At 66.8% G+C, this 54132-nt stretch carries 55 protein-coding genes (1 of these 55 only partly in view); 29 read left to right on the plus strand and 26 right to left on the minus strand.

All coding sequences use genetic code 11. The features are described 5' to 3' along the window. Positions 1–378: 378 nt before the first annotated feature. The 3 genes from ACIGFL_RS18335 to ACIGFL_RS18345 all read right to left on the minus strand — a co-directional run bounded on the left by ACIGFL_RS18335 (position 379) and on the right by ACIGFL_RS18345 (position 3302). A complete protein-coding gene (locus ACIGFL_RS18335) occupies positions 379–1281 on the minus strand; it encodes a D-hexose-6-phosphate mutarotase (protein WP_397498086.1) in 903 nt (300 codons plus the stop codon). 106 nt (positions 1282–1387) lie between these two features. Further along, the gene (locus ACIGFL_RS18340) at positions 1388–2764 is read right to left on the minus strand and encodes a TRAP transporter large permease subunit (RefSeq protein WP_021442730.1); all 1377 of its coding nucleotides are present in this window, start codon (positions 2762–2764) and stop codon (positions 1388–1390) included. After that, positions 2757–3302: a TRAP transporter small permease subunit gene (locus tag ACIGFL_RS18345; RefSeq protein ID WP_021442731.1), complete on the minus strand. Its 546-nt coding sequence runs from the start codon at positions 3300–3302 to the stop codon at positions 2757–2759. Before ACIGFL_RS18345 ends, ACIGFL_RS18340 begins: the two co-directional genes overlap by 8 nt. 245 nt (positions 3303–3547) lie before the next feature. Here ACIGFL_RS18345 and ACIGFL_RS18350 point away from each other — a divergent pair, with 245 nt between their 5' ends. Next, positions 3548–4648 carry a TRAP transporter substrate-binding protein gene (locus tag ACIGFL_RS18350; protein WP_397498087.1) on the plus strand — a complete coding sequence of 367 codons (1101 nt, stop codon included), beginning with the start codon at positions 3548–3550 and terminating at the stop codon, positions 4646–4648. Between the two features lie 63 nt (positions 4649–4711). On the opposite strand, the gene ACIGFL_RS18355 is transcribed toward ACIGFL_RS18350, so the two are convergent. Then, positions 4712–5116, minus strand: coding sequence for an acyl-CoA thioesterase (locus ACIGFL_RS18355; protein WP_021442733.1), 405 nt, complete (start codon positions 5114–5116; stop codon positions 4712–4714). A gap of 367 nt (positions 5117–5483) precedes the next feature. Here ACIGFL_RS18355 and ACIGFL_RS18360 point away from each other — a divergent pair, with 367 nt between their 5' ends. The 3 genes from ACIGFL_RS18360 to ACIGFL_RS18370 all read left to right on the plus strand — a co-directional run bounded on the left by ACIGFL_RS18360 (position 5484) and on the right by ACIGFL_RS18370 (position 7507). Continuing rightward, positions 5484–5648, plus strand: a complete 165-nt coding sequence (locus ACIGFL_RS18360; RefSeq protein WP_021442734.1) for a DUF1328 domain-containing protein — start codon at positions 5484–5486, stop codon at positions 5646–5648. A gap of 10 nt (positions 5649–5658) precedes the next feature. Then, positions 5659–6117 carry an inhibitor of vertebrate lysozyme family protein gene (locus tag ACIGFL_RS18365; protein WP_397498088.1) on the plus strand — a complete coding sequence of 153 codons (459 nt, stop codon included), beginning with the start codon at positions 5659–5661 and terminating at the stop codon, positions 6115–6117. A gap of 160 nt (positions 6118–6277) precedes the next feature. Further along, a complete protein-coding gene (locus ACIGFL_RS18370) occupies positions 6278–7507 on the plus strand; it encodes a nucleoside recognition domain-containing protein (RefSeq protein WP_397498089.1) in 1230 nt (409 codons plus the stop codon). Positions 7508–7513: 6 nt separating this feature from the next. Here ACIGFL_RS18370 and ACIGFL_RS18375 read toward each other — a convergent pair whose 3' ends face one another. Then, the gene (locus ACIGFL_RS18375; protein WP_397498090.1) at positions 7514–8095 is read right to left on the minus strand and encodes a hypothetical protein; all 582 of its coding nucleotides are present in this window, start codon (positions 8093–8095) and stop codon (positions 7514–7516) included. Between the two features lie 289 nt (positions 8096–8384). Between ACIGFL_RS18375 and ACIGFL_RS18380 the strand changes: the two genes are divergently transcribed. Continuing rightward, positions 8385–9362 carry an NAD-dependent epimerase/dehydratase family protein gene (locus ACIGFL_RS18380; RefSeq protein WP_397498091.1) on the plus strand — a complete coding sequence of 326 codons (978 nt, stop codon included), beginning with the start codon at positions 8385–8387 and terminating at the stop codon, positions 9360–9362. On the opposite strand, the gene ACIGFL_RS18385 is transcribed toward ACIGFL_RS18380, so the two are convergent. Continuing rightward, a complete protein-coding gene (locus tag ACIGFL_RS18385; RefSeq protein ID WP_021442739.1) occupies positions 9331–9546 on the minus strand; it encodes a dodecin in 216 nt (71 codons plus the stop codon). The genes ACIGFL_RS18380 and ACIGFL_RS18385 overlap by 32 nt on opposite strands. 68 nt (positions 9547–9614) lie before the next feature. Then, positions 9615–10502: a LysR family transcriptional regulator gene (locus ACIGFL_RS18390; RefSeq protein WP_397498092.1), complete on the minus strand. Its 888-nt coding sequence runs from the start codon at positions 10500–10502 to the stop codon at positions 9615–9617. Between the two features lie 130 nt (positions 10503–10632). Here ACIGFL_RS18390 and trpB point away from each other — a divergent pair, with 130 nt between their 5' ends. Both trpB and trpA read left to right on the plus strand, forming a co-directional pair. Beyond that, positions 10633–11847 (plus strand): tryptophan synthase subunit beta, encoded by a 1215-nt coding sequence (trpB, locus tag ACIGFL_RS18395; RefSeq protein ID WP_397498093.1) that lies wholly within the window; start codon positions 10633–10635, stop codon positions 11845–11847. Next, on the plus strand, positions 11844–12653 hold the full coding sequence (trpA, locus tag ACIGFL_RS18400; protein WP_397498094.1) for a tryptophan synthase subunit alpha: 810 nt from the start codon (positions 11844–11846) through the stop codon (positions 12651–12653). The genes trpB and trpA overlap by 4 nt, the downstream gene beginning before the upstream one ends. 33 nt (positions 12654–12686) lie before the next feature. On the opposite strand, the gene ACIGFL_RS18405 is transcribed toward trpA, so the two are convergent. Next, positions 12687–12935: a hypothetical protein gene (locus ACIGFL_RS18405; protein ID WP_021444663.1), complete on the minus strand. Its 249-nt coding sequence runs from the start codon at positions 12933–12935 to the stop codon at positions 12687–12689. Positions 12936–13057: 122 nt separating this feature from the next. Between ACIGFL_RS18405 and ACIGFL_RS18410 the strand changes: the two genes are divergently transcribed. Then, complete coding sequence (locus ACIGFL_RS18410) at positions 13058–13801, plus strand: SDR family oxidoreductase (RefSeq protein ID WP_397498095.1); 744 nt, start codon at positions 13058–13060, stop codon at positions 13799–13801. Between the two features lie 52 nt (positions 13802–13853). Here ACIGFL_RS18410 and dkgB read toward each other — a convergent pair whose 3' ends face one another. Further along, positions 13854–14657, minus strand: a complete 804-nt coding sequence (gene dkgB, locus ACIGFL_RS18415) for a 2,5-didehydrogluconate reductase DkgB (protein WP_397498096.1) — start codon at positions 14655–14657, stop codon at positions 13854–13856. A gap of 24 nt (positions 14658–14681) precedes the next feature. Next, the gene (locus tag ACIGFL_RS18420; protein ID WP_397498097.1) at positions 14682–15893 is read right to left on the minus strand and encodes an MFS transporter; all 1212 of its coding nucleotides are present in this window, start codon (positions 15891–15893) and stop codon (positions 14682–14684) included. Positions 15894–15993: 100 nt separating this feature from the next. Between ACIGFL_RS18420 and ACIGFL_RS18425 the strand changes: the two genes are divergently transcribed. Next, a complete protein-coding gene (locus ACIGFL_RS18425) occupies positions 15994–16887 on the plus strand; it encodes a LysR substrate-binding domain-containing protein (RefSeq protein WP_021446180.1) in 894 nt (297 codons plus the stop codon). 134 nt (positions 16888–17021) lie between these two features. Here the strand turns inward: ACIGFL_RS18425 and pbpG are convergent, their stop codons facing one another. Both pbpG and ACIGFL_RS18435 read right to left on the minus strand, forming a co-directional pair. After that, positions 17022–17924, minus strand: a complete 903-nt coding sequence (gene pbpG / locus ACIGFL_RS18430; RefSeq protein ID WP_031304122.1) for a D-alanyl-D-alanine endopeptidase — start codon at positions 17922–17924, stop codon at positions 17022–17024. Positions 17925–18162: 238 nt separating this feature from the next. Then, the gene (locus ACIGFL_RS18435) at positions 18163–19083 is read right to left on the minus strand and encodes a choline sulfate utilization transcriptional regulator (RefSeq protein ID WP_397498098.1); all 921 of its coding nucleotides are present in this window, start codon (positions 19081–19083) and stop codon (positions 18163–18165) included. Between the two features lie 113 nt (positions 19084–19196). Between ACIGFL_RS18435 and betC the strand changes: the two genes are divergently transcribed. The 3 genes from betC to ACIGFL_RS18450 all read left to right on the plus strand — a co-directional run bounded on the left by betC (position 19197) and on the right by ACIGFL_RS18450 (position 23296). Then, positions 19197–20705: a choline-sulfatase gene (gene betC, locus ACIGFL_RS18440; protein WP_397498099.1), complete on the plus strand. Its 1509-nt coding sequence runs from the start codon at positions 19197–19199 to the stop codon at positions 20703–20705. A gap of 37 nt (positions 20706–20742) precedes the next feature. Next, positions 20743–21663: a choline ABC transporter substrate-binding protein gene (locus ACIGFL_RS18445; RefSeq protein ID WP_397498100.1), complete on the plus strand. Its 921-nt coding sequence runs from the start codon at positions 20743–20745 to the stop codon at positions 21661–21663. A gap of 61 nt (positions 21664–21724) precedes the next feature. Next, a complete protein-coding gene (locus ACIGFL_RS18450) occupies positions 21725–23296 on the plus strand; it encodes a SulP family inorganic anion transporter (RefSeq protein WP_397498101.1) in 1572 nt (523 codons plus the stop codon). A 218-nt stretch (positions 23297–23514) separates the two neighbouring features. On the opposite strand, the gene ACIGFL_RS18455 is transcribed toward ACIGFL_RS18450, so the two are convergent. The 3 genes from ACIGFL_RS18455 to hemF form a co-directional block, all read right to left on the minus strand. Then, entirely contained in the window at positions 23515–23871 is a 357-nt protein-coding gene (locus ACIGFL_RS18455; protein WP_397498102.1) for a DOPA 4,5-dioxygenase family protein, read from the minus strand. A 17-nt stretch (positions 23872–23888) separates the two neighbouring features. Continuing rightward, a complete protein-coding gene (gene aroE, locus ACIGFL_RS18460; RefSeq protein ID WP_397498103.1) occupies positions 23889–24710 on the minus strand; it encodes a shikimate dehydrogenase in 822 nt (273 codons plus the stop codon). Positions 24711–24803: 93 nt separating this feature from the next. Then, positions 24804–25721: an oxygen-dependent coproporphyrinogen oxidase gene (hemF, locus tag ACIGFL_RS18465; protein ID WP_397498104.1), complete on the minus strand. Its 918-nt coding sequence runs from the start codon at positions 25719–25721 to the stop codon at positions 24804–24806. 146 nt (positions 25722–25867) lie between these two features. Here hemF and ACIGFL_RS18470 point away from each other — a divergent pair, with 146 nt between their 5' ends. Next, positions 25868–26845 (plus strand): NADPH:quinone reductase, encoded by a 978-nt coding sequence (locus tag ACIGFL_RS18470; protein ID WP_397498105.1) that lies wholly within the window; start codon positions 25868–25870, stop codon positions 26843–26845. A 33-nt stretch (positions 26846–26878) separates the two neighbouring features. Here ACIGFL_RS18470 and ACIGFL_RS18475 read toward each other — a convergent pair whose 3' ends face one another. From ACIGFL_RS18475 to ACIGFL_RS18485, 3 genes are all read right to left on the minus strand, one after another. After that, entirely contained in the window at positions 26879–27436 is a 558-nt protein-coding gene (locus tag ACIGFL_RS18475) for an L-threonylcarbamoyladenylate synthase (protein ID WP_397498106.1), read from the minus strand. 76 nt (positions 27437–27512) lie between these two features. After that, a complete protein-coding gene (gene dprA, locus ACIGFL_RS18480) occupies positions 27513–28619 on the minus strand; it encodes a DNA-processing protein DprA (protein WP_397498107.1) in 1107 nt (368 codons plus the stop codon). A gap of 81 nt (positions 28620–28700) precedes the next feature. Further along, positions 28701–29741 (minus strand): LysM peptidoglycan-binding domain-containing protein, encoded by a 1041-nt coding sequence (locus ACIGFL_RS18485; protein WP_397498108.1) that lies wholly within the window; start codon positions 29739–29741, stop codon positions 28701–28703. A gap of 152 nt (positions 29742–29893) precedes the next feature. Here ACIGFL_RS18485 and def point away from each other — a divergent pair, with 152 nt between their 5' ends. From def to ACIGFL_RS18515, 6 genes are read left to right on the plus strand one after another with little or no spacing between them, the layout of a single operon-like run. Next, positions 29894–30400: a peptide deformylase gene (gene def, locus ACIGFL_RS18490; RefSeq protein WP_021444936.1), complete on the plus strand. Its 507-nt coding sequence runs from the start codon at positions 29894–29896 to the stop codon at positions 30398–30400. Positions 30401–30456: 56 nt separating this feature from the next. Continuing rightward, positions 30457–31401 (plus strand): methionyl-tRNA formyltransferase, encoded by a 945-nt coding sequence (gene fmt / locus ACIGFL_RS18495; RefSeq protein ID WP_122109573.1) that lies wholly within the window; start codon positions 30457–30459, stop codon positions 31399–31401. Then, the gene (gene rsmB / locus ACIGFL_RS18500; protein WP_122109574.1) at positions 31398–32711 is read left to right on the plus strand and encodes a 16S rRNA (cytosine(967)-C(5))-methyltransferase RsmB; all 1314 of its coding nucleotides are present in this window, start codon (positions 31398–31400) and stop codon (positions 32709–32711) included. The genes fmt and rsmB overlap by 4 nt, the downstream gene beginning before the upstream one ends. Before the next feature lie 12 nt (positions 32712–32723). Beyond that, positions 32724–34097: a Trk system potassium transporter TrkA gene (gene trkA / locus ACIGFL_RS18505; RefSeq protein WP_021445362.1), complete on the plus strand. Its 1374-nt coding sequence runs from the start codon at positions 32724–32726 to the stop codon at positions 34095–34097. 35 nt (positions 34098–34132) lie between these two features. Next, the gene (locus tag ACIGFL_RS18510; protein WP_397498109.1) at positions 34133–34468 is read left to right on the plus strand and encodes a hypothetical protein; all 336 of its coding nucleotides are present in this window, start codon (positions 34133–34135) and stop codon (positions 34466–34468) included. Positions 34469–34523: 55 nt separating this feature from the next. Beyond that, a complete protein-coding gene (locus ACIGFL_RS18515) occupies positions 34524–35084 on the plus strand; it encodes a hypothetical protein (RefSeq protein ID WP_397498110.1) in 561 nt (186 codons plus the stop codon). On the opposite strand, the gene ACIGFL_RS18520 is transcribed toward ACIGFL_RS18515, so the two are convergent. The 4 genes from ACIGFL_RS18520 to ACIGFL_RS18535 form a co-directional block, all read right to left on the minus strand. Next, a complete protein-coding gene (locus tag ACIGFL_RS18520) occupies positions 35085–35735 on the minus strand; it encodes a 7-cyano-7-deazaguanine/7-aminomethyl-7-deazaguanine transporter (protein WP_397498111.1) in 651 nt (216 codons plus the stop codon). 144 nt (positions 35736–35879) lie between these two features. Further along, positions 35880–36143, minus strand: a complete 264-nt coding sequence (locus ACIGFL_RS18525) for a PilZ domain-containing protein (RefSeq protein WP_122109576.1) — start codon at positions 36141–36143, stop codon at positions 35880–35882. Positions 36144–36246: 103 nt separating this feature from the next. Further along, positions 36247–37134 carry a lysophospholipid acyltransferase gene (locus tag ACIGFL_RS18530; protein ID WP_021445367.1) on the minus strand — a complete coding sequence of 296 codons (888 nt, stop codon included), beginning with the start codon at positions 37132–37134 and terminating at the stop codon, positions 36247–36249. A gap of 91 nt (positions 37135–37225) precedes the next feature. Beyond that, positions 37226–37792: a DNA-3-methyladenine glycosylase I gene (locus tag ACIGFL_RS18535; protein WP_397498112.1), complete on the minus strand. Its 567-nt coding sequence runs from the start codon at positions 37790–37792 to the stop codon at positions 37226–37228. A 160-nt stretch (positions 37793–37952) separates the two neighbouring features. Here ACIGFL_RS18535 and glyQ point away from each other — a divergent pair, with 160 nt between their 5' ends. The 4 genes from glyQ (at position 37953) to ACIGFL_RS18555 (ending at position 42388) form a co-directional block, all read left to right on the plus strand. Further along, positions 37953–38945, plus strand: a complete 993-nt coding sequence (glyQ, locus tag ACIGFL_RS18540; RefSeq protein ID WP_122109578.1) for a glycine--tRNA ligase subunit alpha — start codon at positions 37953–37955, stop codon at positions 38943–38945. Further along, entirely contained in the window at positions 38942–40996 is a 2055-nt protein-coding gene (glyS, locus tag ACIGFL_RS18545; protein WP_397498113.1) for a glycine--tRNA ligase subunit beta, read from the plus strand. The genes glyQ and glyS overlap by 4 nt, the downstream gene beginning before the upstream one ends. Positions 40997–41076: 80 nt before the next feature. Beyond that, positions 41077–41607 (plus strand): D-glycero-beta-D-manno-heptose 1,7-bisphosphate 7-phosphatase, encoded by a 531-nt coding sequence (gene gmhB / locus ACIGFL_RS18550; protein WP_021445371.1) that lies wholly within the window; start codon positions 41077–41079, stop codon positions 41605–41607. A 13-nt stretch (positions 41608–41620) separates the two neighbouring features. Then, the gene (locus ACIGFL_RS18555) at positions 41621–42388 is read left to right on the plus strand and encodes a lysophospholipid acyltransferase family protein (protein ID WP_397498114.1); all 768 of its coding nucleotides are present in this window, start codon (positions 41621–41623) and stop codon (positions 42386–42388) included. Positions 42389–42679: 291 nt separating this feature from the next. On the opposite strand, the gene gyrB is transcribed toward ACIGFL_RS18555, so the two are convergent. From gyrB to dnaA, 4 genes are read right to left on the minus strand one after another with little or no spacing between them, the layout of a single operon-like run. Further along, positions 42680–45097, minus strand: coding sequence for a DNA topoisomerase (ATP-hydrolyzing) subunit B (gyrB, locus tag ACIGFL_RS18560; RefSeq protein WP_122109581.1), 2418 nt, complete (start codon positions 45095–45097; stop codon positions 42680–42682). Between the two features lie 4 nt (positions 45098–45101). Beyond that, the gene (recF, locus tag ACIGFL_RS18565) at positions 45102–46205 is read right to left on the minus strand and encodes a DNA replication/repair protein RecF (protein WP_397498115.1); all 1104 of its coding nucleotides are present in this window, start codon (positions 46203–46205) and stop codon (positions 45102–45104) included. 13 nt (positions 46206–46218) lie between these two features. Continuing rightward, positions 46219–47322, minus strand: coding sequence for a DNA polymerase III subunit beta (gene dnaN, locus ACIGFL_RS18570; RefSeq protein ID WP_021445375.1), 1104 nt, complete (start codon positions 47320–47322; stop codon positions 46219–46221). Positions 47323–47354: 32 nt separating this feature from the next. Beyond that, entirely contained in the window at positions 47355–48845 is a 1491-nt protein-coding gene (gene dnaA / locus ACIGFL_RS18575) for a chromosomal replication initiator protein DnaA (RefSeq protein WP_122109583.1), read from the minus strand. 518 nt (positions 48846–49363) lie between these two features. Between dnaA and rpmH the strand changes: the two genes are divergently transcribed. The 6 genes from rpmH to mnmG all read left to right on the plus strand — a co-directional run. Continuing rightward, on the plus strand, positions 49364–49498 hold the full coding sequence (gene rpmH, locus ACIGFL_RS18580) for a 50S ribosomal protein L34 (RefSeq protein WP_003246698.1): 135 nt from the start codon (positions 49364–49366) through the stop codon (positions 49496–49498). A 13-nt stretch (positions 49499–49511) separates the two neighbouring features. After that, on the plus strand, positions 49512–49916 hold the full coding sequence (gene rnpA, locus ACIGFL_RS18585; RefSeq protein ID WP_082457793.1) for a ribonuclease P protein component: 405 nt from the start codon (positions 49512–49514) through the stop codon (positions 49914–49916). After that, positions 49909–50154: a membrane protein insertion efficiency factor YidD gene (gene yidD / locus ACIGFL_RS18590; protein ID WP_013717990.1), complete on the plus strand. Its 246-nt coding sequence runs from the start codon at positions 49909–49911 to the stop codon at positions 50152–50154. Before rnpA ends, yidD begins: the two co-directional genes overlap by 8 nt. A gap of 2 nt (positions 50155–50156) precedes the next feature. Continuing rightward, complete coding sequence (yidC, locus tag ACIGFL_RS18595) at positions 50157–51899, plus strand: membrane protein insertase YidC (protein ID WP_397498116.1); 1743 nt, start codon at positions 50157–50159, stop codon at positions 51897–51899. 135 nt (positions 51900–52034) lie between these two features. Further along, positions 52035–53402: a tRNA uridine-5-carboxymethylaminomethyl(34) synthesis GTPase MnmE gene (gene mnmE / locus ACIGFL_RS18600; protein WP_397498117.1), complete on the plus strand. Its 1368-nt coding sequence runs from the start codon at positions 52035–52037 to the stop codon at positions 53400–53402. Positions 53403–54046: 644 nt separating this feature from the next. Then, on the plus strand, positions 54047–54132 hold the start of the coding sequence (gene mnmG / locus ACIGFL_RS18605; protein ID WP_397498118.1) for a tRNA uridine-5-carboxymethylaminomethyl(34) synthesis enzyme MnmG. 1807 nt of this gene lie beyond the right edge of the window; only the first 86 of its 1893 coding nucleotides appear in the window; its start codon is at positions 54047–54049; its stop codon lies beyond the right edge, outside the window.

Here is a 54132-nt window from a genome sequence, read left to right on the forward strand (position 1 = left end):
AAACACCGCAGTGCGCAACTTTTTGCGCAGTTGTTTGTGCAACAACTTGCGCAAGATCCTTATGGGACGGGCATCCTAGCCCTATGCCAGCAGGTGGGCAACCGCCCGAAGTGTGAAATACCTAACATTCGGCGACATCTTACAAATTATTACTGGAACGTCAGCTCGGCTAATTTGTCGCGCCTTCGGAGCAAGTTGTTATCGGTGTTTCGACTGTAGGAGAAGTTGTTTCAGACTTGTAAGAAATGTCTTACTGGCAAATTAGTGGCGCATCACAGTTAATGGCACTTTAATACTGCTTTTTGTGACGTTGGCCACTGTTCGCCAGATGCCGTTGTGCCAGGTCGGGCCCAACCACTCGCCCGACCTGACAATGGCTCAGCCGGCCAGGACCTCGCTGGACAGGCGCAGCCGCAGGGCGTGCCGTTCGTCGGCGGCCAGGCGCACCACGTCCTCCATGACGTTGGCCGTCTCGATGCACAGCATGCCCTGCCAGGCCTCGGCGGCGAACTGCGACAGGCGCTTGGCCTTGTCGATCCAGGGGTTCCACAGCACCGCCGAGCGCGAGCCGCTGCTGTCCAGGTGGATGCGCCGGCCCCAGCCCGGATCGACGATGCTCAGCCGCGCCGGGGTGCCGAGGTAGATGCGGTCGGTCTCGCCGACGAACTGCAGGGCGCCGTCCTGGCGGTGCTCGCGCCAGTCGTCGAGGGTGTCGAGGTAGCGGCAGCCGTCCAGCCCTTCGACGCCGACCTGGCGCACGTCACTGACGGCGAAGTAGCTGTGCAGCGCCTGGCTGATGACCAACGGCTCGTCGCCCTGGTTATGCGTCTCAAGATTCAGCGCGAGGTCCTCGCCGAGGCGGATGTCCAGCTGCAGGCGGGCGGCATGCGGCCAGCCGGGCAGCAGGTGCTGGCGGCTGTCGAAGACGAAGCGCAGGGTCACCGCATCGCCGTCCTCGTCGATCCCCAGCAGCTGCCAGTCGAGGCCACGCACCAGGCCGTGACTGGGCGCCAGTCCAGGCTGATAGGCGGCCTGCACGGCGGGCGGGTTGCAGCGCAGGTCGCCGAACCAGGGCCAGCACACCGGCACCCCGCCGCGCACGCTCTGGCCGCGCTCATAGGCGGCCTGCTCGCTGAGCCAGATCAGCGGCGGCTGGCCGTCGGGCTGGTAACTGAGGATCTGCGCGCCCTGCTGGGCCACCAGCAACTCGGCGTGCGCCGTGCGCACGCGCCAGCAGGTCAGTTGGTCCAGTTCCACGCGTTCGACTTGGGCAGTGTTCATGACGACATTCTCGCGACAGAGGGCTTGCCTCTATTGGAACCCCGGATGGCGCACAAAGCAAAACGCCCGTCGCGAGGACGGGCGTTTTGCTTGCCGCGGATCGGCCTTACTTGCCGTAGACCTGTTCCGGCAGCCAGGTGATCAGCCCCGGGAAGATGTAGGCGATCACCAGAAGCAGAATCTGGATCAGGATGAACGGCACCACCCCCTTGTAGATGGTGCTGGTGGCCACCGATTTCGGCGTCACCCCGCGCAGGTAGAACAGGGCGAAACCGAACGGCGGGGTGAGGAAGGAGGTCTGCAGGTTCAGCGCGATCATCACGCCCAGCCAGATCGGGTCGAGGCCCATGGCCAGCAGCACCGGCCCGACGATCGGCACCACCACGAAGGTGATCTCGATGAAGTCGAGGATGAAGCCGAGCAGGAAGATCACCAGCATCACCAGGAAGAAGGCGCCGAGTACGCCGCCGGGCAGCTGGGCGAACACGTCCTCGATCAGCGCCTCGCCGCCGAAGCCGCGGAACACCAGGGAGAACAGCGAGGCGCCGATCAGGATCATGAAGACCATGGCGCTGATCTCGGTGGTGCCATAGGCCACCTCGCGCAACTGGCCGAAGTTCAGCTTGTTCTTGCTCAGCGCCAGCAGCATGGCGCCGACGGCGCCGAGGGCGGCTGCCTCGGTGGGCGTGGCGTAGCCGGCGAGGATCGAGCCGAGCACCGCGCCGATCAGGATCAGCGGCGGTACCAGCGCCTTGATCAGCTTGCCCCACTCGATCGGGCCCAGCTCCTCCTGCGGCAGCGCCGGCAGCTTCTTCGGCTGAATAATGGCGACGGCGATGATGTAGAGGATGTACAGGCCAACCAGCAGCAGCCCGGGAATCAGCGCGCCGACGAACAGGTCGCCGACCGACACCGTCTTCGGCGAGAAGATGCCCATCTTCAGCTGTGCCTGCTGATAGGCGCTGGACATCACGTCGCCGAGCAGCACCAGGACGATCGACGGCGGGATGATCTGCCCCAGGGTGCCGGTGGCGGCCAGGGTGCCGGTGGCGATGGCCGGGTCGTAGCCGCGGCGCAGCATGGTCGGCAGCGCCAGCAGGCCCATGGTCACCACGGTGGCGCCGACGATGCCGGTGCTGGCGGCGAGCAGGGCGCCGACCACACAGACCGAGATCGCCAGGCCGCCGCGCAGGGTGCCGAACAGACGCGACATCGACTCGAGCAGGTCTTCGGCCACCCGCGAGCGTTCCAGCATCACCCCCATGAACACGAACAGCGGCACCGCCAGCATGGTCTGGTTGTTCATGATGCCGAACAGGCGGTTGGGCAGGGCGCTGAGGTAGCCGGCGTCGAAGGTGCCGGTGAGCACGCCGATGCCGGCGAACAGCAAGGACACGCCGCCCAGGGTGAAGGCCACCGGATAGCCGGCCATCAAGGCCAGGCAGATGCTGACGAACAGCAGAATCGCCATCAACTCAGCCATGCTTCACCTCCGGAGCCGGCAGGCGACCGCTGATGACGTAGAGCGCCTTGATCAGGTTGGCGATGCCTTGCAGCACCAGGCTGACCACCAGCACCAGGATGATGCTCTTCTGCAGGTAGACGAACTTGAGGCCGCCGGACTCGCTGGACGCCTCCAGGGTCGCCCAGGAATTGCTCACGTAGTCCCAGCTGGCCCAGCCGAGGAACAGGCACACCGGCAGCAGGAACAGCAGGTTGCCGAGGATTTCCACCAGGGCCTGGCGGCGGCCGCTGAAGTTCTGGAAGAAGATGTCCACGCGTACGTGGCCGTTGCGCTGCAGCACCCAGGCGGTGGCGCCCATGAACACCAGGGCATGGGCGTAGAGCACGGCTTCCTGCAGGGCGGTGGCGCCGATGCCGAAGCCGTAGCGCAGCACCACGACCACGGCGGTGCCGAGCACCAGGAACAGGGTCAGCCAGGCGCAGGCCTTGCCGAACCAGGCGTTGAGAGCATCGATCAGGTACGCAAGCGCGAGGGGAAGCGATGGCTTGTCGGACATAGTGAGTCCTTTATCGTTATTGGGTAGGGGACAGGACGCCGGCCCGGTCGGCCGTACGCCACGCCTCCCGCAACCTTGTGGGTCGAGGGCCGGCGATTCTAGGCAGGCTGCTGGCAATGCAGCAATGCTCATACAACTTTAGTCGTAGCAGCTAGGCTTGAGGGTCACGACCCCCTATGTTATTCACGCCCGGTCTACCTTCGGCGATCCCGTGGTCAGACCAATACAACAAGAAGGAGCATTGCATGAAACGTCGCGACATACTCGCCGCAGCAGGCGTCGGCCTCGCAGCCACCGCACTGGCGGGCTGCAAAGAAGAGGCGAAAAGCACCGCTGCACCCCAAGAGGGCTCGAGTTCCCAGACCTTCAACTGGAAGATGGTCACCTCCTGGCCGAAGAACTTCCCCGGCGTCGGCGTGGGGGCCGAGCGCTTCGCCAAGCTGGTCGAGGAGATGAGCAACGGCCGCCTGAAGGTCAAGGTCTACGCCGCCGGCGAACTGGTGCCGGCCCTGGAAGTGTTCGATGCAGTCTCCCGCGGCACCGCCGAGATGGGTCACGGTGCGCCCTACTACTGGAAAGGCAAGGTGCCGGCCGCGCAGTTCTTCTGCGCCTCGCCGTTCGGCCCCAACGCCCAGGAAATGAACGCCTGGCTGCACCGCGGCGGCGGTCAGCAGCTGTGGGAAGAGGTGTACAAGCCGTTCGGCGTGCTGCCGATGGCCTGCGGCAACACCGGCGTACAGACCGCCGGCTGGTTCAACAAGGAAATCAACTCGGTCGAAGACTTCAAGGGCCTGAAGATGCGCACCCCGGGCCTGGGCGGCGAAGTGCTGACCAAGATGGGCGGCACCGTGGTCAACATGCCGGCCGGCGAGATCTTCACTGCCATGCAGACCGGCGCCATCGACGCCACCGAGTGGATCGGCCCGTACAACGACCTGGCCCTGGGCCTGCACAAGGCGGCCAAGTACTACTACACCCCGGGCTGGCAGGAGCCGAGCGTACTGTTCGAGCTGGACGTCAACCTCAAGGCCTGGGACACCCTGCCGGCCGACCTCAAGGCCATCGTGCGCGCCGCCGCCCGCGACGTGAACGGCGACATGCTCGACGACTACAACGCCAAGAACATGGAAGCCCTGGAGCAGCTCAAGGCCGACGGCGTGGACGTACGCCGCCTGCCGGACGAGGTGCTGGCCCGCCTGAAGGAGGTCGCCGCCGAGGTGGTCGACGCCAGCGCCGCCGCCGACCCGGCCGCGTCCAAGGTCTGGGAACACCAGAAGGCCTACCTCAAGCGCCTGTACGACTACGCGGAGCTCAACGAGAAGGACATCTACAACATCCGCGGCTAAGCGTTCAGCGCACAGCAAAACGCCGGCTGCTAGCCGGCGTTTTCATTGGTTCGGCCGTTGCGCTCAACCGCGGCGTGGCGGTACCGGGCGGGTACGGCCGCTGCCGTCGATGGCGACGAAGACGAACACCGCCTCGGTGACCTTGCGCCATTCGTTGGACAAGGGGTCGTCGCTCCACACCTCGACCATCATCTGGATCGAGCTGCGCCCCACTTCCAGGGCCTGGGTATAGAACGACAGCTGCGCGCCCACCGCCACCGGCACCAGGAAGGCCATGCGGTCGATGGCCACGGTGGCCACGCGGCCGCCGGCGACCTTGCTGGCCATGGCGGTGCCGGCCAGGTCCATCTGCGACACCAGCCAGCCGCCGTAGATATCGCCGAAACCATTGGTCTCGCGTGGCAGCGCGGTGATCTGCAAGGCCAGGTCGCCTTGGGGGATCGGGTCTTCCTGTTCGTAGTCGTTCATCGGCTCGAGGCTCGCGGCGCGGTTGTTGTTCTGGGCGCGGAACCCGCATGGCACGCGGGCGCTGCGAGTATACCGACTGAGCGGTCGGTGGGCGACCACTCTGGCGGCCGTGCAGACGGCGTGGCGCCTGGGCTGTCGGGCAAATTGCACGGCCGCCGCCGGGCGCATCGGGCAGGATGCCCGCCGCCGTCATTTCCCGGATATCGCAAGCCGCTGATTTTCAAGATTTTTACCCTGGACCAGGAACTGGCACGGGCGGTGCAACGACCCTGGCGGGTGACCGGACTCGTTCCGCTCGCAACTCCAAGACAAGGCCGGAGGTGCGCGAACCCGCGCCATCCGCCTTCATCGCAACGGGAGAAACGCCATGTTGAGCTGGGCACTGACCTTTCTGATCATCGCCATCGTCGCCGCCGTGCTGGGCTTCGGCGGCATCGCCGGCACCGCTGCGGGCATCGCCAAGATTCTGTTCGTGGTGTTCCTGGTGCTGTTCATCATCTCGTTCGTCATGGGCCGTCGCCCCCGTCTGTAAGGAGGTCTGCATGCGCATTCATGCCATCGCCGCCGCCCTGTTGCTGGGCGGCGCCCTGGCGGCCCAGGCCGCCGACCGCGACGCGCACCTGCATCCGGGCGAGTTGCTGAGCAGCGACGCCGGGTACCGCGCCGCCTGGCAGGAGCTGGTGCAGGAGGAGCAGCGCCTGCCCGGCTGGCTGATGAACCTCAGCGGCCTGTCGACGCCGATGCAGGCGGTGGAAAGCGCCAGCGACCGCTTCCTGGTCGGCCAGCTGTGCGAGGCGCACGACTGCTTCAACCAGCGCCTGTACCTCGCCTTCGACTGGGACAAGGACAACGCCTACGCGCTCTACGTGCAGGTGCCCGAGAACCTGCCGGAAGACCGCGCGCCGAGCGAGCACGCCAGCCTGCGCTGGCTGGGCGAGCCGGACGAGGAAGTGCGCCGGCTGCTCGAGGAACAGCTGCGCAAAGACCCCAACTGGTTCTGAGGCACACGACGACGGCCCCTCGCCGGCCGTCGCCGCGTTATCATCCCCCGCCATGACGGCATGCCCTCCCTCATCCGGCGCCTCGCGCCACCTTCTCCCGTAAGGAGATGGCCATCGAGGAAGGCGTCGCGCCGCGACTTTCGAGCTAAGGGGGATCGACATGCTCAACGGCCTGTGGCTGAGCTTTTTCCTGGTGGCGGCGGTGGCGGGCTTCTCGCGCTGGCTGCTCGGTGGCGACCCGGCGGTGTTCGGCGCCATGGTCGAGAGCCTGTTCGCCATGGCCAAGCTGTCGGTGGAGGTGATGGTGCTGCTGTTCGGCACCATGACCCTGTGGCTCGGCCTGTTGCGCATCGCCGAACAAGCCGGCCTGGTCGACGCCCTGGCGCGGCTGCTCGGCCCGCTGTTCGCCCGCCTGATGCCGGAGGTACCGCGCGGCCACCCGGCGCTCGGCCTGATCACCATGAACTTCGCCGCCAACGGCCTGGGCCTGGACAACGCCGCCACGCCGATCGGCCTCAAGGCCATGCGCAGCCTGCAGGAGCTCAACCCCAGCAGCACCACGGCGAGCAACGCGCAGATCCTCTTCCTGGTGCTCAACGCCTCGTCGCTGACCCTGCTGCCGGTGTCGATCTTCATGTACCGGGTGCAGCAGGGCGCGGCCGACCCGACCCTGGTGTTCCTGCCGATCCTGCTCGCCACCAGCGCCTCGACCCTGGTCGGCCTGCTGTCGGTGGCGCTGATGCAGCGCCTGCGCCTGTGGGATCCGGTGGTGCTGGCCTACCTGATTCCCGGGGCGCTGCTGCTGGGCGGCTTCATGGCGCTGCTCGCCAGCCTCAGCGCCACCGCGCTGGCGGCGCTGTCCTCGCTGCTCGGCAACCTGACCCTGTTCGGCGTGATCCTGACCTTCCTGCTGGTCGGCGCGCTGAAGAGGGTGGCGGTCTACGAACAGTTCGTCGAGGGCGCCCGCGAGGGCTTCGACGTGGCCAAGAGCCTGTTGCCCTACCTGGTCGCCATGCTCTGCGCGATCGGCGTGCTGCGCGCCTCCGGCGCCCTGGAATTCGGTCTCGACGGCATTCGCTGGCTGGTCGAGTGGGGCGGCTGGGACACCCGCTTCGTCGACGCCCTGCCCACCGCGCTGGTCAAGCCGTTCTCCGGCAGCGCGGCGCGCGCCATGCTCATCGAAACCATGCAGACCCACGGCGTCGACAGCTTCGCGGCGCTAGCCGCGGCGACCGTCCAGGGCAGCACCGAGACCACCTTCTACGTGCTGGCGGTGTACTTCGGCGCGGTCGGCATCCAGCGCGTGCGCCACGCCGTGGGCTGCGCCCTGCTGGCCGAACTGGCCGGGGTGGTGGCGGCTATCGGCGTGACCTACTGGTTCTTCGGCTGAGGCCGCTCATTCGGCGAAACCGAGCTTGCTGCCAGCCCAGCTCAGCAGCGGGTCCGCGTGCCGGTGGGCGCGCAATGCGGTGAGCTTGGGCGCGATAAAGGCGGCGAAATCTTCGCCCCGTTCGAAGTAGACGCCGGTGAAGATGGCGAACAGCGACTTGTTGCCGACCGTGGCATAGAACAGGTTGCCCACCGGCTCGCCGTCCTCGGTCAGCAGCTTGAGGCTGGCGCGGCTGGCGAGCTCCAGCTCGAATTCCAGCTCCTGCTCGACCAGGCCGCTGTCGCGCAGGCCGAACGAGGCGCCGAAGGTCTCGGCGTAGCTGGTCATCAGCGCATCGCTGGCGCGCGGGTAGAGCGAGACGCCGCTGTAGAGGTAGAACCAGTCGCTGCCGGCGCTCTCGAAGCTGAGGTCGATGCTGCGCGCGGCGTAGCTCACCAGCTTCTCGTAACGCCCCGCGGCGGGCGCCTGGTAGGCGGCGAAATCCGCAGCGCTGAGCAGCAGGCGGCGCTCCTCGGCGAGCGGCGGAGCGCTGTCGAAACAACCGCCTATCGCCAGCATGGCAAGAAAGACCAGCAGCATCCTGAACATGACTATCCTCCCTGAATAAGCCCCGCCAGTTTGCCCCATCCGCCCGCGTCCCGTCAGCCGCGGCCGGCCTGGCTGGACGCGGGCCACACCATTCGTCCCGCTGGCGTGAATCGCCACGGCCGCTGGCGAGTTCCGCCACTGTCAGCCGGCGTCCACCTGCCTAGCCTGGCGCCGGGCTGCAAACAATAACCACAAGGCCCGTTTATCAAGGGGCCACGCCCGTCGCGGCAGGGCCCTTTCGGCAGTTGAACGGGCCAGGGCGGATGCCGCGATCCACCGGGAGACTGCAATGCGCGTTCTGATCACCGGCGCCGCCGGCTTTATCGGCCATCAGCTGCTCGACGAGCTGGCCATCCAGCATCCCGACTGGACGCTGATCGCCGCCGACATCCGCCCGATCGACAGCCGTGGGCTGAAGGCCAACGTCGAGCCGGTGCTGCTGGACATGGGCCGCCCGGCCCAGGTGCGCGCCTGCATAAGCGGCTGGAAGCCGGACGCCATCGTCCACCTGGCCACGGTGATCCGCCCGCCGCGCGACATGAGCGAGGCGCACCTGCACGCCATCGAGGTCGGCGGCACCCAATGCCTGGCGGACAGCGCCGTCGCCAACGGCGTGCGCCAGCTGGTGGTGACCAGCTCCGGCGCCGCCTACGGCTACGCCGCGGACAATGCCGAGTGGATCGACGAAGACCAGCCGCTGCGCGGCCACCCGCATTTCGCCTACGCCAAGCACAAGCTGGAGATCGAGCAACTGTTGGCGCGCTGCCGCGAGGAACATCCCCAGTTGCGCCAACTGGTGCTGCGCCCCGGCACCATCCTCGGCAAGCGCCTGAACAACCCGATCAGCGACCTGTTCAAGAAACGCGCGGTGGTCGGCGTGCGCGGTCACGCCAGCCGCTTCGTGTTCATCTGGGAGCAGGACGTGGTCGGCATCATCCGCCAGGGCCTGGAGGAGGCTAGCGAGGGCATCTACAACCTGGCCGGCGACGGCGCGCTGAGCCTCAAGGAAATCGCCGCGATCCTCGGCAAGCCCTACCGGCCGCTGCCGGCGGCGCTGCTCGGCGGCGCGCTGCGCCTGCTCAAGCCGCTGGGGTTGAGCCAGTACGGCCCGGAGCAACTGGATTTTCTGCGCTACCGACCGGTGCTGGCCAACCAGCGGCTGAAGCAGGAATTCGGCTACCAGCCGCGCTATTCCAGCCGCGAAGCCTTCCTCGCCTTCCTCGCCGCCCAGGGCATCAGCTACCGCTCAGACGAAAACCGACCTTGAGCTCGACCTGGTAGTGCGCCACCTTGCCGTCGAGGATATGCCCGCGGGTGTCGATGACTTCGAACCAGTCCATATTGCGCACGGTCTTGGCGCATTCGGCCAGGGCGTTCTGGATGGCGTCCTCGATGCTGATCTTGGAGGTGCCGACGATTTCGATCTTCTTGTAGGTGCGATGGTCGGACATGCTGTGCGCTCCGCAGTGGGCCTGCAGCAAGCCTAGACCAGCGCTGCGGGGGTTGCGCGCGCGCCGTGCTAGGCCTGCAGCTCACGCGCCAACCAGGCGGCCAGACGCTCGGCGCGCGGATCGCGGACGCGTCCCGGCACCCACAGCGCCAGGCGCGCCTCGGTGGCGACGAAGCCCCAGGGTGCGACCAGGCGACCGGCGGCCAAATCGTCGGCCACCAGCGGCTGCGGCGCGATGGCCACGCCGAGACCGGCGGCAGCCGCCTCCAGCAGGTAGTAGAGGTGCTCGAACCCCTGGCCCTGCTGCAGCCGCGCCGGCTCCAGGCCCTGCGCCGCGGCCCACTGCGGCCAGGCCTGCGGACGCGAAGCGGTGTGCAGCAGCGGCTCGTCGAGCAGCGCCGCGGCAGGCGCCCCCTGCAGGCGCGCATAGCCGGCAAAGCGCGGGCTCAGCACCGGCCCGATCCGTTCGATATCGAGCTCGTGTACCTGCATGTCCGTCGGCCAGGGCGGCGCGGCGAAGCACAGGGTAGCGTCCACTCCGGGGCGGCGCGGGTCCAACTCGCCCTCGCTGGCCGAGAGCTGCAGGCGCAGCTCCGGCAGCTCGCGGTTGAGGCGATCCAGGCGCGGGATAAACCAGCGCGCCAGCAGGCTGCCGGGGCAACCGAGCACGAAGGGCGCGCCGTCCTGACGCTGGCGCAGCTCGGCACAGACGCCGCGCAGGCGCTCGAAGGCATCGCTTGCAGCATCGCGCAGGCGCATGCCGGCATCGGTGAGTTTCACGCCACGGCCGTCCTTGTCGAACAGGCTGACGCCGAGCTGTTCTTCCAGCGCACGAATCTGCCGGCTCACCGCGCCATGGGTGACATGCAGCTCCTCGCCGGCGCGGCTGACGCTTTGCAGGCGGGCGGCGGCCTCGAAGGCGCGCAGGGCATTCAGCGGGGGCAGTTCGCGATTCATTGATTTGTGATTTTTCCTGACATTTCAGGGCAATCTAATCGCTTTTCAGCCTGCTCGCCAGGGGTAGAATGGCGCCATTGCCAAACCTCCTGCCCGCTCGTGGGCAGAGGCCCCAGACAGGAGCTCGACCATGACCTCATTTCGCACCGGCCCCGACGCGCGCGGCCTGTTCGGCCGCTTCGGCGGCCAGTTCGTCGCCGAAACCCTGATGCCGCTGATCAACTCGCTGGCCGCCGAATACGAGAAGGCCAAGAACGATCCGGCCTTCCTCGACGAGCTGGCCTACTTCCAGCGCGACTACATCGGCCGGGCCAGCCCGCTGTACCATGCCGAGCGCCTCTCCGAGCACTTCGGCGGGGCGAAGATCTACCTCAAGCGCGAAGACCTCAACCACACCGGCGCGCACAAGATCAACAACTGCATCGGCCAGATCCTGCTGGCCAAGCGCATGGGCAAGCAGCGCATCATCGCCGAGACCGGCGCCGGCATGCACGGCGTGGCCACCGCCACCGTGGCCGCACGCTTCGGCATGCAGTGCGTGGTCTACATGGGCACCACCGACATCGACCGCCAGCAGGCCAACGTCTTCCGCATGAAGCTCTTGGGCGCCGAGGTGATCCCGGTCACCGCCGGCACCGGCACCCTCAAGGACGCCATGAACGAGGCCCTGCGCGACTGGGTGACCAACGTCCACAACACTTTCTACCTGATCGGCACTGCCGCCGGCCCGCACCCGTACCCGGCCATGGTGCGCGACTTCCAGTCGGTGATCGGCAACGAAGTGCGTGAGCAGATCCTGGCGAAGGAAGGCCGCCTGCCCGACTCGCTGGTGGCCTGCATCGGCGGCGGCTCCAACGCCATCGGCCTGTTCCACCCCTTCCTCGACGACAGCGGCGTGCAGATCGTCGGCGTCGAGGCGGCCGGCCACGGCATCGACACCGGCAAGCATGCGGCGAGCATGGCCGGTGGCGCGCCGGGCGTGCTGCACGGCAACCGCACCTTCCTGCTGCAGGACGATGACGGCCAGATCACCGATGCCCACTCGATTTCCGCCGGCCTCGACTACCCCGGCGTCGGCCCGGAACACGCCTGGTTGCACGAGATCAAGCGCGTCGAATACGTGCCGATCAGCGACGACGAAGCCCTCGCGGCCTTCCACCACTGCTGCCGCCTGGAAGGCATCATCCCGGCCCTGGAAAGCGCCCACGCGCTGGCCGAAGCCTTCAAGCGCGCGCCGAAACTGCCCAAGGATCACCTGATGGTGATCAACCTGTCCGGTCGTGGCGACAAGGACATGCAGACCGTGATGCACCACATGCAGGACAACCAGGAGAAGCACGCATGAGCCGCCTGCACAACCGTTTCGCCGAACTGAAAGCGGAAAACCGCGCCGCGCTGGTGACCTTCATCACCGCCGGTGACCCCGACTACGCCACCTCGCTGAGCATCCTCAAGGGCCTGCCGGACGCCGGCGCCGACGTGATCGAGCTGGGCATGCCGTTCACCGACCCGATGGCCGATGGCCCGGCCATCCAGCTCGCCAATATCCGCGCGTTGGGGGCCAAGCAGACGCTGGCCAAGACCCTGCAGATGGTTCGCGAATTCCGCGAAGGCAACCAGAGCACGCCACTGGTGCTGATGGGCTACTACAACCCGATCTTCGTTTACGGCGTCGAGCGCTTCATCGCCGATGCCAAGGCCGCCGGCGTCGATGGCCTGATCGTGGTCGACCTGCCGCCGGAGCACAACGACGAGCTGTGCGAGCCGGCGCAGAGCGCAGGCATCGACTTCATCCGCCTGACAACCCCGACCACCGACGACGACCGCCTGCCCACCGTGCTGGCCGGCAGCTCCGGCTTCGTCTACTACGTGTCGGTGGCCGGTGTCACCGGCGCCGGCGCGGCGACCCTGGATCACGTCGAGCAAGCCGTGGCGCGCCTGCGTCGCCACACCGACCTGCCCCTGTGCATCGGCTTCGGCATCCGCACCCCGGAGCATGCCGCCGAAGTGGCGCGCCGCGCCGAAGGCGTGGTGGTGGGCTCGGCGCTGGTCGACCAGATCGCCAAGGCCGAAACCGCGCAGCAGGCCATCGATGGCGTGCTCGGCCTGTGCGCCCAGTTGGCCGAGGGCGTGCGCGTAGCACGCGGCTGACCGTCAAGCGCCGGGGGCGATCCCCGGCGCCACTCAGAGGTCGTGACCGTGCCCCCAGGCCTGGTTCTGCGCGCGCCGGTCGACGCCGCTGCGCCGATCCTCCTCGAAGCGAATGGTCACTCGACGATCCACGCCGCTGCGGCGCTCGCGCTTCTTGCGCGTATCGATCTTCGACGCCTGCGCTTGCACCGCAGGCGCCTGCGCTTGCGGCGCGGCGTCCTCCTCCAGCGGTACCAAAGCCAGATCCTCAAGCGACAGACTGGAAAACTGTGTTTTATCCATGATCTGCTCTCCCGTTACTGCGGTCCGCCGGGCGCAGGCCCATTGCGACTAGAGTTAGGCTAGTAGAAGTGGCCGCCAGGCGACAGCACCCCTGGTCCGACGCCTTTGCACCTGGAGCGCCTATGCACAGATCCCTGCTGATCACCGGTGCCAGCCGCGGCATCGGCCGCGCCACCGCCCTGCTGGCCGCCGCCCGCGGCTGGCGCGTCGGGGTCAACTACCACAGCGACCGCGCCGCCGCCGACGCGCTGGTGGCGCAGATCACCGCCAGCGGCGGCGAGGCCGTCGCGCTGCAGGCCGACGTGGCCGAGGAAGCACAGGTGCTGCGCCTGTTCGAGGCCATGGACCAGCTCGGCCCGCTGCACGGCCTGGTGGTCAACGCCGGCATAGTCGCACCGCCCATGCCGCTGCTGCAGATGAGCGGCGAACGCCTGCGGCGCATGTTCGAGGTCAACGTGCTGGGCAGCTACCTGACCGCCCGCGAGGGCGCCCGGCGCATGGCGCGCAGCCGCGGTGGCGAGGGTGGCTCGATGGTGCTGGTGTCGTCGGTGGCAGCCAGCCTCGGCGCGCCCTTCGAGTACGTCGACTACGCCGGCGCCAAGGGCGCGCTGGACGTGCTGACCCGTGGCCTGGCCAAGGAGCTGGGCGGCGAGGGCGTGCGGGTCAATGCCGTGCGACCGGGACTGATCGACACCGAGATCCACGCCAGCGGCGGCCAGCCGGACCGCGCCGAGCGCCTCGGCAAGAGCACCCCGCTGGGCCGCGCCGGGCGGGCCGAGGAAGTGGCCGAGGCGATCCTCTGGCTGCTCGACGACAAGGCCAGCTACACCACCGGCGCGCTGGTCGATATCGCCGGCGGGCGGTAGGGCCCAAGGTCGCGGCTGAAGCCCCTCCCACAGCCTACTGCGGGTGCCGGGCTCAGTCCCAGCGAGGCGCGAACCCCGGGTTGGCCACCCGCTCGCCGCGCTCCAGGCCGGCGATGGCGGCCATGTCCTCGGCGCTCAGACGCAGCTTGGCCGCAGCCAGGTTGGCGGCCAGATTCTCGCGCCTGGTCGAGGAGGGGATCACCGCATGGCCCTGCTGCAGCGACCAGGCCAGCGCCACCTGCGCCGGGCTGGCGCCATGGGCGGCGGCGATGCGCTGGATCACCGGCTCGGCCAGCACCTTGCCGTAGGCCAGCGGCATATAGGCGGTCAGGTGAATGCCTTGCTGGCGGGTGAAGTCGACCAGCCTGCGATTCTGCAGCAGTGGGTGAATCTCCACCTGGTGGGTGGCGATCTCGTCCGCCCCCACCGCATCGATGGCCTGGCGCAGATGGGCGATGGTGAAGTTGGACACGCCGATGGCCGCGGTCAGTCCCAGGCGCTTGGCCTGCAGCAGTTCGCCCAGGTACTGCGTCACGGGGATCTCGTCGCCCGGCGACGGCCAGTGGATCAGCGCCAGGTCGACCCGCTCCAGCCCCAGGCGCCGCAGGCTCTCCCGCAGGCTGGCGATCACCCGGCCGCTGCCGAGGTTCTCGGTCCAGATCTTGGTGGTGACGAACAGCTCGTCGCGCGCCACGCCGCTGGCGGCGATGGCCTGGCCGACCTCGGCTTCGTTGCCATAAATCTGCGCCGTGTCGATATGCCGATAGCCCAGTTCCAGCCCCGTGCGTACCGAATCGATGGCGACCTGCTCCTTGAGACGGAAGGTGCCGAGGCCGAAGGCAGGGATGAATTTCATGCGCAATCTCCTTGATTGACGGAATCAGTGACCGACCACCAGGCCGGAGCGGGCAGTGCCCGCCTCACGCAGCGCCGGGTTGCGGCGGTCCAGACGACCGCTCCAGGCGGTCAGCGCCAGCGCGCCGAGCACCACCAGCGCACCGATCCAGGCGGTGTGGATCAGGCCGAGCTGGGCGACGATATGCCCGCCGAGCCAGGCGCCGCCGGCGATGCCCAGGTTGAAGGCGGCGATATTCAGGCCCGAGGCCACATCCACCGCCTGCGGGCTGAAATGTTCGGCCTGCCGCACCACATAAAGTTGCAGTCCCGGCACGTTGCCGAAGGCCACGGCGCCCCACAGCAACACGGTGCCCAGGGCCAGCCAGGGATTGCCGGCGGTGAGGCCGAGCAGCAGCAGAACACCGGCGAGCAGGGCAAAGATCAGCTTCAGCGCCGCAATCGGCCCGCGCTGGTCGGCCAGCTTGCCACCCCAGACGTTGCCCACGGCAACCGACACGCCATAGACCAGCAGCACCAGACTCACCGCACCGGCACTGAAGCCGCTGAGCTCCTGCAGGATCGGCGCGAGAAAGGTAAAGGCGGTGAAGGTGCCGCCGTAGCCGAGGGCGGTCATGGCGTACACCAGCAGCAGGCGCGGCTGCTTGAGCACGGCCAGTTGGGTCAGCAGCGAGGCAGGCGGGGTATGAGCGATACCGCGAGGGATGTACAGCAGGCTGCCGACGAAGGCGATCACGCCGAGGGCGGACACCGCCAGGAAGGTCTCGCGCCAACCGAAATGCTGACCGATAAAGGTACCCAGCGGCACGCCGGTGACCAGCGCCACGGTCAGCCCGGTGAACATGGTGGCAATGGCACTGGCGGCCTTTTCCTTGGACACCAGGCTGGTGGCGATGGTCGAGCCGATGGAAAAGAACACGCCGTGGGCCAGGCCGGTGACGATGCGCGCGACGATCAGCGACTCGTAGCCCGGCGCCTGCCAGGCCAGCAGGTTGCCGGCGCTGAACAGCAGCATCAGGCCGAGCAGCAGAGCCTTGCGCGGCAGCTTGCCGGTCAGCGCGGTAAGCAGCGGCGCGCCGACCGCCACGCCGAGAGCGTAGAGGCTGACCAGCAGGCCGGCGGAGGGCAGATCGACACCCAGATCGGTGGCGACGGTGGGTAACAGGCCGACGATGACGAACTCGGTCGTGCCGATGGCGAAGGCGCTGAGGGCCAGCGCGAGCAGGGCAATGGGCATGGAATGGCTCCGCAATGAGGTTGATGGCGCGCAGTATCCGAGCCAGACTCATGCGGAAAAAGCCGATAACCCAGCAAAGACCTTTGCCTGAAGATCAACAATGAAAACCAGCCTGGAAGAAATGCTCGCCTTCGTCCGCGTGGTCGACAGCGGCTCGATCAGCGCCGCCGCCGCGCAGCTGGAACAGACCGCCTCCGGGGTGAGCCGCGCGCTGAGCCGGCTGGAGGAAAAGCTCGCCGTCACCCTGCTGCGCCGTACCACCCGCCGCCTGGAGCTGACCGAGGAGGGCGAGCTGTTCCTCGCCCAGGCGCGGCGCATCCTCGCCAGCGTCGAAGACGCCGAGGAGCAGATGGCGCTGCGCCGCCAGGCGCCGGCCGGACGGCTGCGGGTCAACACCGCCTCGCCCTTTATGCTGCACGTGATAGTCCCGCTGATCGGCGAGTTTCGCGCGCGTTACCCGCAGATCGAGCTGGAACTGCACAGCGACGACCGCATCATCGACCTGCTGGAGCGACGCACCGACCTGGCCATCCGCATCGGTGCGCTGCCCGACTCCAGCCTGCACGCCCGGCCGCTGTGCCACAGCTGGCGACGGGTGCTGGCCAGCCCCGGGTATCTCGCGCGCCACGGCACACCGGACAGCGTCGAGGCGCTGAGCGGGCACAGCCTGATCGGCTTCACCGAGCCGGACGGGCTCAACGACTGGCCACTGCGTCACGCCCAGGGCGAGCGCTGGCGCATCACCCCGAGCATCCGCGCCTCCAGCGGCGACACGCTGCGCGAACTGGCGCTGGCCGGCGAGGGCCTGGTGTGCCTGTCGGATTTCATGACCGACGCCGATCGGGCCAGGGGCGATCTGGTCGAGGTGCTGGCCGAGCAGCGGGTCGAGGTGCGCCAGCCGATCAATGCGGTGTACTACCGCAACACCGCGCTGGCCTCGCGCATCACCTGCTTCCTGGATTTCCTCAGCGAGCGGCTGGGCAGCCACGGCTAGCTGCCGCCGGTGATGAATGGCCGGGGTGCGCGGCGCAACCTACCCGGCGCGCGGCGTCAGCTGCAGGTAAGGGACGCCGGATCGACCTATCCAGAGGTCAACGAAAAAGGGCGACTCATCGAGTCGCCCTTCCTTCACTGCCCGGCCTGCAGGTTCCACTCCGCCAGCTTCTGCCGCTTGTAGCTCAGCGCCGCGGCCGGCACCGGGGTGACCTTGCCGGTTTCCATCCAGCGCTTGAGGCGGTTGGCGTCGGCCATATGGGTGTACTTGCCGAAGGCGCCGAGCACGACGAAGGCCACCGGGCGATGGTTGATCGAGGTGAGCATCACCAGGCAGCGGCCGGCGGCGTTGGTGAAGCCGGTCTTGCTCAGGTCGATGTCCCAGTCGGCCTTGCGCACCAGCGCGTTGGTGTTGCGAAAGCCCAGGCTGTAGGCGGGCTTGCGGAAGCTCACGGTGGCCTCGGAGTCGGTGCTGAACTGGCCGATCAGCGGGTACTGCTGCGCCGCCTTGAGCATCAGCGCCAGGTCGCGGGCGGTGGCGACGTTGTGCTCGGACATGCCGGTGGGTTCGACGAAGCGGCTGCTGTGCATGCCCAGCGCCTTGGCCTTGGCGTTCATCGCCGCGACGAAGGCCGCGTGGCCGCCCGGATAGTGGTGGGCGAGGCTGGCGGCGGCGCGGTTTTCCGAGGACATCAGGGCCAGGTGCAGCATGTCGCGGCGGCTGACCTCGCTGCCGATGCGCACCCGCGAGTAGACGCCCTGCATTTCCTTGGTGTCGCGGATGGTGATGGGCAGCACCTGATCCAGCGGCAGCTTGGCGTCGAGCACCACCATGGCGGTCATCAGCTTGGTCACCGAAGCCACCGGCAGACGCAGGTCGGGGTTGCTGGCATAGAGTTCCTGGCCGGTCTTCAGGTCGACCAGCAGCGCGCTGCCGGCGGCCAGTTCCTGCTGGGGCTTGGCCGGGGCGGCCTCAAGGTTCGAAACTGCAAGGCCGCCGCACAGCAGCAGGGCCAAAATCGAATGACGGAGTTTCACGGTTCACTTCACCGGTTGAGTAGAGGGGCCTGAGAGCCTGTTCAAAGTCTCGCGAGCTAGAGCAATGCAAGGCAAGAACAGGCGAGGAAGCGGAGTGTACTTTTGTACATGAGCATTCCGAGCCTGTTTTTAACGCAGCAGTGCCGACGCGCAGCAGACTTTCAACAGGTTCTGAGGGCGAACCCTCGGGCGGCGCCCAGTATAGGGACTCGCCGCACGCTCTTGCAGTATGGCTCGCTCAGAGGCTTTGTGCCGGCAACTCCAGCTCGGCCTGCAGCCAGTCGACGAAACGCGCGGTCAGGCGCTGACGGCGTTTGCGCTCGGGCAGCACCAGGTAGTAGCCCAGCGCCGACTGCGCCTCGGCCTCGCCCAGGCGACAGAGCAGGCCCTGGGTCAGCAGCTCGTCGACCAGGTGGCGCCAGCCGATGGCCACGCCCTGGCCGGCGATGGCCGCCTGGATCAGCAATGTGTAGTTGTCGAAGCGCAGCGCCCCGGGGGTCGGCACGGCGGCTATGCCCAGGGCGCGGAACAGGCCGTCCCAGTCGAACCAGCGCGAGCGGTGCTCGGGGCGCAGGTGCAGCAGCGGCAACTCGGCCAGCACCGACGCCGGCAGCGGCGGCTGGCGCGCGCCGAGCAGGCGCGGGCTGCACACCGGGAACACCTCCTCGCGAAACAGCAGGTGCGCCTCACCGTGCTTGAAGCGGCCGTCGCCGAAGCGGATGGCCACGTCGATATCGCTGGGCACGCTGGCCGGGTCGCGCTCGCTGGTGATCAGGCTGACGTCCACCTCCGGGTACAGGCGGTTGAAGCGCTGCAGCCGCGGCATCAGCCAGTAAGCGGCGAAGGCGAAGTCGGTGGCCACCTGCAGCACCTCGTGCTGCTGCCGCGCGGTGACCGCGGCCAGCCCGGCGTCGAGGCTGGCCAGCCCCTCCTGGACGTGGCCGAGCAGCAGCTCGCCGGCCTCGGTGAGGACGATGCCGCGGTAGACCCGGTCGAACAGCCGCGTAGCCAGTTGCTGCTCGAGACGCTTGATCTGCTGGCTGATGGCCGGCTGACTGCTGCCCAGCTCGCTGGCGGCGGCGGTGAAACTGAGCTGGCGCGCCGCCGACTCGAACACCCGCAGCGCCTCCAGGGCCACGCCGTCGAGTGCTTTATGCATAAGCTGAAGTTATCCGAGTCATGTCTTTGAGGCGGGTTTACCCCGTCGCCGTTCTAGCGGAATCATGAAGCCCGCACTGTCGCATAAACCCACAGTATGGAATAGCCGCCGCCATGAGCCGCCCCAATATCCTCTTCATCATGGCCGACCAGATGGCCGCGCCGATCCTGCCGCTGCACGATGCCGCCTCGCCGGTGCAGATGCCCCACCTGATGAAGCTGGCCGAACGCGCCGTGGTGTTCGACTCGGCCTACTGCAACAGCCCGCTGTGCGCGCCGTCGCGCTTCAGCCTGGTCAGCGGCCGGCTGCCGTCGCAGATCGGCGCCTACGACAACGCCGCCGACTTTCCCGCCGACGTGCCGACCTACGCCCACTACCTGCGCCGCCTCGGCTACCGCACCGCGCTGTCGGGCAAGATGCACTTCTGCGGCCCCGACCAGCTGCACGGCTACGAGGAACGCCTGACCAGCGATATCTACCCGGCCGACTACGGCTGGGCGGTGAACTGGGACGAGCCGGAGGTGCGCGCCAGCTGGTACCACAACATGTCCTCGGTGCTGCAGGCCGGCCCCTGCGTGCGCAGCAACCAGCTGGATTTCGACGAGGAGGTGGTGTTCAAGGCCCGCCAGTACCTCTACGACCACGTGCGTCTGACGCCGGAGCAGCCGTTCTGCCTGACCGTGTCGATGACCCACCCGCACGACCCCTATACCATCCCGCGTGAATACTGGGAGCGCTACGAAGGCGTGGACATTCCCCTGCCGCGCCAGCACCTCGAGCAGAGCGAGCAGGACCCGCACTCGCAGCGCCTGCTCAAGGTCATCGACCTGTGGGACCAGCCGCTGCCGGCGGACAAGATCCGCGACGCCCGCCGCGCCTACTTCGGCGCCTGCAGCTATATCGACGACAACATCGGCAAGCTGCTGAAGACCCTGGAAGAATGCGGCCTGGCCGAGGACACCATCGTGGTGTTCTCCGGCGACCACGGCGACATGCTCGGCGAGCGCGGCCTCTGGTACAAGATGCACTGGTTCGAGATGGCCGCCCGCGTGCCGCTGCTGGTGCATGCGCCGCAACGCTTCGCCGCGCGCCGGATCAGCCAGTCGGTTTCCACCCTCGACCTGCTGCCGACCCTGGTGGAACTGGCCGGCGGCCGGGTCGAGGAGGGCCTGGCGCTGGAGGGCCGTTCGCTGCTGGCGCATCTGGAAGGTCGCCAGGGCCATGATGAAGTCATCGGCGAATACATGGCCGAAGGCACCACCAGCCCGCTGATGATGATCCGCCGCGGGCCGTGGAAATTCGTCTACTCGGAGCAGGATCCGCTGCTGCTGTTCGACCTGGCCCGCGATCCGCAGGAACGCGAAAACCTGGCCGGCTCGACGGATCACCAGGGCGTGCTGGCCGAGTTTCTCGCCGAGGCGCGGGCGCGCTGGGATATCCCGGCGATCCACGCCGCCACCCTGGCCAGCCAGCGCCGCCGGCGCCTGGTGGCCGAGGCGCTGAGCCAGGGCAAGCTGACCAGCTGGGACCACCAGCCCTGGGTCGACGCCAGCCAGCAGTACATGCGCAACCATATCGATCTCGACGACCTCGAGCGCCGCGCCCGTTATCCCCAGGTTTGAAGCACTGCCGCCCCTAACCAGAAGAAGGAGAAACGTGATGAACCGAATCAGCGTGCTGCTACTGACCGGACTGCTGAGCAGCGCCGGCAACGCCTGGGCCGAGGACGCCAGCTGTGCCAAGGTCAAGCTGGGCGATCCGGGCTGGAGCGATATCGCCGTGACCAACGGCATCGCCAGCTTCCTCCTCGAGGGCCTCGGCTATCAGACGCAGAGCCAGACCCTGGCGGTGCCGATCATCTACGCCGGGCTGCAGAAGGGCCAGATCGACGTGTTTCTCGGCAACTGGATGCCGGCGCAGCAGAGCAACTACGACAAGTTCGTCGCCAGCGGCGAAGTGGACCAGCTGGCGCAGAACCTCGACGGCACCGAGTACACCCTGGCCGTGCCGACCTATGCCTATGAGGCCGGGGTGAAGACCTTCGCCGATCTGGACAAGCATGCCGACAAGTTCGACAGGAAGCTCTACGGCATCGCCTCCGGCTCGCCGGCCAACGAGTCGATCAGGCAGATGATCGCCGCCGACGAGTTCGGTCTGGGCGACTGGACGCTGGTGGAATCCAGCGAGCAGGCGATGCTGGTGCAGGTCGGCCGCGCGGTGAAACGCGAGCAGTTCGTGGTGTTCCTCGGCTGGACGCCGCACCCGATGAACGTGCAGTACGACATGAACTACCTGCGCGGCGGCGAGAAGTATTTCGGCGACAGCGGCCAGGTCAACACCCTGGCGCGCAAGGGCTATGCCCAGCAGTGCCCCAATGCCGGCAAGCTGCTGAGCAACCTCAAATTCACCCAGGAGATGGAGAACAGCATCATGGATCGGGTGCTCAGCAAGCAGGCCAGCAACGACGCCGCGATCAAGGACTGGCTGCAGGCCAACCCGCAGGTGCTCGACGCCTGGCTGGACGGCGTCACCACCCGCGACGGCGGCGACGGCCTGGCCGCGGTCAAGGCGCGGCTTTGAAATAGCCGGGGCAATTGCGTAGGGTGGGGCCAGCCTGCCCACCCTGCCGAGCCTGATCTCGATGCCGCTACCCGACCTCCAGACCCTGCTGCCCTTCCTGCGCTGGCTGCCCGGCATCAGCCGCAAGACCCTCGGCAACGATCTGCTGGTGGGCCTGAGCGGCGCCGTGCTGGCCCTGCCGCAGTCGCTGGCCTATGCGCTGATCGCCGGGCTGCCGGCCGAATATGGCCTGTACGCGGCCATAGTGCCGGTGATCGTCGCCTGCCTGTGGGGCTCGTCCTGGCACTTGATCTGCGGGCCGACGGCGGCCATCTCCATCGTCCTGTTCACCAGCGTCAGCCCCATGGCCGCGGTGGGCAGCGAGCGGTTCATCGCCCTGGTGCTGCTGCTGACCTTTCTCGCCGGGCTGTTCCAGTGGCTGCTCGGCCTGCTGCGCTTCGGCGCGCTGGTCAACTTCGTCTCGCAGTCGGTGGTGCTCGGCTTCACCCTCGGCGCGGCGCTGGTGATCGCCATCGGCCAGTTGCCCAACCTGCTCGGCGTGGAAGTGGCCAGCCAGGCCACCGCCCTGGCCAGCCTGCTGCAGATCGGCCAGCACCTGGGCGACGCGCACTGGCCGAGCCTGGCCGTGGCGGCCGGCACGTTGCTGTTCAGCCTGGGCATACGCCGGCTGTGGCCGAAGGCGCCGGCGCTGCTGCTCGGCCTGGTCGCCGGCAGCGTGCTGGTGTGGCTGCTGCCGCCGCGGCTAGTCGGCGAGATCGCCCTGGTCAGCGCCTTCGAGGGCGGCCTGCCGCCCTTCACGCCGCTGCAGTTCGACCTCAACAGCCTGCTACAGCTGCTGCCGGCGGCGGTGGCCTGCGGCATGCTCGGCCTGGTCACCAGCCTGTCCATCGCCCGCGCCCTGGCGGTGAAATCCCAGCAGTTCCTCGACGCCAACCAGGAGGTGCGCGCCCAGGGCCTGTCGAACATGCTCGGGCCCTGGTTCGCCGGCTCGCTGTCGGCCGGCTCCTTCACCCGCTCGGCGCTGAACCTGCAGGCCGGCGCGCGCACGCCACTGGCCGGGGTGTTCTCGGCGCTGCTGGTGGCGCTGTTCGCCCTGTTCGGCGCCGCGCTGCTGGCACATATCCCGCTGCCGGTGATGGCCGCCGGCATCCTGCTGATCTGCTGGGGCCTGGTCGACCTGGCGGCGATTCGCGCGCTGCGCCGGGTCAGCCGCGCCGAGTTCGCGGTGATGCTGCTGACCCTGGCGGCGACCCTGCTGCTGGAGCTGCAGACGGCGATCTACGCCGGGGTGCTGGTCTCGCTGTTCTTCTACCTCAAGCGCACCTCGCAGCCGCGCGTGCGCCTGTGGCACGACGGCGACGACGAGGTGCTGCGCATCGACGGCTCGATCTTCTTCGGCGCCTGCCACTACCTCCAGCAGCTGCTGCAACGCAGTCGCGGCCAACGCCTGGTGATCGACGCCCGGCATATCAACTTCATCGACTACGCCGGGGTGGAGATGCTGCACCAGGAGGCGCGCCGCCTGCAGGCCCTGCAACGCAGCCTGGTGCTGCGCCAGGCGCGGCCGCAGGTGGTGGAGGAGATCCTCAAGCTGGAAGGCGCCGAACGCTGTCCGGTGCAGTTCGAAGAGTGACCGCGCTCCGTAGCTTGGGTTGAGGCGCCCGCGACGAAGCCCAACAGGGGTGTATGAGCGGCGGATTGGCGGGGTGGCGGGAGGTCAGATCGTCGGGCGGAGCACGGCGTGCTCCCTGTTGGGCTTCGCTGCGCTCAGCGCCAACCTACGCGCCAACCAACACCCCAATCAGTGCGCTACCGATGCGCCAACCGGCGGCGCAAGCCGCGGGCGACGGCTCAGTCTTGCTCGGCGTCGAGCACGCTCAGATCCAGCGGGCGAGACTGACCCAGCCACAGCGCCCAGTCGCGGTGGTCGCGCAGCTCATCGCCGGTGATCGGATGCACCAGCACGTTGAGCCCGCCGCGATGCTGCAGCAGCCAGGGCAGCAGTTCGCCGAACAGCTCGGGGCGAAAGGCCAGCTGGCAGCTCCAGTCCGGGTGCGGGCCGACCGGGCGCTCATGCAGCCGGCCCATCTTCAGCGGGAAACGCCGCGCGGCCTCCTCGCATAGCGCGCGGGCCTGCTCCAGGCTGGCTGCGTCGAAGTAGACATGGGCGTGGTAGCCCTTGATCCGCGGCAGCGCGTCGTCGTTCATCACGGCCTCCGAGGGCTTCAGCCCGCCAGCTGGCGGCGCAGTTCGGCCAGCACCGGCGCGGTGTCCGGGCGCACGCCGCGCCACAGTTCGAAGGCTTCGGCGGCCTGCTCGACCAGCATGCCCAGGCCGTCCAGGCAGCGCGCCGCGCCCTGATCAAAGGCCCAGCGGTTGAAGGCGGTGGGTTCCTTGGCGTACATCATGTCGTAGCAGACGGTGTGCCCCGCCTGGATCAGGCTCGGCGCGATCGGCGGCAGCTCGCCGCCGAGGCTGGCCGAGGTGCCGTTTACGATCAGGTCCACCGGCGCGTCGAGCCAGTCGAAGCCGGCAGCGACCAGCGGGCCGAGATCGGCGAACTCGCGCACCAGCTGCTCGGCCTTGCTCACCGTGCGGTTGGCGATCACCAGCACCGCCGGGCGCTGCGCCAGGAAGGGCTCGAGCACGCCACGCACGGCGCCGCCGGCACCGAGCACGAGGATGCGCTTGCCGGTCAGGCTGAAACCGGCGTTGTCCTGCAGGTCGCGGGTCAGCCCGGCGCCGTCGGTGTTGTCGCCGAGCAGGCGGCCGTCTTCCAGCTTCTTCAGGGTGTTCACCGCACCGGCACGGCGGGCGCGTTCGCTCAGCTGGTCGGCGAGGCGGAAGGCCTCTTCCTTGAACGGCACGGTGACGTTGCCGCCCAGGCCCCCGGCGAAGAAGGCGCGGGCGCAGCCGGCGAAGTCGTCCAGCGGCGCCAGCAGCGCCTCGTAGCTGAGCTGCTGGCCGGTCTGCTCGGCGAACAGGCGGTGGATCAGCGGCGACTTGCTGTGGCCGATGGGGTTGCCGAAGACGCAGTAGCGGTCCATGAGAAATCCTGTTTGTGTAGGCGCCAGTCCGTAGCCCGGATGAAATCCGGGGGCGGTCGGTACATTGCCCCGGATTACATCCGGGCTACGCGTTCACGACAGCTTCGAGAGCCAATCGCGATCGGTCAGAAAATACTCGGTCAGGCGCGCTTCTTCGCTACCCGGCTCGGGTTTCCAGTCGTAGCCCCAGCGCACCATCGGCGGCAGCGACATGAGGATCGACTCGGTGCGCCCGCCGGACTGCAGGCCGAACAGGGTGCCGCGGTCGAACACCAGATTGAACTCGACGTAACGGCCACGGCGGAAGGCCTGGAACTCGCGCTCGCGCCCGCCGAAGGGGGTCAGCTTGCGGCGTTGGACGATGGGCAGGTAAGCCGCCAGGTAGGCATCGCCGATGGCGCGCATGAAGGCGAAGCTGGTGTCGAAGTCCCACTGGTTGAGGTCGTCGAAGAACAGCCCGCCGATGCCGCGCGGCTCGCCGCGGTGCTTGAGGTGGAAGTAGCGGTCGCACCAGGCCTTGAACCTGGGGTAGACCTCGGCGCCGAACGGTGCGCAGGCGTCATGGGCCACCTGGTGCCAATGCACGCAGTCGTCTTCGTTGGCGTAGTAGGGGGTCAGGTCGAAGCCGCCGCCGAACCACCAGACCGGCTCCTCGCCTTCCTTCTCCGCGCTGAAGAAGCGCACGTTGGCGTGGGAGGTGGGCACGTGAGGGTTTTCCGGGTGGATCACCAGCGACACGCCGAGGGCCTGGAAACCGCGCCCGGCCAGCTCCGGACGATGGGCGCTGGCCGAGGGCGGCAGGCTGTCGCCGAACACGTGGGAGAAGTTGACCCCGCCCTTCTCGATCAGCGCACCGTTCTCGATCACCCGCGTGCGCCCGCCGCCGCCGGCCGGCCGCTGCCAGGCGTCCTCGGCGAACCGGGCCTGGCCGTCTTCGGCCTCGAGGGTGGCACAGATGCGGTCTTGCAGGTCGAGCAGGTAGGCCTTCACGGCCTCGGTACGGTCAGTCACGGCGGCACCTTGAGCGGGAGCGAATCGAAATCGGCGGGCAGCATAGCACTCACGGGCGCGCCTTCGCAGTTGACGGCGGTCGATCGGGGCGTTTGGATAGACCCTTTCGCCGTCACCCGGCGGCTCGATCAGAGAAGGAATCCGAAATGGCCAAGCGTATCCAGTTCAGCCAGCACGGCGGCAGCGAGGTGCTGGAGTACCGCGACTACCAGCCGGCCGCCCCCGGCCCGCGCGAAGTGCGGGTGGCCAACCGCGCCATCGGCCTGAATTTCATCGACACCTATTTCCGCAGCGGCCTCTATGCGCCGCCGGCGCTGCCCGCCGGCCTGGGCACCGAAGGCGCCGGGGTGGTCGAGGCGGTGGGCAGCGAGGTCAGCGGCTTCGCCGTCGGCGACCGCGTGGCCTACGCCACCGGCCCGCTCGGCGCCTACAGCGAGCTGCATGTGCTGCCGGCGGACAAGCTGGTCAAGCTGCCGGACGGCATCGGCTTCGAGCAGGCCGCCGCGGTGATGCTCAAGGGCCTGACCGTGCAGTACCTGCTGCGTCAGACCTACCCGCTCAAGGGCGGCGAGACCATCCTGTTCCACGCCGCGGCCGGCGGCGTCGGCTCCTTCGCCTGTCAGTGGGCGCGGGCGTTGGGGGTCAGGCTGATCGGCACTGTGAGTTCGGCCGAGAAGGCGGCGCGGGCGAAAGAGCAGGGCGCCTGGGCGACCATCGACTACAGCCACGAGAACGTGGTGCAGCGCGTGCTGGAACTGACCGACGGCGCCAAGTGCCCGGTGGTCTACGACGGCGTCGGCAAGGACACCTGGGAAACCTCGCTGGACTGCGTGGCACCGCGCGGCCTGCTGGTCAGCTTCGGCAATGCCTCAGGCGCGGTCAGCGGGGTCAACCTCGGCATCCTGGCGCAGAAGGGCTCGCTATACGTCACCCGGCCGACCCTGGCCGGCTACGCCGATACGCCGCAGCGCCTGCAGGCCATGGCCGACGAGCTGTTCGCCATGATCGAAAGCGGCCAGCTGCAGGTGGAGATCAGCAACCGCTATGCGCTGAAGGACGCCGCCGCCGCCCAGGACGCGCTGAGCGCCCGGCAGACCACCGGCTCGACCATTTTGCTGCCGTGAAACCTTAGCCCGGATGCAACCCGGGCTACGCAATCAGGACGGGCGAATCACGTCGCCCGTGCGCAGGTCGCGGATCAGGCTGGGATTCTTGCGCCCGCCCAGGGCGCCGCCGAGCACCTTGTCCAGCTGACGCGGGAAATACTGCTCGACGCGCAGACGCGAGCGCGCCGCCGGGCGCCCGGCCGGGTTGGCCGAGGTGGACACCAGCGGCCCGGTACGGCGGCACAGCGCGCGTACCAGCGGATGGTCGCTGACGCGCAGGGCGACGGTGTCGTGCTGGCCGCTGATCCACTCGGGCAGGCGCTCCTGGTGTGGCACCAGCCAGGTGTTGGGCCCCGGCCAGCTACCGGCCAGGCGCTCCTGCCAGATCGCCGGCAGGTCCTGCAGGAGGAAGTCGAACTGCTCGATATCCTCGGCCACCAGGATCAGGCCCTTGTGCATCGGCCGCTCCTTGAGCGCCAGCAGGCGATCCACCGCCTCTTCGTTCCACGGATCGCAGCCCAGGCCCCAGACCGCCTCGGTGGGATAGGCGATCACACCACCCTCGCGCACCACGCGCGCCGCTTGCTGCACCTGCCAGTTGCCGGCCATCGACTGTCTCCCGCTGAATCAATGGCCGGCAGTCTATCCAAGTCGGCCATGCGACTGTAGCCCGGATGCATCCGGGCTATGGCTTGCGCGCCAGCCAGCGTCCCGCCTCGCTGCACACCCGTCCATCCAGCTCCAGTTCGGTCAGCGCCGCCAGCACCTCGCTCAGCGCCCAGCCACTGGCCTGCACCAGCGCCTCGCTGCTCTGCGGCGCGGCATGCAGCAACTCCAGCAGGGGATGCACGGCCCCCTCTGGAGCAGGGCTCGGCCCGGGCGCCTGCCAACCGCGCAGGGCCTCGAGAATATGCTCGATGCTTTCCACCAGCGTCGCGCCGTCGCGGATCAACTGATGACAGCCGCGCGCCCCGGGATGGTGAATCGAACCGGGAATGGCATAGACCTCGCGACCCTGTTCGGCGGCCAGGCGCGCAGTGATCAGCGAACCGCTGGACGGGCTGGCCTCGACCACCAGCACGCCCAGCGACAGACCGCTGATGATGCGGTTGCGCCGCGGGAAGTTGCTCGCCTGCGGCGGGCAGTCCAGCGGCAGTTCGGAGACCAGCGCGCCGCCCTGCTCTGCGATCTGCGCCGCCAGGCGCTGGTGCCGCGCCGGGTACAGGCACTGCAGACCGGTGCCGAGTACCGCCACCGTCGCGCCGCCCGCATCCAGCGCGCCCTGGTGGGCGGCGCCGTCGATACCCAGGGCCAGGCCGCTGGTGATGACGAAACCGCCGCCGGCCAGGCTGCGGGCGAAGGCATGGGCGGTATCCAGGCCCGGCTTCGAAGCCCGCCGGCTGCCGACCATGGCCAGTTGCGGTCGTTCGAGAATGCCCGGATCGCCGGCGACGAACAGCAGCGGCGGGGCGTCCGCCAGTTCGGCCAGCAGCGCCGGGTAGCGCGCATCGTCCCACATCAGCAGGTGCTGTCCGGGCTGCTCCAGCCAGGCCAGCGCCGCCGCGGCGCGCTCGCGGATCTCGGCGCTGCGCCGCGGCTCGGTGCACATGGCCGGCAGCCCCAGGGCACGCCAGGCACTGGCCGGCGCACTGAGGGCGGCCGAGGCGCTGGCGAAGGCGCCGAGCAGTTTGCGAAAACGCCGCGGCCCCAGCTCCGGCAGGAGGTGCAGACGCAGACGGGCTTCGAGCTCGGCGGGAGAGACGGCGGGGGATGGAGCGGAAGGTTGCGACATGGGGATCATCCTTGATCGGTCGCGCCGCCGCAGCGGCGGGTACAGAAAGCACAAGCCCCGCATCCGCGGGGCTTGTCGGTATTACGGGTTACGCACCTTGTCCATGATCGCCAGCGAGCGGGACGCCCCCAGCACCAGGCCATAGCTGAGCTTGTCGTAGGTGCGGAACACCATCAGCAGACCGGAGCGCTCGTCCGGAATCTTCACGCTCTCGCCGGTGATGCGGTCGCGCACGGTTTCGCCGGTCTTGTACACCGCCAGCACGTTGCCGATCTCCAGGCCGTCGCGCGCGCCCTTGTTCAGGGTGACCACGTCGAACTGGCCGATCTGGGTCACACCGCGCGGCACGTCGAGGATCAGGCCGTCGATCTCGCCGGCCGGTTCGCTGGGCATGAAGGTGGAGTTGATCGCGCGCTCTTCGGTGGGGAACAGGCGGTCGCCGAGGCGCACTTCCTGGGTCGAGCGGCTCAGCAGCATGGTGCCGATATCGCCTTCCTCGGCGACGATCTCGCCGGTGCCGATATCGTCGGCGTTGATGCCGAGGAATTCCTGGGTTTCCGGGTCGGTGTAGGTCTTGCCCTGGCGGAAGATGCCGTACACCGGCGCGCTTTCGTCGAAGCTGCCGCGGGCGTAGACGCGGTCACCGGCGCCGCTGACCACGCGCTCGGCGTTACCGGCCACCACGTAGGGGGCGCCGGCGAACTGCTCGGGGGTGTCGACGATGCGGTTGGACAGCAGGAAGCTGTTGATCGCTTCCAGCGGGATGGTCGGGATCGCCTCGGCCATCGGCGTGCTGCGCACCTGCGGCGACAGCTTGATGGTGCCGCGCGACTCGCCGCGGTTGAGCATCAGGCGCGGCTGGCCGTCGATATAGACGAGGTTGAGGGTATCACCGGGGTAGATCAGGTGCGGGTTGGCGACTTGCGGGTTGGCATGCCAGATTTCCGGCCACTTCCACGGTTGACTCAGGAACTTGCCGGAAATATCCCAGAGGGTATCGCCCTTGACCACGGTGTAGCGGTCCGGGTGACCGTCCTTGAGTTGCACTTCGGCCTGGACCAGGCCGGTCTGGGCCAAACCGCCGGCTGCCAGCAGCAGCAGGGCGAGTAGTGATTTCCTCATACGGTGAATCCCTTTATTATGTGTCTTCACGTGAAGCGCCCTAGCGCCGCGTCCAAACCCGCTGAATCCGCGGCGTGAAGCCGTTTTTCAATGCTGTTCATCATCTTAGCAGCGGATTTTGACTTTATTCCACAAGTGCATCACAAACGCATATGGCGATCCTGAATATCCTCGAATTTCCTGATCCACGCCTGCGTACCATCGCCAAACCGGTGGACGTCGTGGACGACTCCATCCGTCAATTGGTCGACGACATGTTCGAGACCATGTACGACGCGCCCGGTATCGGCCTGGCGGCGACCCAGGTCAACGTGCACAAGCGCGTGGTGGTGATGGACCTGTCCGAGGACAAGTCCGAGCCGCGGGTATTCATTAATCCCGAGTTCGAGTCGCTGACCGAAGAGATGGATCAGTACCAGGAAGGCTGCCTGTCGGTGCCCGGCTTCTACGAGAACGTCGACCGCCCGCAGAAGGTCAGGATCAAGGCGCTGGACCGCGACGGCCAGCCCTACGAGCTGATCGCCGAAGGCCTGCTCGCCGTATGCATCCAGCACGAATGCGATCACCTCAACGGCAAGCTGTTCGTCGACTACCTGTCCAGCCTGAAACGCGACCGGATCAAGAAAAAGCTGGAAAAACAGCACCGCCAGCGGGCTTGATCCACCAGATTCCTAAAGGCTTGCCGCGGCAAGCCTTTTTCTTTTAGCGAGCCCCCATGTCTGACTCCCTGCGCATCGTCTTCGCCGGCACCCCGGAATTCGCCGCCGAGCACCTCAAGGCCCTGCTGGCCAGCCAGCATGAAATCGTCGCCGTCTACACCCAGCCGGATCGCCCGGCCGGCCGCGGCCAGAAGCTTGCGCCCAGCCCGGTCAAGCAGCTCGCCGTGGAGCACGGCATCCCCGTCTACCAACCGGCCAGCCTGCGCAACGAAGAGGCCCAGGCCGAGCTGGCCGCGCTCAAGCCGGACCTGATGGTGGTGGTGGCCTACGGCCTGATCCTGCCGCAGGCGGTGCTCGACACGCCGCGCCTGGGCTGCATCAACAGCCACGCCTCCTTGCTGCCGCGCTGGCGCGGCGCCGCGCCGATCCAGCGCGCGGTGCAGGCCGGCGACGGCGAGAGCGGCGTCACCGTGATGCAGATGGAAGCCGGCCTGGACACCGGGCCGATGCTGCTCAAGGTCAGCACGCCGATCAGTGCTGAGGATACTGGCGGCAGCCTGCACGACCGCCTTGCCCAGCTCGGTCCGCAGGCCGTGCTCACCGCCATCGCCGGCCTGGCCGCCGGCACCCTGGTCGGCGAAGTGCAGGACGATGCCCAGGCCAACTACGCGCACAAGCTGAACAAGGACGAGGCGCGCCTCGACTTCAGTCGTCCGGCCGTGGAACTGGAGCGCCTGGTACGTGCCTTTCACCCCTGGCCGATCTGCCATACCACGCTGGCGGGCGATGCCCTGAAAGTCCACGCAGCGGAGATAGGCGAGGGCAGCGGTGCGCCCGGCAGCATCCTCGCCGCCGACAAGCGCGGCCTGACCGTGGCCTGCGGCGAGGGCGCGCTGCGCCTGACTCGTGTGCAGCTGCCCGGCGGCAAACCGCTGGCTTTCGCCGACCTCTACAACAGCCGCCGCGAGCAGTTCGCCGCCGGCCTGGTGCTCGGTCAATGAACCCACGCCTGGCCGCCGCCCGCGCCCTGACCGCCGTACTGTCCGGCAAGGCCTCGCTGGGCAGCAGCCTGCCGCCGCAACTGGACAAGGTCGAACACCACGACCGCGCCCTGGCCCAGGACCTGGCCTTCGGTGCCGCGCGCTGGCAGCCGCGCCTGCAGCTGCTGGCCGACAGGCTGCTGGACAAGCCCTTCAAGGCCGCCGACAAGGACGTGGAAGCCCTGCTGCTGATCGGCCTCTACCAGCTGCTGCACAGCCGCATCCCGGCGCACGCCGCCATCGGCGAAACGGTCGGCTGCGCCGGCGCGCTGAAAAAACCCTGGGCCAAGGGCCTGCTCAACGCCGTGCTGCGCCGCGCCCAGCGCGAGCACGAGGCGCTGTTCGCCGAACTGGAGCGCGACCCGGTGCTGCACACCGCCCACCCGCGCTGGCTGCAGAAGGCGCTCAAGGCGCACTGGCCCGAGCACTGGCAAGCCATCTGCGCCGCCAATAACGCCCACCCGCCGCTGATCCTGCGGGTCAATCGCCGCCACGGCAGCCGCGACGCCTATCTCGAAGAGCTGCGCAGTGCAGGCCTTGCAGCCGAACCCTGTACCTTCAGCCGCGACGGCGTGCGCCTGCTGCAGCCCTGCGACGTGACCACGCTGCCCGGCTTCAAGCAAGGCCGCGTCAGCGTGCAGGACGAGGCTGCGCAGCTGGCCGCCGAGCTGCTCGAGCTGGCCCCCGGCCAGCGGGTGCTGGACGCTTGCGCTGCGCCCGGCGGCAAGACCTGTCACCTGCTGGAGGTCGAGCCGGCCTTGCGCGAAGTGGTGGCCGTGGACCTGGAGGCCAAGCGCCTGGCGCGCGTGCGCGAAAACCTCGAACGCCTGCAGCTCGACGCCACCCTGATCGCCGCCGACGGCCGCGACACCGCCGCCTGGTGGGACGGCACGCCGTTCCAGCGCATCCTGCTCGATGCGCCCTGTTCGGCCACCGGGGTGATCCGCCGCCATCCGGATATCAAGCTGACCCGCCAGCCCGAGGACATCCCCGCCCTGGCCCAGCTGCAGGGTGAGCTGCTCGACGCCCTGTGGCCGACGCTGGCGCCGGGCGGCGTGCTGCTCTACGCCACCTGCTCGGTGCTGCCGACCGAGAACAGCGAGACCGTCGCCGCCTTCCTCGCCCGCACCCCGGATGCGCAGGAAGTGACCATCGCCGGCGACTTCGGCCTGCAATCGCCACACGGTCGCCAGTTGCTGCCGCAGCTGGACGGCCACGACGGCTTCTACTATGCCAAGCTGATCAAGACCGCCGCGCCCGCGCGCGGCTAACGGAGCCCATCAGTGAAGATCATTATTCTCGGCGCCGGCCAGGTCGGCGGCACCCTGGCGGAACACCTGGCCAGCGAGGCCAACGACATCACCGTGGTCGACACCGACGGCGACCGCCTGCGCGACCTGGGCGACCGCCTGGATATCCGCACCGTGCAGGGCAAGGGCTCCTTCCCCACCGTGCTGCGCCAGGCCGGCGCCGACGATGCCGACATGCTGGTGGCGGTGACCAACAGCGATGAAGTCAACATGATCGCCTGCCAAGTGGCCTATACCCTGTTCCACACCCCGACCAAGATCGCCCGGGTGCGCGAGGCGGCCTACCTGACCCGCAGCGGCCTGTTCGACAACGAGGCGATCCCGGTCGACGTGCTGATCAGCCCCGAGCAGGTGGTGACCAACTACATCAAGCGCCTGATCGAACACCCCGGCGCCCTGCAGGTGATCGACTTCGCCGAGGGCAAGGCGCAGCTGGTGGCGGTCAAGGCCTACTACGGCGGCCCGCTGGTCGGCCAGCAGCTGCGCCAGCTGCGTCAGCACATGCCCAACGTCGACACCCGGGTGGCGGCGATCTTCCGCCGCAACCGGCCGATCATGCCGCAGGGCGACACGGTGATCGAGGCCGACGACGAGGTGTTCTTTATCGCCGCCAAGGCCCACATCCGCGCGGTGATGAGCGAGATGCGCCGCCTCGAGGACAGCTACAAGAAGGTGGTGATCGCCGGCGGCGGGCATATCGGCGAACGCCTGGCCGAGGCCATCGAGAGCCGCTACCAGGTGAAGATCATCGAGATGAACCCGGCGCGCTGCCGCTACCTGTCCGAAGCCCTCGACAGCACCATAGTGCTGCAAGGCAGCGCCTCGGACCGCGACCTGCTGGTGGAAGAGAACATCAACGACGCCGACATCTTCCTCGCCCTGACCAACGACGACGAGGCCAACATCATGTCGTCCTTGCTGGCCAAGCGCCTCGGCGCGCGCAAGGTGATGACCATCATCAACAACCCGGCCTACGTCGACCTGGTGCAGGGCGGCGAGATCGACATCGCCATCAGCCCGCAGCTGGCCACCATCGGCACATTGCTGACCCACGTGCGCCGCGGCGATATCGAAAGCGTGCACAGCCTGCGCCGCGGCGCGGCCGAGGCGCTGGAGGTGATCGCCCACGGCGACGCCAAGTCGAGCAAGGTGATCGGCCGCATGATCGAGGACATCGCCCTGCCGCCGAGCACCACCATCGGCGCCATCATCCGCGACGAGGAAGTGCTGATCGCCCACGACGACACGGTGATCGAGTCCGGCGACCACGTGATCCTGTTCCTGGTCGACAAAAAGTACATCCGCGACGTCGAGCGCCTGTTCCAGGCCGGCCTGACGTTCTTTTGAGCCCGGCCAGTCCGGGCGACAACGCAGGATCCGAGATGAGCACCGAGACGCTGGAAAAACTGCTGGCCAAAGGCACCGACAACGCCCTGCTGCGCTTCGGCCTGGGCAAGGGCCATCTGGATGCCGGCAACGCCGCCCTGGCTGCCGAACACCTGCGCCGCTGCGTCGAGTTCGATCCGGCTTATTCGGCAGCCTGGAAGCTGCTGGGCAAGGCCCTGCAGGCCGGCGCCGACACCGACGGCGCGCGCCAGGCCTGGCAACAGGGCATCGCCGCCGCGCAAGCCAAGGGCGACAAGCAGGCGGAAAAGGAAATGACGGTGTTTCTGCGCAAGCTGGACAAGGCCCCACTCCTGACAGCCCGCCGCTCCTGAGCTAGCCTGAGGCGAAGCCTTGCTTCGCCCTTCGCCCTCGCATGGGAGTCGACCGATGAAACCCAGCTTCTCCGGCCTTGTCGCCGCCAAGAATGGCCAACTGGCCGTTACCCTGCGCGCACCGAATACCGGCGGCACGGGCGCTATCTCCTGTCGTAGTCAGGCAAGCCTGGGCACCGACGGCAACGGCATCCTCACCCTGTCAGCCGGCATCGGCAGCCCGCCCGGCATGTGGGTGCATTACGTCGAGACCCGCGCCGCCTACGGCATCGCCGAGGCCGGCGAGACTTGGTCGGCGAGCGGCCCGTTCAGCGGCTGTCAGATCGTGGTCGGCAGTACCGATGGGCGGGTATTCGTCGCCCATCTGGCGCAGCAGTCTGGCTCGACTGCCGACACCGACTGGTCCGGGCGGGGCTGGAAAGGGGACGTATGGGGACGCTGGAAGGTGCCGGTGCCGTCCTACGACTTCTACTCCAACAGCGTCGTCTTCGTCGACTGGTCCAAGGGCGCTTCGCCCAAGGGCATCAGCGTCGTTCGCGTGGATCTGCGCACCCGCAGCATGGGCGGTTTCGACAACGGCCCGATGGAGATCTTCAACGTGGTTCAGGTGGCTTGATCAGGCCACTGCCCGCTCCCGCGGCAGCAGCCGGCCGATGGCGCCGAGCAGCATGCCGTACAGCGGCACGAACAGAATCAGGCTGATCGCCAGCTTGATCGCATAGTCCACCGTGGCGATCTCCACCCAGTTGGCGGCCATGAAGGCGTCGCCGCTGCGCCAGAAGGCGATGGAGAAGAAGGCGTAGGTGTCCAGCAGGTTGCCCAGCAGGGTCGAGGCGGCCGGCGCCACCCACCACTGGCGCAGCTGGCGCAGGCGGTCGAACACCTGAATATCCAGCAGCTGCCCCAGCACATAGGCGAGGAAGCTGGCCAGGGCGATGCGGAAGACGAAGGCGTTGAACTCGCCGAGGGCGGCGAAGCCGGCGAAGCGCGCCTCGTGGAACAGCACCGAGACCACGTAGGACGCCAGCAGCGCCGGCAGCATGACCCGGGCGATCACCTGGCGCGCCGGGCCCTTGCCAAGCAGGCGCACGGTCAGGTCGGTGGCGAGGAAGATAAAGGGAAAGCTGAACGCGCCCCAGGTGGTCTGCCAGCCGAACAGGCTCATGGGCAGCTGCACCAGGTAGTTGCTGGCGATGATGATCAGGATATGGAAGGCGATCAGAACGGCCAGCGCCGCACGGCGGGCCGAAGGGGTGAGGCTGTGCATGTCGATCCTTTTTGAGTGCGATGGGGTGAGGGAACCCATGGTCGGGCCGCGACCTGGCGCGGCGGCCGGCATTCTAGCGATTTCCTGACTCGCAGGGTAACTTTTTAACCCGCGGCGGATGGGCGGTCATTTCTTGTACAGCGCTCAGGCCTGCATAAAGCGCAGCCCGGCCCCTTCGGCATCCACCCGCACCACCTCCATCTGCAGCACCGGTGCCTCGATCGGCAGGTCCTGCACCTGGCCGCTGACCCGATCGCCGACGCTCAGCGCGGCCATCTGCGGATGCCGCACGTAGACGCCGCTGTCGGACAGGTCGCGGGTCTGCGCCACCAGTTCGCCGAAGCTGGGGTGGCAGATCTTGATCCGGCACTTGATCGGGGTGCGTACCTGGTGACGCTGATTCGACATGGCGGGGCTTCCATTCGGCGCGGAGGATGCCGCCTTTAATAACGCAAAACGTCGGCAAATCCCAAGGATTGGCGGAAAAAAGGCGCCATCGCGGCGCCTTGCTTCAGTACCACTTGGCCTCGCCGTCCGGACGTTTCTTGAAGCGTTTCATGCTCCACATGTACTGACTCGGATAGTTGCGCACGTAGCGCGACACCACTTCGCTCATGGCCGCCACGCCTTCTTCCACGTTCTCGCTGTACATGCCTTCGGGCGCCGCTTCGAGGATCACCTTGTAGCCGCTGCCGTCCGGCAGGCGCAGCGCATGCAGGAACACGCCGACCGCCTTGCCGCCGGCGAGCATGCCGGGGACGAACTTGCTGGTCAGCGCGGTGGTGCCGAGAAAGGGCACGAAAACGCCGGCGGAACGGCTCGGCTCCGGATCGGCGGGAATGCCCACGGCGCCGCCTTTGCGCACTTCCTTGATGACGCTGAGGATGCCTTCCTTGGTCGAGGGCGCCACACGGTTGCCCATCTGCACGCGCTGCTGCTGCAGCAGCTCGTCGACGGCCTTGAGCTTGGGTGGGCGGTAGAAGATGATCGGTTTGCACTGGTTGCAGTAGAAGTGGTTGAGCACTTCCCAGTTGCCCAGGTGGCTGGTGATGCCGACCACGCCCTTGCCCGAGGCCAGCGCCTGCTGCAGCACTTCCAGGCCTTCCACTTGGCGGATCAGCTTGAGCGATTTCTGCGCCGGCCAGATCCAGGCGCAGGCGCTTTCGGTCAGGGTCTTGCCGATGTCCTTGAGGCTCTGCCCGACCAGACGATCCAGTTCGGCCTGATTCAGCTCGGGAAAGCACTTGCTCAGGTTGATGCGCACCACGTCGCGCGAGCCGTTGGGCAATTTCCACATCAGCCAGCCGATGGCATTGCCCACCGCTTGCACGGCGCGCCAGGGCAGCAGGGCGAACAGACGGAGAAAGCCGACCACCAGCCGGCCTTTGAATGCTTCCACGAATGACTCCAGGGGTTGCGTGAAAAGCCGGCATTGTACCCGCCATGCTCAGATCACGTAGCCCGGATGCGATCTGTGGCCCCTGCGGCCTTCAGGCCGTCGCCGCCGAACCGCTCAACGCGGGGTAACGGTCACAGTCGGTGGTGTGGTCCATCACCATGCCCGTGGCCTGCATGAAGGCATAGCAGATGGTCGGCCCGACGAAGTTGAAGCCCGCCTTGCGCAGCGCCTTGCTCATCGCCTCGGCCTCGGGCGTCACCGCCAGCATCTGGCTGCGGTCGCTGAAATGATTGATCTTCGGCGCGCCGCCGACGAAGGACCAGAGCCAGATCACCGGATCCTCCAGCTTCAGCCAGGCCTGGGCATTCTGCCGCACGGCCTTGAGCTTGAGGCGGTTGCGGATGATGCCGGGTTCCTGCATCAGCGCCTCGATTTCCTCGTCGCTCAGCCGCGCCAGGCGTTCGGGCTCGAAGCCATGCAGCACCTGACGGTAGCGCTCGCGCTTCTTCAGCACGGTGATCCACGACAGCCCGGCCTGGGCCCCTTCGAGCAGCAGCATCTCGAACAGCGCGCGCGGCTCGCGCTGCGGCACGCCCCATTCCTCGTCGTGGTAGGCCTGGTACAGCGGATCATCGGTACACCAGAAGCAGCGGGGCATGGTCTCGGCCTCGGTCGCGGGAGATGGCTCGGACTATAGCGGTAGAACAGCTGGATATAAATACAGTCTCGCGAAGCCGGGCGCGCCTGATCCTGCGGGCTGCGCCCAGTTTCGATATACTCCCCGGCTTTCCGTCGCAGCCTCAACAGGTGAATTTTTCGTGAGCCAGACCAAGCCTGCCGTGCGCACCTTCCAGGACCTGATCCTGGCCCTGCAGAACTACTGGGCCGAGCAGGGCTGCGTGGTGCTGCAGCCCTACGACATGGAAGTGGGCGCCGGGACCTTCCACACCGCCACCTTTCTGCGCGCCGTCGGTCCCGAGACCTGGAACGCCGCCTACGTGCAGCCCTCGCGCCGTCCGGCCGACGGCCGCTACGGCGAGAACCCCAACCGCCTGCAGCATTACTACCAGTTCCAGGTGGTCTTGAAACCCAACCCGGAGAACTTCCAGGAGCTGTACCTCGGCTCGCTGCAGGCCATCGGCATCGACCCGCTGGTGCACGACATCCGCTTCGTCGAGGACAACTGGGAATCGCCGACCCTCGGCGCCTGGGGCCTGGGCTGGGAAATCTGGCTCAACGGCATGGAAGTCACCCAGTTCACCTACTTCCAGCAGGTCGGCGGCATCGAGTGCTACCCGGTGACCGGCGAGATCACCTACGGCCTGGAGCGCCTGGCCATGTACCTGCAGGGCGTCGACTCGGTCTACGACCTGATCTGGACCGACGGCCCGTTCGGCACCGTGACCTACGGCGACGTGTTCCACCAGAACGAGGTGGAGCAGTCCACCTACAACTTCGAGCACGCCAACGTCGACAAGCTGTTCGAGCTGTTCGATTTCTACGAGAGCGAAGCCAATCGCCTGATCGAGCTGCAGCTGCCGCTGCCGACCTACGAGATGGTGCTCAAGGCCTCGCACACCTTCAACCTGCTCGACGCCCGCCGCGCCATCTCGGTGACCGCGCGTCAGCAGTACATCCTGCGCGTGCGCACCCTGGCCCGCGCCGTGGCGCAAAGCTACCTGCAGGCGCGTGCCCGCCTCGGCTTCCCCATGGCCAGCGCCGAACTGCGTGACGAAGTACTGGCCAAGCTCAAGGATGCAGGTCTCCTGCAAGACGAAGACCTGGGCAACACCCTGGAGGCGCAAGCATGAGTGCACAAGATTTTCTGGTCGAACTGGGCACCGAAGAGCTGCCGCCGAAAGCCCTGAAGAGCCTCGGCGAGGCCTTCCTCGCCGGCATCGAGAAAGGCCTCAAGGCCGCCGGTCTGGGCTATGCCGCCAGCCGCGTGTACGCAGCGCCGCGTCGCCTGGCAGTGCTGATCGAGCAGCTCGAAGAACAGCAGGCCGACCGCAGCATGAACCTCGATGGCCCGCCCATCCAGGCCGCCTTCGACGCCGACGGCAATCCGACCCAGGCCGCCCTCGGCTTCGCCCGCAAGTGCGGTGTGGATATCGCCGAGATCGACCGCAGCGGCGCGAAACTGCGCTTCGCCCAGCACATCCCCGGCCAGCCGGCGGTGCAGCTGCTGCCGACCATCGTGCAGGATTCGCTGAACGACCTGCCGATCCCCAAACGCATGCGCTGGGCCGATCGCCGCGACGAGTTCGTCCGTCCCACCCAGTGGCTGGTGATGCTGTTCGGCGATGCGGTCGTCGACTGCGAGATCCTCGCCCAGAAGGCCGGCCGCGTGTCCCGCGGCCACCGCTTCCACGCCAACCGCGAGGTGCGCATCGGCAGCCCGGCCAGCTACGCCGAAGACCTGCGCAGCGCCTATGTGCTGGCCGACTTCGCCGAACGCCGCGAGCTTATCTCCCGCCGCGTCGACGAGCTGGCCGCCGCCGAGCAGGGCACGGCCATCGTGCCGCCGGCGCTGCTGGACGAAGTGACCGCGCTGGTCGAGTGGCCGGTGCCGCTGGTCTGCTCCTTCGAGGAACGCTTCCTCGAGGTGCCGCAGGAGGCGCTGATCAGCACCATGCAGGACAACCAGAAGTACTTCTGCCTGCTCGATGCCAAGGGCAAGCTGCTACCGCGTTTCATCACCGTGGCCAACGTCGAGTCCAAGGACCCGGCGCAGATCGTCGCCGGCAACGAGAAAGTGGTGCGCCCGCGCCTGACCGACGCCGAGTTCTTCTTCAAGCAGGACAAGAAGAACAAGCTCGAAGGCTTCAACCAGCGCCTGGCCAACGTGGTGTTCCAGGCCCAGCTCGGCTCGGTCTACGACAAGGCCCAGCGCGTCTCCGCCCTGGCCGGGTTCATCGCCGGGCAGATCGGTGGCGACGCCCAGCGCGCCGCCCGCGCCGGTCTGCTGTGCAAGTGCGACCTGGCCACCGAGATGGTCGGTGAATTCCCCGAGATGCAGGGCATCGCCGGCTACTACTACGCGCTCAACGACGGCGAGCCGCAGGACGTCGCCCTGGCCCTGAACGAGCAGTACATGCCGCGTGGGGCAGGGGCCGAGCTGCCGAGCACCCTGACCGGCGCGGCCGTGGCGGTGGCCGACAAGCTCGACACCCTGGTCGGCATCTTCGGCATCGGCATGCTGCCCACCGGCTCCAAGGACCCCTACGCCCTGCGTCGCGCGGCGCTGGGGATTCTGCGGATCCTGATCGAGAAGGACCTGGATCTCGACCTGGCCGCCGCCGTGGCCTTCGCCATCGAGCAGTTCGGGGACAAGATCAAGGCCGACGGGCTGGGCAATCAGGTGCTGGAGTTCATCTTCGACCGCCTGCGCGCCCGCTACGAGGACGAAGGCGTCGAGGTCGCGGTGTACCAGGCGGTGCGCGCGGTCGGCCCGACCTCGCCGCTGGACTTCGACCAGCGCGTGCAGGCCGTGCAGGCGTTCCGCGCCCTGCCGCAGGCCGCCGCCCTGGCCGCGGCGAACAAGCGCGTGTCCAACCTGCTGAGCAAGGCCGAAGGCGGCATCGCCGCCCAGGTCGAGGCGCACTACTTCGACAGCCCCAGCGAGTTCGCCCTCAACGCCGCGATCCAGCAGGCCGACCAGGCCGTGCAACCGCTGGCCGCGTCGCGTCAGTACAGCCAGGCGCTGAGCCAGCTGGCCAGCCTGCGCGAGCCGGTGGACGCCTTCTTCGAGGCGGTGCTGGTCAACGCCGAAGACGCCAAGGTACGCGCCAACCGCTACGCCCTGCTGGCCCGCCTGCGCGGGCTGTTCCTCGGCGTGGCGGATATCTCGGTGCTGGGCTGACGCCAGCCGTGGCAAGCTCCAAGCTTCGAGCGGCAAGCTGTCCGCCCTGACTTGGAGCTTGCGCCTTGGAGCTTGTAGCTATGAAGTTGCTGATTCTCGACCGCGACGGCGTCATCAACCAGGACTCCGACGCCTATATCAAGAGCCTGGACGAATGGATTCCGATCCCTTCGTCCATCGCCGCCATCGCCCGCCTGTCGCGCGCCGGCTGGACCGTGGCGGTGGCCACCAACCAATCCGGCATCGCCCGTGGCTACTACGACCTGGCCACCCTCGAAGCCATGCACGCGCGCCTGCGCGAACTGGTGGCGGAGCAGGGCGGCGACCTCGGCCTGATCCTCCACTGCCCGCACGGGCCGGACGACGGCTGCGCCTGCCGCAAGCCGAAACCGGGCCTGCTGCACGGCATTGCCGCGCACTACGGCACGCCATTGGCAGGCGTGTGGTTCGTCGGCGACAGCAGCGGTGACCTGCAGGCCGCGCAAGCCGTCGACTGTCAGCCCGTGCTGGTGAAAACCGGCAAGGGCGAACGTACCCTGGCCAAACCGTTGCCGCCGGGAACCCTGGTATTCGATGATCTGGCGGCCGTCGCCGATCAACTGCTCTCATAAGGTGCAAGGCTCCATGACGATATCGCAGGCCCTCAGAACCACGCTCTTCTACCTGCTCCTGTCGTCCAGCGCCTTTCTCTGGTGCATCGTCAGCGTACTGGCGGCGCCCTTCCTGCCGTTCCGCCGGCGCTACCGCTTCGTCATCCAGAACTGGTGCCGCTGCGCGGTGTGGCTGGCCAGGGTGGTGGTCGGCATCCGCTACCAGGTGCGCGGCCTGGAGCACATCCCCGCGCAGCCCTGCGTGATCCTGGCCAACCACCAGAGCACCTGGGAGACCTTCTTCCTCTCTGCGCTGTTCGAGCCGCTGTCCCAGGTGGTCAAACGCGAGCTGCTGCGCGTGCCATTCTTCGGCTGGGCCATGGCCCTGCTCAAGCCCATCGCCATCGACCGCAGCAACCCCAAGGCGGCGCTCAAGCAGCTGGCCAAGCAGGGCGACGAACGCCTCAAGCAGGGCGCCTGGGTGCTGATCTTCCCCGAGGGCACGCGCATTCCGCCGGGCCAGATCGGCAAGTTCTCCCGCGGCGGCGCGTCGCTGGCGGTGAACGCCGGTCTGCCGCTGCTGCCCATCGCCCACAATGCCGGCGAGTTCTGGCCCAAGCAGGGCTGGGGCAAACGCCCCGGCACCGTGCAGGTGATCATCGGCGTACCGATGCACGCCGAAGGCGAGGGCCCGCGCGCCATCGCCGAACTCAACGAACGCGCCTTCGCCTGGGTCTGCGAACGGCAGACCGAACTGCGCGGCGCCGCGCCGCAATTGGCCAGCCTCGCCGAGCAGGCCTGACTAGTCCGCTGTGGATAAGCTGTGGGCGAACGGTAGGAAAGGCGCTAGTTTTTCCTATAGCGCATTGATTTTTATGGGTATTTTTCTCTGAAGCGGTATCACCGCCGCCGGGCATAAGTTGTCCGGAACAAGGCACACCCGAGGCCGGCGCGCCTGCACGCTCGACGATCAGCTCAACTTGATCCTTAGTTAATGGCAGCACTTATAAACAGAAAGCCCCGGCTGTTTTCAGCCGGGGCTTTCTGTTTAGGACGCGGCCAAAAAATCTGCTTGGCCTGATCTTGCTGCCGATCAGAAGTCCAGGTTGGACACCGCCAGGGCGTTGGACTCGATGAAGTCGCGGCGCGGCTCCACGGCATCGCCCATCAGAGTGTTGAAGATCTGGTCGGCGGCGATGGCGTCCTCGATGGTCACCTTGAGCATGCGGCGCACTTCCGGGTCCATGGTGGTTTCCCACAGCTGCTCCGGGTTCATCTCGCCGAGCCCCTTGTAGCGCTGGATGCTGTGGCGCTTGGTGCTCTCGCTCATCAGCCATTCCAGGCCTTCCTTGAAGCTGGTCACCGGCTTCTTGCGCTCGCCGCGCTGTACGTAGGCGCCGTCTTCCAGCAGGTTGTTGAGCTGCTCGCCGAGGGCGGTCACCGTGCGGTAGTCGTTGCTGGCGAAGAAGTCGCGGTTGAAGGTGATGTAGCTGGAGACGCCGTGGGAGATCAGCTCCACCTCGGGCAGCCACAGGTGGCGCTCGCGGTCTTCGCGCAGGCTGGTCTTGTACACCAGACCGGACTTCTCCATGACCTTCAGGCGCGCATCGAGCAGGCCCAGCCAGGCCTGCATGGCACCCTGGTCTGCCAGTTGCTCGACGCTGACGCGCGGCAGGTAGACGAAGTGCTCGGTGAGCTCGATCGGGTACAGACGCGATAGGCGATTGAGGGTCTTCATCACCCCACGGTACTCGCCCACCAGCTTCTCCAGCGCCTCGCCGGCCAGGCCTGGGGCGCCTTCGTTGACGTGCAGGCTGGCGTCTTCCAGGGCCGACTGGGTCATGTATTCGTCCATGGCCTCGTCGTCCTTGATGTACTGCTCCTGCTTGCCCTTCTTCACCTTGTACAGCGGCGGCTGGGCGATGTAGATGTAGCCGCGCTCGATCAGCTCCGGCAGCTGGCGGAAGAAGAAGGTCAGCAGCAGGGTACGGATGTGCGAGCCGTCGACGTCGGCGTCGGTCATGATGATGATGTTGTGGTAACGCAGCTTGTCGATGTTGTACTCCTCGCGCCCGATACCGCAGCCGAGGGCGGTGATCAGGGTGCCGACTTCCTGGGAGGAGAGCATCTTGTCGAAGCGGGCTTTTTCCACGTTGAGGATCTTGCCCTTGAGCGGCAGGATCGCCTGGGTCCTGCGGTTGCGGCCCTGCTTGGCAGAACCGCCCGCGGAGTCACCCTCCACTATGTAGAGTTCGGACAGCGCCGGGTCCTTTTCCTGGCAGTCGGCCAACTTGCCGGGCAGCCCGGCGATATCCAGCGCGCCCTTGCGGCGGGTCATCTCGCGGGCCTTGCGCGCGGCTTCGCGGGCGCGGGCAGCGTCGATCATCTTGCCGACCACGGCCTTGGCTTCGTTGGGGTTTTCCAGCAGGAAGTCGGCGAAGTACTTGCCCATTTCCTGTTCGACCGCGGTCTTCACTTCGCTGGAGACCAGCTTGTCCTTGGTCTGCGAGCTGAATTTCGGGTCCGGCACCTTGACCGAGATGATCGCGGTCAGGCCTTCGCGGGCATCGTCGCCGGTGGTGCTGACCTTGAACTTCTTGGCCAGGCCTTCCTGCTCGATATAGGTGTTGAGGTTACGCGTCAGCGCCGAGCGGAAGCCGGCGAGGTGGGTGCCGCCGTCGCGCTGGGGAATGTTGTTGGTGAAGCACAACAGGTTCTCGTTGAAGCTGTCGTTCCACTGCAGGGCCACTTCCACGCCGACGCCATCGTCGCGCTGCACGTTGAAGTGGAACACCTGGTTGACCGTGGTCTTGTTGTGGTTGAGGTACTCGACGAAGGCGCGCAGACCGCCCTCGTACTTGAACAGTTCTTCCTTGCCGCTGCGTTCGTCCTTGAGCAGGATGCCGACGCCGGAGTTGAGGAAGGACAGTTCGCGCAGGCGCTTGGCCAGGATGTCCCAGCTAAAGTGGATATTGTGGAAGGTTTCTTCCGAGGGCTTGAAATGAATCTGCGTGCCGGTGCCTTCGGTGTCACCAACGGCGGCCAGCGGCGCCTGGGGCACGCCATGCACGTAGGTCTGTTCCCAGATCTTGCCGCCGCGGCGGATGGTCAGCACCAGCTCCTTGGACAGCGCGTTGACCACCGAAACACCCACGCCATGCAGACCGCCGGAAACCTTGTAGCTGTTGTCGTCGAACTTACCGCCGGCGTGCAGCACGGTCATGATCACTTCGGCGGCGGAAACACCTTCTTCCTTGTGGATATCCACCGGAATGCCGCGGCCGTTGTCACGCACGCTGATCGACTCATCCGGATGGATGGTGATGACGATCTCGCTGCAATGCCCGGCCAGGGCCTCGTCGATGGAGTTGTCGACCACCTCGAACACCATGTGGTGCAGACCGCTGCCATCGTCTGTATCTCCGATGTACATGCCAGGCCGCTTGCGTACGGCATCCAGGCCCTTGAGGACCTTAATGTTATTGGAGTCGTACGTTTGGTTGTCGCTCATGCCTTCACTCCCGGTGGTCGTGGGTCTGGGTGATACGGCCATGTTCCACGTGGAACATGGCAACCGGCGTATCCGTTTGCCAGCCGTCCCTCAACAATTCATGGTCTACACAGGTGATGAACACCTGGCAGTGCAAATCTTCCAGCAACCGGCACAATGCCAACCGGTGCTGCTCATCCAGTTCCGACGGCAGGTCGTCGACCAGATAGATACATTGGCCGCGCTTGGCCTCGTTGACCAAGTGGCCCTGGGCGATGCGCAACGCGCACACCACCAATTTCTGTTGCCCTCGCGAAAGGATCTCCGCCGCGTTATGACCGGCCAGCCGCAAGCGCAGATCGGCGCGCTGGGGGCCTGCCTGGGTATGCCCGAGTTGCTGGTCGCGGAGGAGGGAGGCGGCGAGCACGTCGCTCAGCTCACGATCCTTGTCCCAGCCGCGGTAGTAGCTCAGGGTCAGCCCTTCGAGTTTCAGCAGCTCTGCCAGGGTACGCTCGAATACCGGTTTCAGTGCCTGGATATAGGCCCGTCTATAGGTGTCTATCTCCGCGCTGGCAGTGCACAGTTCGCGGTCCCACGCGGCCTGCGAAGCGCCGTCAAGTGTACCATGGCGCAGCCACGAGTTCCGCTGCCGCAGGGCCTTCTGCAGGCGCTGCCAGGCACCGAGGAAGCGATGTTCCACGTGGAACACGCCCCAATCGAGGAACTGCCGGCGAATCTTCGGCGCCCCCTCGAGCAGACGAAAACTGTCCGGGTTGATCAGCTGCAACGGCAGCAGATCGGCCAGCTGCGCTGCGCTGCGCGCATTCTGTCCATCCACGCGAATCTGCAGCTCGCCCTGGCGGTCGCGGGAAATGCCCAGGTTGCTGCTGCCGCCTTCGGCCAGCTGTACCTGACCGAACACGGTACAGGCCGGTTGTTCGTAATGGATCACCGGCTGCAGACGGGAGCTGCGAAAGGAGCGGGCCAGGCCGAGCAGATGGATGGCTTCCAGCAGACTGGTCTTGCCGCTGCCGTTGGCGCCGTGAAGGATGTTGATGCGGGGGGAGGGGGAGAGGGTCACCGGGTGCAGGTTGCGCACCGCGGTGACCGTTACGCGGGTCAGCGACATCTAGCGGCTTCGGTCACAGGCGCATCGGCATGACGACGTAGGCGGAATCGTCGTTGTCGGCTTCCTGCAGCAGGGCGCTGCTGTTGGAGTCGGAGAGGATCAGGCGCACCTGCTCGGTGCCCATCACGCCCAGCACGTCGAGCAGGTAGCTGACGTTGAAGCCGATCTCCAAGCTGGCGCCGTTGTAGTCGACGACGATCTCTTCCTCGGCCTCTTCCTGCTCCGGGTTGTTGGCCTGGATTTTCAGCAGGCCGGCGGCCAGGGTCAGGCGAATACCGCGGTACTTCTCGTTGGACAGGATCGCGGTACGGCTGAAGGCTTCGCGCAGGCCCTGACGATCCGCCAGTACCAGCTTGTCGCCGCCACGCGGCAGCACGCGCTCGTAATCGGGGAACTTGCCGTCGACCAGCTTGGAGGTGAAGGTGAACTCACCGGTGTTGGCGCGAATGTGGTGCTGGCCGAGGACGATGCTGACTTCGGCGTCCTGTTCGGTGAGCAGGCGGGCCAGCTCGAGAATACCTTTGCGCGGCACTATCACCTGGTGCTTGCCGTCCTGCTGGATGGCCGCCTCCATCGAGCACATGGCCAGGCGGTGACCGTCGGTAGCGACGGCGCGCAGCAGGCCGCTCTGCACTTCCAGCAGCATGCCGTTGAGGTAGTAGCGCACGTCCTGTTGGGCCATGGCGAAGCTGGTGCGCTCGATCAGGCGACGCAGCTTGGCTTGCGGCAGGTTGAAGGTCAACGAGCCCGGACCTTCCTCGACGGTGGGGAAGTCGTTGGCCGGCAGGGTGGACAGGCTGAAGCGACTGCGCCCGGCCTTGACCAGCAGCTTCTGCTCGTCGACGCGAATGTCGATCAGCGCGTCGGACGGCAGACTCTTGCAGATGTCCATCAGCTTGCGCGCCGGCACGGTGATTTCGCCTGGTTCGGCGGCCTCTTCCAGGGTGACGCGGCCGACCAGTTCGACTTCCAGATCGGTGCCGGTGAGCGACAGCTGCTGGCCTTCAACCACCAGCAGGACGTTGGACAACACCGGCAGGGTCTGGCGGCGTTCCACGACGCCGGCGACCAGTTGCAGGGGTTTCAACAGGGCTTCGCGTTGAATGGTGAAATGCATGGTCTAGTCCCTTGCCTCGTGGAGCTGCGGTATCAGGTAGTCAGGGTGCGCAGCAGGTTCTTGTAGTCCTCGCGGATGTCCGCGTCGGATCCCCTAAGTTCAGCAATCTTACGGCATGCGTGCAACACCGTGGTGTGATCGCGGCCGCCGAAGGCCACACCGATTTCCGGCAGACTGTGGTTGGTCAGCTCCTTCGACAACGCCATGGCCACCTGGCGCGGCCGGGCGATGGAGCGCGAGCGGCGCTTGGAGAGCAGATCGGTGATCTTGATCTTGTAGTACTCGGCGGTGGTGCGCTGGATATTGTCGATGCTCACCAGCTTGTCCTGCAGGGCCAGCAGGTCCTTGAGCGATTCGCGAATCAGCTCGATGGTGATGTCGCGGCCCATGAAGTGCGAGTGAGCGATCACCCGTTTCAGCGCACCTTCCAGCTCGCGCACGTTGGAGCGGATGCGCTGGGCGATGAAGAACGCCGCGTCGTGCGGCAGTTCGACCTTGGCCTGGTCGGCCTTCTTCATCAAGATCGCCACGCGGGTTTCCAGCTCCGGCGGCTCCACCGCCACGGTCAGGCCCCAGCCGAAGCGCGACTTCAGGCGTTCTTCCAGGCCCTCGATCTCCTTCGGGTAGCGGTCGCTGGTAAGGATCACCTGCTGGCCGCCTTCGAGCAGGGCGTTGAAGGTGTGGAAGAACTCTTCCTGGGAGCGCTCCTTCTTGGCGAAGAACTGGATATCGTCGATCAGCAGCGCGTCCACCGAACGGTAGAAGCGCTTGAACTCGTTGATCGCATTGAGCTGCAGCGCCTTGACCATGTCGGCGACGAAGCGCTCGGAATGCAGGTAGACCACCTTGGCGTTGGGGTTCTTCGCCAGCAGGTGGTTGCCCACCGCGTGCATCAGGTGGGTCTTGCCCAGGCCGACGCCGCCATAGAGGAACAGCGGGTTATAGCCGTGCTTGGGGTTGTCCGCCACCTGCCAGGCCGCGGCGCGAGCCAACTGGTTGGACTTGCCCTCGACGAAGTTGTCGAAGGTGAAGGTGCGATTGAGGTAACTGGTGTGCTTGAGACCGCCTTCGACCTGCACGGTGCGCTCTGTGCGCGGCGCCACCGCCGGAGTCGGCGCCTGCGGGGCAGCCCCGGCCATGGAGTCGAAGCTGGCGCGCGAAGGTTCCTCCTGCGCGGGCGGCGCCGGCGGTTTGCTCGCCGCCGCGGCCGCCTGCACCTGGGCCGCGCGGGCGGCGGCTGGCAGTGGTGCGTTCGGCGCCACCCGCGCCGCGGCAGTGCGTTTGCTGCCTATTAATAGAGAGAGCGCCGGCACCAGGCCGTTGGCACGCTCGCCGAGCAGCTCGAGCAGACGACTCAGGTACTTCTCGTTGACCCAGTCGAGCACGAAGCGGTTGGGCGCATAGACGCGCAACTCGTCGCCTTCGGCTTCGACCTGCAGAGGACGGATCCAGGTGTTGAATTGCTGGGCCGGCAACTCGTCGCGCAGAAGCTCGACGCACTGCTGCCATAGTTCCACTGACACTGACTATCCCCTTTCCAGGCGGCGATGCAAAAAACAGCCGTCATTGTAGCCGCCCAAGGCGGAGTTATCCACACGGCGCAGAGCAGATGGCCAAGTAAAATCAAAGCCTTATTGGCATTCATCAGGCTTATCAGGGCCATGTCCAAGCTTGTGGATAAGGCCCCGTGAAGTCGTTGCAAAAGCCTGGGGACAGGACAGCGGATAACCTGCCTGTGGGTAACCCGGCAGATTGCCCCCAGCCTGTGCGCAGGGAGCACACAGGCCCGGCACCGTTTCCTGACAACCTTATCATCCCGGCAAGGCCACGGATGGCGGGCGCTGCGGGCAGTTCTCCACAGAAGGAAGCCGGCCTAATCATTATCAACATAGAAAAAGAGCTTTAAACCTTTCCTTCTTTCTATTCTTATTTGGCGAAAAGGCTGGTTGGAAATTGACCTGCCGCGCGGCTTTCTCTAGAATTGCCGGTCTCTTTAAACCAGGGTCATTCCGACCCTAGTCGATCACCCAGGTAACGCACCATGAAACGCACTTTCCAACCCAGCACCATCAAGCGCGCTCGTACCCACGGTTTCCGTGCCCGCATGGCCACCAAGAACGGCCGTGCCGTCCTGTCGCGTCGTCGCGCCAAGGGCCGCAAGCGTCTGACTGTCTAATTCATCCAGACAGGTGGTGAGTCGAGGCTTCGGCCGGGAAAAGCGTCTGCTGACCCCCCGGCAATTCAAGGCAGTCTTCGACTCCCCAAGCGGCAAAGCTCCGGGCAAAAGTGTCCTGCTGCTAGCGCGCGACAACCAGCTCGATCATCCCCGCCTGGGTCTGGTGATCGGCAAGAAGAGCGTCAAGCTCGCCGTCGAGCGCAACCGCATCAAGCGTCAAATCCGCGAGTCCTTCCGCCTGAACCAGGACGACCTGGTCGGCTGGGACATAGTGGTGGTCGCCCGTAAGGGCCTCGGCGATCTGGAGAATGGCGAACTCGCTCAGCAGTTCGGCAAGCTCTGGAGACGCCTGGCCCGTAGCCGGCCCAGTCGCGACGCACATGCCTCCCCCGGGACAAGCGACAATCCCCATGCGTAAAGCGGCCCTAGCCTGTATCCAGGTGTATCGCTACGCCATCAGCCCGCTGATGGCCAGTCATTGTCGCTTCTATCCCAGCTGTTCCTGCTATGCCTACGAAGCCATCGAGCAACATGGCTTCCTGCGTGGCGGCTGGCTGGCGGCTCGCCGGCTCGGTCGCTGCCACCCCTGGAATGCCGGCGGCTTCGACCCGGTGCCTCCCGTGAAAACCTCCCGTTCCCCTTCGATGGCCGAATAATCATGGATATCCAACGTTCGATCCTGATCGTCGCCCTGGCAGTCGTGTCCTACCTCATGGTCCTGCAATGGAACGAGGACTACGGCCAGGCCGCCCTGCCGGCCGAGGTACAGTCCTCGACCGCCGCGACGCCCGCCCTGCCGGACACCCCGGCCAATGCCACAACCGCCGGCGACGACATCCCCACTGCCGTGGCCGAACCCAGCGCCGCTGCCGTTGCGCCGACTGCCGCCGCCAGCGACGAGCTGATCCGCGTAAAGACCGACGTGCTGGATCTGGCCATCGACCCGCGCGGTGGCGATATCGTGCAGCTGCGCCTGCCACAGTACCCGCGCCGTCAGGATCGCCCGGACGTGCCCTTCCAGCTGTTCGACAACGGCGGCGAACGCACCTACCTGGCGCAGAGCGGCCTGATCGGCCAGAACGCCCCGGACAAGTCCAGCGGTCGCGCCCTGTGGTCGAGCGAGAAAACCAGCTACGCGATGGCCGACGGCCAGGACAGCCTGGTGGTCGACCTGAGCTACAGCGAGAACGGCGTCAACTACATCAAGCGCTACAGCTTCAAACGCGGCCTCAACCCGCAGTGCTCGGCGCGTGAGCAGCAGCTGAAGAAACCCGGTTGCGTGGACCCCTCCGCCTATCAGGTCGACGTGCGTTACCTGATCGACAACCAAAGCGATCAGGCCTGGAGCGGCAACCTGTTCGCCCAGCTCAAGCGCGACAGCAGCGGCGATCCGTCCTCCACCACCGCCACCGGCACCGCCACCTACCTGGGCGCAGCGCTGTGGACCAGCGAGGAGCCGTACAAGAAGGTGTCGATGAAGGACATCGACAAGCAGCCCTTCAAGGAAACCGTGCAGGGCGGCTGGGTGGCCTGGCTGCAGCACTACTTCGTCACCGCCTGGGTGCCGAGCAAGGACAGCACTAACCTGGTACAGACCCGCAAGGACAGCCAGGGCAACTACATCGTCGGCTTCACCGGCCCGACCGTGCAGGTCGCCGCCGGCAGCCAGGGCGAGACCGGCGCCATCCTCTATGCCGGCCCCAAGCTGCAGGAGCACCTGGGTACCCTGTCCCCGGGCCTGGAGCTGACCGTCGACTACGGCTTCCTGTGGTTCCTCGCCCAGCCGATCTTCTGGCTGCTGGAAGTGATCCACGGCCTGCTGGGTAACTGGGGTTGGTCGATCATCGTGCTGACCATCATCATCAAGCTGATCTTCTTCCCGCTGTCGGCCGCCAGCTACCGCTCCATGGCCCGCATGCGCGCCGTGTCGCCCAAGCTGCAGGCGCTGAAGGAGCAGTTCGGCGACGATCGCCAGAAGATGTCCCAGGCGATGATGGAGCTGTACAAGAAGGAGAAGATCAACCCGCTGGGCGGCTGCCTGCCGATCCTGGTGCAGATGCCGGTGTTCCTCGCCCTCTACTGGGTGCTGCTGGAATCCGTGGAGATGCGTCAGGCCCCGTGGCTGCTGTGGATCACCGACCTGTCGATCAAGGATCCGTTCTTCATCCTGCCGATCATCATGGGCGCCACCATGTTCATCCAGCAGCAGCTCAACCCGACGCCGCCGGACCCCATGCAGGCGCGCGTGCTGAAGCTGATGCCGATCATCTTCACCTTCTTCTTCCTGTGGTTCCCGGCCGGTCTGGTGCTGTACTGGGTGGTCAACAACATCCTGTCCATCGCCCAGCAGTGGTACATCACCCGCAAGATCGAAGCAGCAGCGAAGATCGCTAGCGCCTGATTGGCCAAGGCTTCCCAGTTGCAAGCAGACGCCCCATGATTGGGGCGTTTTGCTGTCCACCCTATCTGTAGGAGCGAGGGGCGCCCAGTCCTCCGCTCGCGAACCCTGGCCCCGGCCAATCACCGAGTAAATGCCATGCCCCTTGCCCGAGACACCATCGCCGCCGTCGCCACCGCCCAGGGTCGCGGCGGCGTCGGCATCGTGCGGGTGTCCGGACCGCTGGCCGGACAGCTGGCCCAGGCCATCTGCCGACGCGAGTTGAAGCCGCGCTTCGCCCACCACGGCCCGTTCTTCGGCGAGCAGCAGCTACCGCTGGACGAAGGCCTGGCCATCTACTTCCCCGGGCCGAACTCCTTCACCGGCGAAGACGTGCTGGAACTGCAGGGCCATGGCGGCCCGGTGGTGCTCGACCTGCTGCTGCGCCGCTGCCTGGAGTTGGGTGCCCGCCTGGCTCACCCCGGCGAGTTCAGCGAGCGCGCCTTCCTCAACGACAAGCTCGACCTGGCCCAGGCCGAGGCCATCGCCGACCTGATCGAGGCCAGCTCCGAGCAGGCCGCGCGCAATGCGCTGCGTTCGCTGCAGGGCGAGTTCTCCAAGCGGGTGCATGCGCTGACCGAATCCCTGATCCAGCTGCGCATCTACGTCGAGGCCGCCATCGATTTTCCCGAGGAGGAGATCGATTTCCTCGCCGATGGCCATGTGCTGAGCCAGCTAGACGGCGTGCGCGCAAACTTATCCACAGTGCTGCGCGAGGCCGGCCAGGGTGCCCTGCTGCGCGACGGCATGACGGTGGTCATCGCCGGCCGGCCCAATGCCGGCAAGTCCAGCCTGCTCAATGCCCTGGCCGGACGCGAGGCGGCCATCGTCACCGAGATCGCCGGCACCACCCGCGACGTGCTGCGCGAACATATCCACATCGACGGCATGCCGCTGCATGTGGTCGACACCGCCGGCCTACGCGATACCGATGACCAGGTGGAACGCATCGGCGTGGAGCGCGCGCTCAAGGCCATCGGCGAGGCCGACCGGGTGCTGCTGGTGGTGGACTCCACCGCACCGGAAGCCGCCGATCCCTTCGCCCTGTGGCCGGAATTCCTCGAACAGCGCCCCGATCCGACGCGGGTCACCCTGATCCGCAACAAGGCCGATCTGTCCGGCGAGAGCGTGGCGCTGCAGACCTGCGCCGACGGCCACGTCACCCTCAGTCTGTCGGCCAAGTCGGCGGATGGCCTGGAGCTGCTGCGCGAGCACCTGAAGGCCTGCATGGGTTATCAACAGACCGCCGAGAGCGGTTTCAGTGCACGGCGTCGGCATCTGGAAGCACTGCACCAGGCCGAGCAGCACCTCGAGCACGGCCGCACCCAGCTGACCCTGATGGGCGCCGGCGAACTGCTCGCCGAGGACCTGCGCCTGGCCCAGCAGGCCCTGGGCGAGATCACCGGCGCCTTCAGCTCGGACGATCTGCTGGGGCGCATCTTCTCCAGCTTCTGCATCGGTAAATAGCAAGGCGCCGCTGCCCTTCGTAGGAGCGGATTCGTCCGCGGAAAGGGCGTCAAGCTTGCGAATAAAGGCCAGGGGCTCCCTTCGCTCCTGCCACTGCGCGCCTCGCGTTCATCCCTTGAACCTCGATCTCCCCCGGATTTCGTCCGGGCTACGCGCGCTCGTCTGCAACCTGGGGAGCTGTTGTCGACTTACTCAGAGCCCAATTAAACCCTGTGGAAAACCGCCCCTAAGCCCTGCCCATAACCGGCTGACAAAGCTGGGCGTAAATCCCCCTGTGTATAACCTGCCATTTCATCCACAGCGGATGACCAGCTTTCCCAGTGGAACCCTGCAGGAACGGCACAGCCTTATCATTGGCTGTACCGCAGCAATGGCAAGGGCTACAGCCTGTTATCCACAGAAAGGGCGTGCGCTATACACAAACATAAAGAACAAGCTTTATAAAAAATCTCTCTTTCTTTTCTTTATAAGCTCACAGCGCTCAAAGCCGAGCGGGACCGCTGAGAGGCGATAGGCACCTGCACCCAACCGGCTGCAATCGGACTGGCTATTTTTTGTGCAGAAGGCTTCATTCAAGAGGCCGAAGTCCCTATACTTGCCGCCTTTCTAAAAGACCCCCTTTCTCAACAGGCACGAGGTGCGTGGTGGATTTCCCTTCCCGTTTTGACGTGATCGTGATCGGCGGCGGTCATGCCGGTACCGAGGCAGCCCTGGCTGCCGCACGCATGGG

This window comes from Pseudomonas sp. NPDC077649, assembly GCF_044542855.1.
In the GTDB taxonomy this organism is placed as follows: Bacteria; Pseudomonadota; Gammaproteobacteria; order Pseudomonadales; family Pseudomonadaceae; genus Aquipseudomonas.

What these genes read in the sequence shown, in the direction of transcription:
- ACIGFL_RS18335 (WP_397498086.1), bottom strand. Translation starts at nt 1,281, where the DNA reads ATGAACACTGCCCAAGTCGAACGCGTGGAACTGGACCAACTGACCTGC.
- ACIGFL_RS18340 (WP_021442730.1), bottom strand. Translation starts at nt 2,764, where the DNA reads ATGGCTGAGTTGATGGCGATTCTGCTGTTCGTCAGCATCTGCCTGGCC.
- ACIGFL_RS18345 (WP_021442731.1), bottom strand. Translation starts at nt 3,302, where the DNA reads ATGTCCGACAAGCCATCGCTTCCCCTCGCGCTTGCGTACCTGATCGAT.
- ACIGFL_RS18350 (WP_397498087.1), top strand. Translation starts at nt 3,548, where the DNA reads ATGAAACGTCGCGACATACTCGCCGCAGCAGGCGTCGGCCTCGCAGCC.
- ACIGFL_RS18355 (WP_021442733.1), bottom strand. Translation starts at nt 5,116, where the DNA reads ATGAACGACTACGAACAGGAAGACCCGATCCCCCAAGGCGACCTGGCC.
- ACIGFL_RS18360 (WP_021442734.1), top strand. Translation starts at nt 5,484, where the DNA reads ATGTTGAGCTGGGCACTGACCTTTCTGATCATCGCCATCGTCGCCGCC.
- ACIGFL_RS18365 (WP_397498088.1), top strand. Translation starts at nt 5,659, where the DNA reads ATGCGCATTCATGCCATCGCCGCCGCCCTGTTGCTGGGCGGCGCCCTG.
- ACIGFL_RS18370 (WP_397498089.1), top strand. Translation starts at nt 6,278, where the DNA reads ATGCTCAACGGCCTGTGGCTGAGCTTTTTCCTGGTGGCGGCGGTGGCG.
- ACIGFL_RS18375 (WP_397498090.1), bottom strand. Translation starts at nt 8,095, where the DNA reads ATGTTCAGGATGCTGCTGGTCTTTCTTGCCATGCTGGCGATAGGCGGT.
- ACIGFL_RS18380 (WP_397498091.1), top strand. Translation starts at nt 8,385, where the DNA reads ATGCGCGTTCTGATCACCGGCGCCGCCGGCTTTATCGGCCATCAGCTG.
- ACIGFL_RS18385 (WP_021442739.1), bottom strand. Translation starts at nt 9,546, where the DNA reads ATGTCCGACCATCGCACCTACAAGAAGATCGAAATCGTCGGCACCTCC.
- ACIGFL_RS18390 (WP_397498092.1), bottom strand. Translation starts at nt 10,502, where the DNA reads ATGAATCGCGAACTGCCCCCGCTGAATGCCCTGCGCGCCTTCGAGGCC.
- trpB (WP_397498093.1), top strand. Translation starts at nt 10,633, where the DNA reads ATGACCTCATTTCGCACCGGCCCCGACGCGCGCGGCCTGTTCGGCCGC.
- trpA (WP_397498094.1), top strand. Translation starts at nt 11,844, where the DNA reads ATGAGCCGCCTGCACAACCGTTTCGCCGAACTGAAAGCGGAAAACCGC.
- ACIGFL_RS18405 (WP_021444663.1), bottom strand. Translation starts at nt 12,935, where the DNA reads ATGGATAAAACACAGTTTTCCAGTCTGTCGCTTGAGGATCTGGCTTTG.
- ACIGFL_RS18410 (WP_397498095.1), top strand. Translation starts at nt 13,058, where the DNA reads ATGCACAGATCCCTGCTGATCACCGGTGCCAGCCGCGGCATCGGCCGC.
- dkgB (WP_397498096.1), bottom strand. Translation starts at nt 14,657, where the DNA reads ATGAAATTCATCCCTGCCTTCGGCCTCGGCACCTTCCGTCTCAAGGAG.
- ACIGFL_RS18420 (WP_397498097.1), bottom strand. Translation starts at nt 15,893, where the DNA reads ATGCCCATTGCCCTGCTCGCGCTGGCCCTCAGCGCCTTCGCCATCGGC.
- ACIGFL_RS18425 (WP_021446180.1), top strand. Translation starts at nt 15,994, where the DNA reads ATGAAAACCAGCCTGGAAGAAATGCTCGCCTTCGTCCGCGTGGTCGAC.
- ACIGFL_RS18435 (WP_397498098.1), bottom strand. Translation starts at nt 19,083, where the DNA reads ATGCATAAAGCACTCGACGGCGTGGCCCTGGAGGCGCTGCGGGTGTTC.
- betC (WP_397498099.1), top strand. Translation starts at nt 19,197, where the DNA reads ATGAGCCGCCCCAATATCCTCTTCATCATGGCCGACCAGATGGCCGCG.
- ACIGFL_RS18445 (WP_397498100.1), top strand. Translation starts at nt 20,743, where the DNA reads ATGAACCGAATCAGCGTGCTGCTACTGACCGGACTGCTGAGCAGCGCC.
- ACIGFL_RS18450 (WP_397498101.1), top strand. Translation starts at nt 21,725, where the DNA reads ATGCCGCTACCCGACCTCCAGACCCTGCTGCCCTTCCTGCGCTGGCTG.
- ACIGFL_RS18455 (WP_397498102.1), bottom strand. Translation starts at nt 23,871, where the DNA reads ATGAACGACGACGCGCTGCCGCGGATCAAGGGCTACCACGCCCATGTC.
- aroE (WP_397498103.1), bottom strand. Translation starts at nt 24,710, where the DNA reads ATGGACCGCTACTGCGTCTTCGGCAACCCCATCGGCCACAGCAAGTCG.
- ACIGFL_RS18470 (WP_397498105.1), top strand. Translation starts at nt 25,868, where the DNA reads ATGGCCAAGCGTATCCAGTTCAGCCAGCACGGCGGCAGCGAGGTGCTG.
- ACIGFL_RS18475 (WP_397498106.1), bottom strand. Translation starts at nt 27,436, where the DNA reads ATGGCCGGCAACTGGCAGGTGCAGCAAGCGGCGCGCGTGGTGCGCGAG.
- dprA (WP_397498107.1), bottom strand. Translation starts at nt 28,619, where the DNA reads ATGTCGCAACCTTCCGCTCCATCCCCCGCCGTCTCTCCCGCCGAGCTC.
- ACIGFL_RS18485 (WP_397498108.1), bottom strand. Translation starts at nt 29,741, where the DNA reads ATGAGGAAATCACTACTCGCCCTGCTGCTGCTGGCAGCCGGCGGTTTG.
- def (WP_021444936.1), top strand. Translation starts at nt 29,894, where the DNA reads ATGGCGATCCTGAATATCCTCGAATTTCCTGATCCACGCCTGCGTACC.
- fmt (WP_122109573.1), top strand. Translation starts at nt 30,457, where the DNA reads ATGTCTGACTCCCTGCGCATCGTCTTCGCCGGCACCCCGGAATTCGCC.
- rsmB (WP_122109574.1), top strand. Translation starts at nt 31,398, where the DNA reads ATGAACCCACGCCTGGCCGCCGCCCGCGCCCTGACCGCCGTACTGTCC.
- ACIGFL_RS18510 (WP_397498109.1), top strand. Translation starts at nt 34,133, where the DNA reads ATGAGCACCGAGACGCTGGAAAAACTGCTGGCCAAAGGCACCGACAAC.
- ACIGFL_RS18515 (WP_397498110.1), top strand. Translation starts at nt 34,524, where the DNA reads ATGAAACCCAGCTTCTCCGGCCTTGTCGCCGCCAAGAATGGCCAACTG.
- ACIGFL_RS18520 (WP_397498111.1), bottom strand. Translation starts at nt 35,735, where the DNA reads ATGCACAGCCTCACCCCTTCGGCCCGCCGTGCGGCGCTGGCCGTTCTG.
- ACIGFL_RS18525 (WP_122109576.1), bottom strand. Translation starts at nt 36,143, where the DNA reads ATGTCGAATCAGCGTCACCAGGTACGCACCCCGATCAAGTGCCGGATC.
- ACIGFL_RS18535 (WP_397498112.1), bottom strand. Translation starts at nt 37,792, where the DNA reads ATGCCCCGCTGCTTCTGGTGTACCGATGATCCGCTGTACCAGGCCTAC.
- glyS (WP_397498113.1), top strand. Translation starts at nt 38,942, where the DNA reads ATGAGTGCACAAGATTTTCTGGTCGAACTGGGCACCGAAGAGCTGCCG.
- gmhB (WP_021445371.1), top strand. Translation starts at nt 41,077, where the DNA reads ATGAAGTTGCTGATTCTCGACCGCGACGGCGTCATCAACCAGGACTCC.
- ACIGFL_RS18555 (WP_397498114.1), top strand. Translation starts at nt 41,621, where the DNA reads ATGACGATATCGCAGGCCCTCAGAACCACGCTCTTCTACCTGCTCCTG.
- gyrB (WP_122109581.1), bottom strand. Translation starts at nt 45,097, where the DNA reads ATGAGCGACAACCAAACGTACGACTCCAATAACATTAAGGTCCTCAAG.
- recF (WP_397498115.1), bottom strand. Translation starts at nt 46,205, where the DNA reads ATGTCGCTGACCCGCGTAACGGTCACCGCGGTGCGCAACCTGCACCCG.
- dnaN (WP_021445375.1), bottom strand. Translation starts at nt 47,322, where the DNA reads ATGCATTTCACCATTCAACGCGAAGCCCTGTTGAAACCCCTGCAACTG.
- rpmH (WP_003246698.1), top strand. Translation starts at nt 49,364, where the DNA reads ATGAAACGCACTTTCCAACCCAGCACCATCAAGCGCGCTCGTACCCAC.
- yidD (WP_013717990.1), top strand. Translation starts at nt 49,909, where the DNA reads ATGCGTAAAGCGGCCCTAGCCTGTATCCAGGTGTATCGCTACGCCATC.
- yidC (WP_397498116.1), top strand. Translation starts at nt 50,157, where the DNA reads ATGGATATCCAACGTTCGATCCTGATCGTCGCCCTGGCAGTCGTGTCC.
- mnmE (WP_397498117.1), top strand. Translation starts at nt 52,035, where the DNA reads ATGCCCCTTGCCCGAGACACCATCGCCGCCGTCGCCACCGCCCAGGGT.